This is a genomic window from Pseudoduganella sp. R-43 (assembly GCF_049913255.1).
In the GTDB taxonomy this organism is placed as follows: Bacteria; Pseudomonadota; Gammaproteobacteria; order Burkholderiales; family Burkholderiaceae_D; genus Rugamonas.
On sequence record NZ_CP183988.1, the window covers coordinates 1,637,020 to 1,693,497 of the forward strand.

Here is a 56,478-nt window from a genome sequence, read left to right on the forward strand (position 1 = left end):
GCTGCCCCAACGCAGACTGTGCTGCAGCACCTGCGCGAAGACTTGCACTGCACCGGCACCAAGGAAGGCTGCGCCGAAGGCGATTGCGGCGCCTGCACCGTGGTGCTGGGCAGCGTGGTCGACGGCAAGCTGGAGCTGAAAGCGGTCAATTCCTGCATCCAGCTCACCCCTACGCTGGACGGCAAGGCTCTGTTTACCGTGGAAGACCTGCAGCAGGCCAACGGCGCCCTGCATCCGGTGCAGCAGGCGCTGGTCGAATGCCATGGCTCGCAATGCGGCTTCTGTACGCCGGGCTTTGCCATGTCGCTGTGGGGCCTGTACCTGAAAAAAGAAGGCCAATGTGCCTCGCGCAAGGAAATCGACGACTGCCTGTCCGGCAACCTGTGCCGCTGCACCGGCTACCGCCCGATCATCGACGCTGCCCAGCGCATGGTCGAATTGCCGAACGTTGAATTCGACGCGGCTCGCGTGGCGGAGCAGCTCGAAGCACTCAAGCGCGATGCGCTGGCTGTCTACAGCGCACATGGCCAGACTTTCCTGGCCCCGCGCACCCTCGATGAGCTGATCCAGCTGCGTGCGGCCAATCCGTCCGCCGTGCTGCTGGCCGGTTCCACCGACGTCGGCCTGTGGGTCACCAAGCAGATGCGCGACCTGGGCGACATCATTTACCTCGGCCACGTCGATGCATTGAAGGTGCTGCGGGTGGACGAAGGTTCCATCGAAATCGGTGCCGGCGTTTCGCTGGAAGACGCCTACGACGCCCTGTGCCAGCACTACCCGAACGAACTGGGCGAGCTGCGCCAGCGCTTTGCCTCCCTGCCGATCCGCAATGCAGGTACCTTGGGCGGCAACGTCGCCAACGGCTCGCCGATTGGCGATTCCATGCCATGGCTGATCGCCCTCGGCGCGCAAGTGGTGCTGTGCGGCGCGGCCGGCGAGCGCGTGCTGGCGCTGGAAGACTTCTACCTCGATTACATGAAGAAGGACTTGCAGCCTGGCGAATTCGTGCAGGCAGTACGCGTGCCCCTGCCGAGCGAGGACGTGCGCTTCCGCACGTACAAGCTGGCCAAGCGCTTCGACCAGGACATTTCCGCCGTCTGCGCGGCCTTCGCCTTGCGCATGGACGGCGAGGCGGTTGCCGAGGCGCGCATCGCCTTTGGCGGCATGGCCGCCACCCCTAGGCGGGCGGCGCAGGCGGAAGCGGCGCTGAACGGGCGCGCCTGGAACGAGGCCGCGCTCGCCGACGCCATGGGCGCACTGGCGCGCGACTATGCGCCTTTGAGCGATATGCGTGCCAGCAGTGAATACCGGATGAAGACCGCGCAGAACCTGCTGCGCCGCTTCTGGCTCGAGACGCGCAATGATGCGCCGCTGGCGGCCGATGCCGTCAACGCCTTCGCTGTCAGTGCGTAATGGAGAAAGAATGAAGGAGCCAGCATGAACCATCCCGTCACTCCTGAACTGAAGGCCGCCACCTGGACCGGCGTCGGCATTCCGCGCAAGCATGAATCGGCCGAGCTGCATGTGCTGGGCCAGGCGACCTATACCGACGATATTCCCGAAGTTCGCGGTACCCTGCATGCAGCGCTCGGCCTGTCGTCCAAGGCCCATGCCCGCATTACTTCGCTGGACCTGGACGCCGTGCGCGCCGCACCTGGCGTGGTCGCGGTGTACACAGCCTCCGACATCCCGGGCACCAATGACTGCGGTCCGATCATCCACGACGACCCGATCCTGGCCGATGGCCTGGTGCAGTATGTCGGCCAGCCGATCTTCATCGTGGTCGCCGACTCGCATGCCAACGCCCGCCGTGCCGCCAAGCGCGGCGTGGTCGGCTACGAAGAGCTGCCGGCCATCCTGACGCCGCAGCAGGCCAAGGCTGCCGCCTCCTACGTGCTGCCGCCAATGAAGCTGCTGCGCGGCGATGCGCAGGCTGCGTTCGAGAAGGCGCCACACACGGTCAAGGGCCAGCTGTACGTCGGCGGCCAGGAACAGTTCTACCTTGAAGGCCAGATCGCCTATGCCATCCCGAAAGAGGGCAAGGGCATGCTGGTGCAATGCTCGACCCAGCACCCGAGCGAAATGCAGCACGTGGTGGCGCATGCGCTCGGCCTGCATTCGCACCATGTGACGGTGGAATGCCGCCGCATGGGAGGCGGATTTGGCGGCAAGGAATCGCAGTCCGCGCTGTGGGCCGCCGCGGCGGCGATCGCGGCGACGCGCACCGGCAAGCCGGTCAAGCTACGCGCCGACCGCGATGACGACATGATGGTCACCGGCAAGCGCCACTGCTTCTACTACGAGTACGAAGTGGGCTACGACGACGCGGGCCGCATCGTGGCTGCCAGGGTCGACATGACTTCGCGCGCAGGCTACTCGGCCGACCTGTCAGGGCCTGTTGCCACGCGCGCCGTCTGCCACTTCGACAATACCTACTACCTGTCTGACGTTGAAATCCATGCCGCCTGCGGCAAGACCAATACCCAGTCGAACACCGCTTTCCGCGGCTTCGGCGGCCCGCAGGGCGCCATCGCCATCGAATACGTGATCGACGAAATCGCGCGCAACCTGGGACAGGACCCGCTGGATATCCGCCGTCTCAACTTCTACGGCAAGACCGAGCGCAACGAAACGCCTTATGGCCAGGTGATCGTCGATAACGTCATCCACGAGCTGGTGGCGGAGCTGGAGCAAAGCAGCGAATACCGCGCACGCCGCGCTGCGGTGGCCGCGTACAACGCAAGCAGCCCGGTGCTGAAGCGCGGCGTGGCGCTGACGCCGGTCAAATTCGGCATCGCCTTCAATGTCACTCACCTGAACCAGGCGGGCGCGCTGGTGCACGTCTATGTCGACGGCTCGGTGCTGGTCAACCATGGCGGCACCGAGATGGGGCAGGGCATCAACACCAAGGTGCTGCAGGTGGTCGCGCACGAACTGGGCCTCGACCTGGAACGCGTGCGCATCACGGCAACCGATACCAGCAAGGTGGCGAATACCTCGGCCACGGCGGCGTCCACCGGCGCGGACCTGAACGGCAAGGCGGCGCAGGATGCGGCGCGCCAGATCCGCGAGCGGCTGGCGGCGTTTGCCGCGAAAACGCTGGGCGGCGAGGCGGCCGATGTGCGCTTCTTCGCCAACGAAATCCACGTGAACGGCCAGAGCGTGCCGTTCGAAGCGCTGGTGCAGAAGGCTTACCTGGCCCGCGTGCAGCTCTGGTCCGACGGCTACTATGCGACGCCGAACCTGCACTGGGACCCGAAGACCATGAGCGGCCACCCATTCTCCTACTACGCTTACGGCGCCGCCGTGTCGGAAGTGGTGGTCGACACGCTGACCGGCGAGTGGAAGCTGCTGCGCGCCGACGCGCTGTACGATGCCGGCCAGTCGCTGAACCCGGCCATCGATATCGGCCAGGTGGAAGGCGCCTTCATCCAGGGCATGGGCTGGCTGACTACCGAGCAGCTGTGGTGGAACGGTGCCGGCAAGCTGATGACGCATGCGCCGTCCACTTACAAGATTCCCGGCATTTCCGATTGCCCGGAAGACTTCCGCGTCAAGCTGTTCCAGAACCGCAATGTGGAGGATTCGATCCATCGCTCGAAAGCGGTGGGCGAACCGCCGCTGCTGCTGCCGTTCTCGGTATTCTTTGCCATCCGCGATGCGATTTCCGCAGTTGGCGGGCATCGCGTCAATCCTCCGCTGAACGCCCCTGCGACCAGCGAAGAAATCCTGCGCGCCATCGCGGCAGTCGAAGGCGAATCACCTTCTGCGGCAGGCTGAAATGGCTGACTGGTTGACGCCAGCCGGGGAACCGGCGGTACTCGTCACGGTCGCGCGCGCCGAAGGTTCGGTGCCGCGCGAGGCGGGAACGCACATGCTGGTCACCGCCAGCGGACAGTTCGACACTATCGGCGGCGGCCACCTGGAACACAAGGCCTTCGCCATCGCGCGCGAAATGATCGCCGCCCGCCGCGCCGGACGCGCGGTGGCGCCGCACCTAGAGCGCTTCCCGCTGGGACCAAGCCTGGGCCAATGCTGCGGCGGCGTGGTCTGGCTGCTCTTCGAGACGGTCAGCGGCGGCCTGGAAGAGGCCATGGCGCAGCTGCGCCAACGCCGCCGCCAGGACAGCTGCCGCATCAGCGCCATCGACGGCGAAGCGGAATGCCGGCTGGTGGACGAGCAGCACAAGGAAACGCATATCCATACCGACGCCGGTGGCCGCCGCTGGCTGGTCGATCCTGTCAAGCCGCCGCGCGCGCACCTGGTCCTGTTCGGCGCCGGCCACGTCGGCGCCGCGATCGTGCGCGCACTGGCCGAGCTGCCGTGCAGCGTGACATGGGTCGACGAGCGCGACGCCATGTTCCCGGCCGAAGTGCCAGGCAACGTCACGATCGAAGCCACCGACGCGCCGGAAGCCTGCGTGGACGAGGCGCCCGACCATGCCAGCTACCTGGTGCTGACCCACAGCCACGCACTGGACTTGCAACTGAGCGAGGCGATCCTGCGCCGCCCCAAGGTCGGCTGGTTCGGCCTGATCGGCTCCAAAACCAAGCGCGCCCAATTCACCTCGCGTCTTGAGGCGAAGGGACTGAGCACGCAAGACATGGTATGCCCGATCGGCCTACCGGGTATCATCGACAAGGCGCCGGCGGTGATTGCCGCCTCGGTCGCCGCCCAATTACTGATGGTCTGGGAATCCCAGGCGAAAGACTAGCAATGAGCAAAAACACCAGCGTGCAAGCCTACCGAGCAGGCTTGCTGCATTTTCACGCCGATCCGGCCTTCATCGAACACGCCCACGCCTGGCATGAGGACGGCCTGCTGATCGTGGCCGATGGCAAGGTACAGGCTGCGGGCGACTACGCCACGCTGGCGCCAACCCTGCCGCCCGGCACCGAAGTGAAGGACTGCCGCGGCAAGATCATCATGCCCGGTTTCATCGACAGCCACGTGCACTACCCGCAGACCGACATGATCGCCTCGCCGGCGCCCGGCCTGCTGCCGTGGCTCGAGCAATACACCTTCCCCACCGAGCGCCAGTTCGAAGACCCGGCGCATGGCGCCCAGGTGGCCGAGTTCTTCCTCGATGAGTTGCTGCGCAATGGCACCACGACTGCCATGGTCTACGGCACCGTGCACCCGCAATCGGTGGACGCCTTCTTCACCGCCAGCGAAAAGCGCGGGCTGCGCATGATCGCCGGCAAAGTCATGATGGACCGCCATTGCCCGGACTTCCTGTGCGACACCGCCGAACGCGGCGCCGAGGAAAGTGAAGCCCTGATCCAGCGCTGGCATAAGAAGGGGCGCTCGCTTTACGCCATCACGCCGCGCTTCGCCCCGACGTCGACGGAAACCCAGCTGCAACTGGCAGGCGAGCTGGCGCAGAAGTACCCCGACACCTTCCTGCAAACCCACGTCTCGGAGAACAAGGAAGAATGCGCCTGGGTCAAGACACTGTTCCCGCAGGCGCGCAGCTATCTCGACGTATACGACCGCTACGGCATGATGCGCCCGCGCGCCGTCTACGGTCACTGCATCTGGCTGGACGAAACCGATCGCGCGCGCATGGCCGAAGCGAAGGCCGCGGCCGCCGTGTGCCCGACCTCCAACCTGTTCCTTGGCTCCGGCCTGTTCGACTTCGAGCAGGCCGACAAGGCGGGCATGCTGCTGTCGCTGGCCACCGACGTCGGCGCGGGCACTTCGTTCAGCATGTTGCAAACGATGAATGAAGCCTATAAAGTAGCGCGCTTGAAGGGCAGCTACCTGCCTGCCATGCGCATGTTCTACCTGGCGACGCTGGGTGCCGCGCGCAGCCTGCACCTGGAAGACACGATCGGCAGTTTTGCCGCCGGCCGCGAAGCGGACTTTATCGTGATCGACCCGCAGGCCACGCCGCTGCTGGCACGCCGCAGCGCCAACACCGACAGCCTGGAAGAACAGCTGTTCGCCCTGGCGCTGCTGGGGGATGACCGCGCCGTAGCGGCGACCTATTCGGGCGGCCGCCTGGTGCATGCGCGCGGGCAGGGCTGACCGCCTCCACCACGCCTAGGAAAGAATATGCATAAGCCATTCAGCAGCCTCCTGCTTGCCGCCGCGGTATCCGCCGCCTTTGCCGCGCCGACGGCCGGCGCGGCATCGAACGCCGACATCACCGCGCGCCATTTCGCCTCGCTGGTCTCCGGCCCGGCGCCGAAGACGGCGGAACTGGCCATGTTCTTCAACAATATGCCGAAGGGCGGCGACCTGCATCACCATTATTCCGGCTCCATCTACGCCGAGCAGTACCTGGAATGGGTCGACAAGCTTGGCTACTGCGTCGACAAGACCAGCTGGAGCGTGCAGGCCGACAAGGCTGCCGACCGCAAGAACTGCGCGACCGTGGCCCAACTCGAGCAGGACCCGGTAGCTTACCGCGCCCTCCTGCACAAGTGGTCCACCATGGACTTCTACAACCACAGCGAAGACCAGCTGGCGCCCGACCTGGCTTTCTTTACCACATTCCCGCGCTTTAACGACGTGGCCTCAACCAATGGCAATGACGGCCAGAAACGCCTGAAAGAGCGCGCGATCGCGGAAAACGTGGGCTATATCGAAACCGTGTTCGAGATCGCCCCCATCACTTTCGACGCCGAATTCGACGGCAAGCTGAACGATGAAGCGGCCTTCGCTGCCTACCTGGCCAAGCTGGAAGCCAGCCCGGCCTTCAACAAGGGCATCGCCGACTACAGCGCCTACGTCGATAGCAGCAGCGCCGGCATCGACGATGAAAACTTCACCATGCGCTACCAGCCTTTCGTGTTGCGCTTCCTGTCGCCGTCGATCGTGTTCTCGCAGATGGCTGCCGGCTTCAAGATCGCTAGCCAGAATCCTAAAGTGGTGTCGGTGAACATTGTGGGCGCGGAGCATTATCCGGTCTCGATGCGCGACTACCACCTGCACATGCGCATGTATAAATTCCTGAGCGCCAAATACCCGAACGTGAAGCTGTCGCTGCACGCGGGCGAGCTGGCCCTGGGCCAGGTGCCGCCGGAAGGCCTGAAGTTCCACATCGCCGAAGCGATCGAGATCGCCGGCGCCCGCCGCATCGGCCACGGCATGGACATTGCCCACGAGCGCCAGCCGCTGGCCCTGCTGAAGAAGATGCGCGAGAAGAATATTCCGGTGGAAGTGAACCTGACTTCAAACGAATTCATCCTCGGTGTGAAAGGGGAGGCGCATCCGGTTAACATTTATCGCAAGTACGGCGTGCCGTTCGTGCTGTCGAGCGATGATACTGGCGTCAGCCGCAATACCCTGTCGAACGAGTACCTGTTGTTCGCCAGCCGCTACAAGACCAGCTACGCCGAGGTCAAAAAGCTGTCATATGACAGCATTCGCTATGGTTTCCTGTCCGACGCCGATAAACAGCGGTTGTTGAAACAACTCGACGGCCGTTTCGCCAAGTTCGAAGCCGACGTGGCAACTTCGCTGAAGTAAGCTCCTCTTTAGCCGTACTTGTGGCCCTTTCGCCACAAGTGCGCGCCTCCCTTACGCCGCCTGCAACCTTATAAAATTCTCCAGAGGCGTGCATTTCTTTATAATTCCGCCTTAACAGCCCCAGTAATTGCAGGAAAGCGTATAACGAACGGCAATTTATTTTCCCTACGTATAAATACGCAAGGGAAAATGAATTTGTGTTCAAGCGCGGCTTTCAGGCATAGTTGACGGAAAGATACGTCTACTGCACTTGGGAAGTCCCGGTCGTCACACAAATGTCACATAGCTGTCGCACCCTTGTCATCAACGGTGCCTAAAATCGCTGGGCGGCTACTATTTTTGCAACATTAGTAAAAAGCGCAAATGCGGCAAGCAGCATGTTGCCGACATTTACCAATATTTTGTTCTCTTTTGGGGTATATCAATGATGAATCATAAACGGCTCCGGCTGACGCAAATCGCGTTTAGCCTGTCTCTCGTGTTTGCCGCTCCGGCATTCGCGCAGAACACGACTTCCGCCATCGGCGGTCGTATTTCTGCTGCTGACGGCAAGCCAGCAGCTGGCGCAACCGTTACCGTGCTGCACGTAGAGTCTGGCTCGGCAAGCAATGTCGTCACCGACAGCGAAGGCCGCTACATCGCACGTGGCCTGCGCGCCGGCGGTCCGTACACGATCACCATTACCAAGAACGGCGTTTCCGAAAAGCGTGAAAACGTCTACGTTGAAGTTGCTGAAACCGCTGCCGTGGACGCCACCATCGGCCAGGCCATGCAGACCGTGACCATCGCCGGCGCCAACGCCGCACGTGCCGAGAAGTTCTCGCGCACCAATATGGGCACCCAGACCTCGATCAGCGCTTCCGAACTAGCCATCCAGGGTTCGATCAACCGCAACCTGCAAGACTACGCCCGTGCCGACCCACGCGTTTCCCAGACCGACAAGGAACGTGGCGAAATGTCGATCGCCGGCCAGAACTCGCGCTTTAACTCGATGACCATCGACGGCGTGGCTGTGAACGACACCTTCGGCCTGGAAGCCAACGGTTCCCCAACCGCCAAGCAGCCGATCTCGATCGAAGCGATCCAGTCGGTGCAGGTGAACGTTGCCAACTACGACGTCACCCAGAAGGGCTACACCGGCGGCAACATCAACGCCGTGACCAAGTCCGGCACCAACAAGGTGAAGGGTTCGGTCTACTACGTGTTCCGTAACGACACCCTGGCAGGCGACCGCTACAACCTGTCGACCGATACCTACACCGCGCCGGCGCCGTTCAAGGAAACCACCAAGGGTGCAACCCTGGGCCTGCCGCTGATCAAGGACAAGCTGTTCCTGTTCGCCGGCTACGAGAAACTGGAATCGTCGCGCGCTGCGCCGCAGTTCGGCCCAATCGGTTCGAACATGACCAACGTCGGCATCACCCCGGACGCGATCGCCCAGGCACAAGACATTTCCAGGACCAAGTATGGCTTTGACGCCGGCACTTCGCAGATCCCTGAAGGCCTGGCAATGGACGTCACCGACAAGCTGGTCAAGCTGGACTGGAACATCAACGACGACCACCGCCTGATGGTGCGCTGGTCCAAGACCGCGCAGTCCGAACCGCAGTTCCCGGGCCTGAGCAATACCGGCCTGTCGCTGAACTCCTACTGGTACGCGCAACAGAAGACGATCGAGACCAAGGTAGCCCAGCTGTACTCCGACTGGACCCCGAACTTCTCGACCGAATTCAAGCTGTCCACCCGCGACTACGATTCCGTGCCAGCGGTGAACTCCACCCTGCCGTCGATCGCCCTGCAATTCTCCGGTCCTAACCCGGCCGGCACCCCATCGGCGGTGTCGACCGGCAACCGCTTCCTGAACTTCGGTACCGAGTTCTCGCGCCAGCGTAACGTGCTGGGCACCAAGACCCTGGACGCTTACCTGGGCGGCAACTTGGCGATGGGCGACCACCAGCTCAAGTTCGGCGGCGACCTGAACAAGAACGAAGTCACCAACGCCTTCCTGCAGGGCGTGTACGGTTCCTACACCTTCGCTTGCCTGAACAACGTGAGCTACGCATTCAATGGCAACAAGCCTCTCACTTCTTGTGGGGCTGCCACCAACGCGCAAATCACCGCTGCCGTGCTGGAGAACTACGCCAACGGTCGCCCATCGAGCTTCTCGGTGCAGGTGCCACAGGCTGGCCGCAGCTTCAACGACGCCATCGCCCACTTCACCTTGAAGTCCTATGGCCTGTTCCTGCAGGACACCTGGACTGTGAACGATCGCCTGAGCCTGATGGCCGGCGTGCGTGTCGACTACGCCGACCTGCCTGAGTCGCCGACCCTGAACGCCGCCGTGGCTGCTGCCCCAGTGCCGGGCACAGCTGCAACCCAGGGCCGCCAGACCGGTGGTTTCGGCCTGGACAACACCAACACCATCGATGGCCAGAAGCTGTTCCAGCCGCGCGTTGGCTTCAACTACAAGCTGAACACCGAGCGCCCAACCCAGATCCGCGGTGGCGCCGGCCTGTTCCAGGGCGCGGCCATGTCCGTATGGCTGGGCAACCCATACCAGAACAACGGCGTGGCCACCATGACCATCCAGTGCGGCAGCTCCTCGGTGACCTGCCCGACCGGCATCTTCACCCCGGACGTGAACAAGCAGCCGACATTGAACGGTGGTTCGCCGCCAGTTGCCAACGTCGATGTGCTTGCCAAAGGCCTGCGTCAGCCTTCCGTATGGAAAGCTAACATTGCCTTCGACACCGAACTGCCTTGGTACAACGTCGTATTCGGCGCAGAACTGCTGAAGCTGAAAACCAAAGACTCGATCTACTACCAGAACCTGAACCTGGGTGCTCCACAGAAGATCGGTACCGACGGCCGTCCGCTGTACTACACCGACAAGGCGCTGCAGCCAGGTTGCTGGTCTGCAACTGGCCTGACCACCACCAACGGCACCGCTCCAGGCAGCCCGCAGTGCTCTGGCGCACGCAGCAAGGCAAACAGCAATGACAAATACGGCAACGTACTGGTCGCCACCAACACCAAGGAAGGCGACAGCACCCTGGCGACCGTGTCCCTGAGCCGTCCGCTGCTGGGTGGCTTCGGCTGGTCGATGGCTTACACCTACACTGACGCCAAGGAAGTTTCGCCTCTGACCTCGTCGACCTCCGGCTCGAACTACGGTTCCCGTCCGGCTTTCAACCCGAACGAAGAAGTTGCCTCCAACTCCTCGTACCTGGTGAAGGATCGCTTCAATGCGATGATCAACTTCCGCAAGGCCTTCTTCGGCAACTACAATACCACCTTCGGCCTGTTCTATGAAGGCAAAACCGGCAAGCCATACAGCTGGACCTTCAACAACGACATGAACGGCGACGGCACCAACTCGAATGACCTAATGTACATTCCTTCGGCGCCGCGTTCGGGTGAAGTCATCTTCGTGGGCGACACTGCAACCAACCACGCCAATGAAGACCGCTTCTGGGCGACCGTTGACCAGTACCGCTCCCTGCGTAATGCCAAGGGCGGCGTCGTGAAGCGTAACGATTCGTTCGCTCCATGGACCCATTCCTTCGACGTGCGCGTGAAGCAGGAAATCCCTGGCCTGTTCGCAGGTAACAAGGCTTCCTTCACCTTCGACATCTTCAACGTCGGCAACCTGCTGAACAAGAAGTGGGGCCATATCAACGAAGTCGGCTTCAACTCCGCCGGCGGCCACGCTCGTTCCTTCGTGGACTTCGCAGGTGTTGATCCAGCTACCGGCAAGTACGTGTACCGCGTGCGCGATTCCGTGGAAGACTACGAAGTTCGCCAGGTCAAGGGCGAGTCGCAGTGGGCCATCCAGGCAACCCTGCGCTACGAGTTCTAAGCTTGAGTGTATGAAGCAGAAACGGGCCGCAAGGCCCGTTTTTTTTGTGCGTAACATATCGTTTCCCGATATGCGCCATGAGCAGCGGGACCTGTACAATCTCCTTTTATCCAGAACGATTCCCATGAAGCCTTTCCTGCGTCCACTGGCCTTGGCGGCCTTGCTGGCTGGCTGCGCAACGCAGCGTCCCGATAACCAGGTCGAGTTGACCCTGGTAGGCCTGAATGACCTGCACGGCCACCTGGAAGCTTCGCGTTTCGATGACGCCGCCAAGGCCGGCGGCATCGATGCGGTGGCCGCCACGGTACAGGCTTGGCGCAAGGAAGATCCGGACCTGGTGGTGGTCGGTGCCGGCGACATGATTGGCGCCAGCCCGGCCATGTCGGCGATGTTCGCCGACGAGCCGACCATCCAGGCCCTGAACCTGCTCGGCATGCGCGCCACTTCGGTCGGCAACCATGAATTCGACGCCGGCCGCGTGGAGCTGCTGCGCCAGGCCAGGGGCGGCTGCGCAAATTCGCCTCGTCCCGAGAAAGCCTGCAAATTCAATCCATCCTGGGATGGCGCCAGGTTCAGCTACCTGGCCGCCAACGTGATCGACCTCCGCACCAACCAGACCTTGCTGCCTGCCTACCGCATCGATGAGGTGAAAGGCGTGAAGCTTGCCTTCATCGGCACCGTGCTGAAAGACACACCGGAACTCGTGGCCGCGGGCGGCATCAGCGGCCTGCAATTCATCGACGAGGCGCAGGCGGTCAATCGCCTGCTGCCGGAACTGCGCGCGCAAGGCGCGACGGTCTTCGTGGTGCTGATCCACCAGGGCGGCCATTCCAAGGCTCGCTACGACCAGCAGTACTGCAGCGACCTCGATGGCGACATCGCCGACGTGGTCAAGCGCCTCGACCCCGCCATACGGCTGGTGGTGAGCGGTCATTCGCACACGGGCTACCTGTGCCGGGTGGACGGCAAGCTGGTGACGCAGGCTGAAAAGTTCGGCCATATGCTGTCGCGCATCTCGCTGGTGGTGGACCGCCAGACCGGCGCCGTGGTCGACGCCAGTGCACGCAATATCGTGGTGGAGCCGGGTAAATATGCAGGCATGCCGGAAGTGGGTGCGCTGCTCGCGTCGGTGCGCGCACGCAGCAGCGATGAGCTGAACAAGCCCGTGGCGAAGATCGCCGTGCCTTCGATCAGCAAGCAGTTGATGCCGAATGCAGACGAATCGCCGCTGGGCCAGGTGGTGGCGGACGCCATCCTCGCATCGGCCCGCAAATGGGGCGCGCAGATTGCATTCACCAATACCGGCGGCATCCGCACCACGCTCGAAGCCGGTGCCGACAAAGTGGTGAGCGTGGCGCAAACCCAGGTTGTGCTGCCGTTCGGGAATGAAATCGTGGTGATGAACCTGACTGGCGCGCAAATCCTGGCGCTGCTGGAAGGGCAATGGAACGGCAGCGAGGCCGACAAGCGCGGCTTGCTGCAGGTGTCGGAAGGCTTCACCTATTCCTGGGATACCCGCAAGCCGAAGGGCCAGCGCATCGTGCGCGACAGCGTCAAGCTGAATGGCGCGCCGATCGATGAAGGCGCCAGCTACCGCGTGGCGGTCTATAACTTCCTGGCCGAAGGCAACGACGGCTTCGTGACTTTCCGCCAGGGCAGCAACCAGGCGGCGACCGGCGTGCGCGATGTCGATTCGCTGCGCGGCTACCTGGTGCGCCTGGAGCAGGACAACAAGCCGGCCGGCACTTACGGAGCCGTTCCGCGCATCATTCGCATCAAGTAAGGAAAGGAAGGCTATGCGCCGCTATCTCCTCGCAGCCGCACTGGCTACATGTTTCACTAGCGCCCACGCGGCTTTCCAGATCCCCGGCTTTGAACTGGTGCAGACCGCGCCGGTTGAAACCACGCTGAAGAGCGACGACCTGCGCGGTCCCGCCGAGGTCTGGACCGAGTTGTTCGACAACGCGAAATCGGAAATCTGCATCGGCCAGTTCTACATCGCAAGCGAGCCGGGCTCGCCGTTCGAGAAGGTGATCGAGCGTCTGGAAGCGGCCGGCAAGCGCGGCGTGAAAATCCGCTTCCTGATCGACAAGAAGGGCGTGACGGGCCTGTCGGACAAGGCCACCGTGGAACGCGTGCGCGCCATCCCGAACCTCGAGATGCGCGTACTGGACGTCAGCCAGCTCACAGGCAACGGCATCATCCACGCCAAATACCTGACCGTGGACCACAAGCAGGCCTTTATCGGCAGCCAGAATTTCGACTGGCGGGCGTTCACGCACATCCACGAAACCGGCTTGCGCATCAGCGATGCCCGGATCGTCGGCCAGGTGCAGGCGATCTTCGAGCAGGACTGGGCCGCGCAAGCGGCCCTGGCCGCCGGCAAGACGGTCGCGCCGCTGCAAGCCAAGGCCCCCATCCTGGCCGGCGCACCTGCGGCCGCCACCCTGGCGTCGGCGCTGCCGGCTGAGGCGAATTTCCTGATCGCGAGCCCGGGCGGCTTCAACCCGGCTGGCGTGCCCGATTCGGAAGTCGTGTTGCCGGCGCTGCTGGCCGACGCGAAACAGGAAATCCGCGTTTCGATGCTGGACTACGCGCCGTTGAGCTACGGCCCGAATGGCACGCGCCCATTCTACGCGGTCGTCGACAATGCGCTGCGCGCCGCCGCTACGCGCGGGGTCAAGGTCAAGCTGCTGGTGTCCAACTGGAACCTCGAGGCGCCTGCCATCCAGCACCTGAAATCGCTGGCCATGCTGTCGAACGTGGAAGTGCGCATCGTGACAATTCCGAAAGCCTCCACTGGCTTCATTCCATTTGCCCGCGTATGGCATAGCAAGACCCTGGTCATCGACGGCAAGCTGGCATGGGTCGGCACCAGCAACTGGGCCGGCGGCTACTTCGACCTGTCGCGCAATATGGAAGTGGTGATGCGCAACGAAGCCATGGCCAAGCGCCTGTATGCGCTTCAGGAGCAGGCCTGGAGCTCGCAGTATGCCGAGCCGCTGGAGGTCAACAAGAACTACCCGAAACCGAACAAAGGCAAAGAAGAATGAAGAAACTCGCATTGATCGCCGCGCTGTCCGGCGCCTTCCTGTCCCCCAACGCCATGGCCTGGGGTAACGCAGGCCACCGCATCGTTGGCGCGATCGCGGATAATCTGATCAAGGGCTCCAACGCGGAGAAGCAGCTCAAGGCCCTGCTGCAACCGGGAGAAGACCTGGAAAAGATCGCCAACTGGGCTGACTGCGTGAAGGGCACTTTCTGCGGCCCGCAGACGCAGGAAATGAACGATTACGTGGCGGCGCATCCGAAGCACAGCGAATACCATTACACCGACGTGCCGTTCCAGCTGACCGAATACCACCTGCACGGCGCGGGCACATCTGAACATGACGTGGTGCAGGTGCTGCAGCAATGCATCGCGACCTTGCAGGGCAAGGGCGACGGCAAGTTCACGCCGCGCCAGGCGCTGCTGATCCTGACCCACCTGGCCGGCGATATCCACCAGCCGCTGCATGTTGGCGCGGCCTTCGTCGACAAGGAAGGCAAGTTCGTGGTGCCGAAGTCCGACAAGGAAATCGACTCCCTGAACATCTTCGATTCGCGCGGCGGCAACAACCTGCAGATGGATGAAGCGGCACTGGCCGCGGCCAGCGCCAAGAGCGGCATCCCCGCTGGCGACGAGGCTCCATCCAAGTACCCGACCAAGCCGTTCCACTCCTATTGGGACACCACGGTAGTCGACTACGCCATGCGCCGCAGCAGCATGCGCACGGTGGACAAGTTCAGCCAATGGGCGATCGACGGCAAACCGGTCGTCACGCTGCCGAAGGGCGAGGCGATCACCTGGCCCGCGCAATGGGCCAACGATTCGCTGGTGGCCGCCAAGCAGGCTTACGCCGACGTCAAAGTGGGCGTGGCCAGCAAGCAGACCAGCCGCAACGGCGAAAGCTACACCGTGTGGGCGATGACCGTGCCGGACAGCTATCCAGTGCCATCGTCCGCCCTCGCGCGCGAGCAGTTGATTAAGGGCGGCTACAACCTGGCCGGCCTGCTGCAAAAGATCTGGCCATAAAGCCGTAGACGATGGCCTCCCAGCTCCCACCGAATACCCGGCTTCCTGCCAGTATCTGGGTGCTGGGGCTGGTAAGCATGCTGATGGACATTTCATCGGAAATGATCCACAGCCTGCTTCCCCTGTTCATGGTCGGAACGCTCGGCGCTAGCGGCCTGGCAGTGGGCATCCTGGAAGGCCTGGCGGAAGCCACAGCGCTGTGCGTGAAAGTATTTTCTGGCGCATTGAGCGACTACCTTGGCAAGCGCAAACTGCTGGTCGCTTGCGGCTACGGCCTGGCCGCCCTGTCGAAGCCCTTGTTTGCCATCGCAGGTTCGATGCCGGTGGTTGCCACGGCCCGCCTGCTGGACCGGATGGGAAAGGGCATTCGCGGCGCGCCGCGCGACGCCATGCTTGCCGACCTGGCGCCTCAGTCCATGCGCGGAGCGGCATTTGGTTTGCGCCAAGCCCTGGACACCGTGGGCGCCTGTGCCGGCCCCTTGCTGGCATCGGGCTTGATGCTGTTGTGGGCGAATGACTTCAGAAAAGTGTTCTGGATCGCGGCGATTCCAGCTTCGCTTTCCGTGTTGCTGCTGTTCGTGGGGGTACGTGAACCGGGTGCAAAGCATGGCCGGGAGCGCGTCAATCCTCTGCGCCGCGACCAGTTGCGCCAGTTGGACCGGCAATTCTGGTGGCTGGCAGCCCTGGGCGTATTGTTCATGCTGGCCCGCTTCAGCGAAGCGTTCCTGGTCTTGCGCGCACAGGAGCGCGGCATGGCCCTGCAACAGGTCCCGCTGGTGATGGGGGCGATGAGTTTCGTCTACGCGCTGAGCGCCTATCCGTTCGGTCAATTGGCGGATCGACTGAGCGGCTCGCGCCTGCTTGCGATCGGGCTGCTGGTATTGGTTGCCGCCGATGCCGTGCTGGCGTCGGCCAAAGGCTGGCAGGGTGTGATCGCAGGCGTATTGCTGTGGGGGCTGCACATGGGCATGACGCAAGGATTGCTGTCGGCGATGGTGGCCAATGCTGCGCCGGCGCATTTGCGCGGTACGGCTTTCGGCCTGTTCAACCTGGCCAGCGGTGCGGCATTGCTGGCGTCGAGTGCGTTCGCAGGCTGGCTGTGGGATTGCTTTGGCCCTGCCGTCACTTTCGGCGCAGGCGCGGTGTTTGCCTTGCTGGCGCTTGCGGTGCTGCCCTTCCTGCCGCGCCGCCCCCAGTCTAGGGCTTGAACCACAATTCGCTGCGCTGGAGCGGAGTGTCCGGCGGCAGTGCCGGGTTTGGCAGCTCAATGATGCGCCGCGATGCGATCCGGGCCCGCTCGACCAGCGGGCCTTTGTGTTTGTTGAACAGCGCTATGAGCGAGCCGTCTTTAACCATCATCTCCATGCCGGTCCTGATCCGCTCGGCGAGCCTGTCGCCGGCCGCATCGCGCCGGACGAAGAAGTAGCGGGGCAGGGGGTAACGCAGCATCAGGGTGGGTTCGATCACGATGTCCGTGTGCTGCTTGCGGATCGCGTCATATTCGTTCGGCGCCTCGTCCAGTGCGCGAGGGAAAAAATCGAAACGTCCTGCCTCCAGCATGCCAAACAGGCTGCCGGGGCGGGGGGATTCCACCACGACGATGCCGGCCGCCGACAGCACGGCAGAATCGATCCAGCCCTGGCCTTGGCCGGCGCTCAGGTGCCGCAAGTCTTCCAGCGTGCGAATTGTCGCGAAGCGCGGCAAGTCGGCTTTGCGCACCAACAGCAAGCGCATGCCCATCAGGCCCCGGTCGATCGGGATGCGCACCGGCTGGAACTGCGTTTCCAGGTCGCGCTGGGTGGCGCGGGCAATGATGTTGATGGAACCATTGCTGCGGCCCAGCTCCTGGAGCATGCGCGGCACGGATACCGGCTCATTCGATGGCGCCAGGGTAAAGGGACCGTATTTTCCGGACGTCTTTTCCAGGGCTGCGCGCAAGACGACCCAGTCGAAACCCTTGCTGGTGTCGAGTATGGAGAAATAGCGGGGATATACCACCTGCATAGGCGGGCTGTCGTGCGCCCGTGCCGGCAATCCCAGTGAGCAAATTGCCGCAGGCAATAATTTGAGCAAGAGCCAGTTGCGCCGGTTCATCAGAGACTCCTTGGTCTATGCAATATAGACCTCCGGCACGCCCGGCACAACAGTGATCCGTGTTGCGCACGGCATACCGGCTGGGCTCGCTCCATGCCAGCCTGCTGTTAGCATCAAAGCTCGGTTTTCACGAGGGAGGGCACCATGGCACGCAAACTTGGTTTGGCGCTGGCTCTTGCTTGCGCCGCTGGCAGCGCTTGGGCTGACGAATGGCGATTCAGTTACACGGGTTTTAACGAGAATGGCGTGTTCCAGCAAGACGCGCGCGTCGACGGAGGCTTTCGCGGCACGGACATGGATCTCGATGGCGTCATTTCCCTGGCGGAGCTGACCTCGTTGTCTATCGCGGGGCGCGATTACCTGGATGGATGCCTGAGCCTGAGCGACCCGTATTTCCGCTGCGAGATTGGCGCATTCAGTTATAAGTTGACGGGGCAATTGACGATCGATGCCAATTGGTGGGGCAATGACGAAGCGTTCTCCGGCTGGGGCGCGGGCTTTCGCACGGGCGACCAATACTCGCAATGGAGCTACGGATGGGAAGAATGGAGCCGCACCTGGTACTGGAGCAGCCAGACTGTTTTCGGCATCACGCCAGCCCCGATTCCGGAACCTGCGGCGGGACTGATGCTGCTGGCGGGGTTGGCGACCCTGGCCGGCCTGGGCCGGCGCAGGGTGGAGGAGGGTGCGCTTAGCGCGACTTGACGAACGGTACGCCGATGGCTTTCGGCGCCACCGACTTGGCCATCAGGCCGGCCAGCACAATCACGGTGACAACGTAAGGCACCATCTGGATCAGTGCGCCCGGAATGCGGCCGATCACCGGCAGGTCTACGCCTTCAAGCTGGATCTGCACGGCGCCGAAGAAGCCGAACATCAGGCAGCCGAGGAAGGTGTACACCGGACGCCAGTTGCCGAACACCATGGCGGTCAGCGCCAGGTATCCGGCACCGGCCGACATATCGCGCAGGAAGAAGCCCGATTGCACGATGGCCAGGTAGGCGCCCGAGAAGGAGCACAGGATGCCGGCGATCAGCATGGCGGCGTAGCGGGTGCGTTCAACGGACACGCCGGCTGCGTCGGCTGCGTGCGGGTTCTCGCCGCAGGCGCGCAGGCGCAGGCCGAAGCGCGAGTGATACAGGAACCAGTGCACCAGCGGCACCAGGATGAAGGCCAGGTAGACCAGCACGGAATGGCCGCCAATCAGCTTGGTGTAGAACCAGCCGAGGAAAGGCACGTCAGCCACGGCGGCGCTGCCAGGCAGCACCACGTCGAACAGGCGCGCGTCGCCCAGGTCAGGGGTGCGGCCGCCTTGCTGGAAGAAATATTGCGCGACCACGAAGGTCAGGCCGCTCATGGCGATATTGATCGCGATGCCGCCCACGAGCTGGTTGCCCTTCTGGGTGACGGCGACAAAGCCTTGCAGCATGGCCAGGATGACGGAGACGCCCATGCCGGCGAGGATGCCAAGCCATGGGCTGCGTGTCGTGAAAGCGACGGCAGCCGATACGAAGGCTGAGGCCAGGATTTTGCCTTCCAGGCCGATGTCGATCACGCCGGAGCGTTCCGCAAACAGGCCGGCCATGGCGGCGAAAATCAGCACCGGCGCATTGCGCACGGTGGAGACGAGAATGGAGCCCAGGTGGAGATCTTCGAAAGTCATGGTCTTAACCTTTGCGTGCTTTGAGCAGCTTGATGATGGCCGGGGCGTACAGGTATTCCATCGCACCGCAGAACAGGATGATCAGGCCCTGGATGAAAATGAAGGTTTCGGTCGGAATGTTCGGTTTTTCCAGCGACAGGTCGAAACCACCCTGGGTCAAGGCGCCAAACAGGATGGACGACAGGAGGATGCCTACCGGGTGCTGGCGGCCCATCAGGGCAATAGCGATGCCGACGAAGCCCGCGCCGCCAACAAAGTTAAGCGACAGGTAGTGGGTCGAACCCATGATGGAGTTGACTGCGCCCAGTCCGGCCAGCGCGCCCGAGATCAGCATGACGAGGATGATCATGGCGCTGATTTTGACGCCGGCGTAGTGGGCCGCATGCTGGTTCAGGCCCAGCGCGCGGATCTTGTAGCCCCAGGCCGAGCGCCACATGACAACGCCGTAGATGACCAGCGCGATAATGGCGAAGAAGAAGCCGATGTTGAGCGGGGTCTCGCCCAGGATCGGGAACCAGGCGTTCAGGCGCGGCATTTCGGCAGCGGCAGAGAACACGCGCGAGGCGGTATTCTGCTCGCCGGCCGGGATCAGGTACTTGACGATGATGAAGTTCATCAGCGAGGCGCAGATGAAGTTGAACATGATCGTGGTCACGACGATGTGCGAGCCGCGCTTGGCTTGCAGGTAGCCGGGAATGAAGGCCCACAGGGCGCCGAACAGGGCGGCGCCGATGATGCCTGCCGGGATCAGCAGGTACCATGGCAGGGATGCGTCAAAGGCCAGCATGGCCAGCGTCACGCCAAGGCCGCCGAAATACATCTGGCCTTCGGCGCCGATGTTGAACAGGCCGGCCTGCATGGCGATCGACACGGCCAGGCCGGTGAACACCAGGGTGGAGGCGTAGAACAGCGTGTAGCTCAGGCCTTCCGGGTTAATGATGGCGCTGTTGATCAGGATCTGCATCGACTCCAGCGGATCTTCGCCCATCAGGTGGATCGCCAGGGCGGCCACCAGCAAGGCGGACAGCAGGTTCAGGATGGGCAGGACAAGGCCGGTTGCCCAGCGTGGCATATCGTTCGTGGTCATGATCAGTGCTTATGCATGCCACCCATCAGCAAGCCGATGCGGGTGGTGTCGAATTCGTCGATTTTCAGTTCGCCGGTGATTTTGCCGCCGCACATCACGAGGATGCGGTCGGCCAGGGCGCGTACTTCTTCCAGTTCCACCGATACCAGCAGGATCGCCACGCCCTGGTCGCGCAGGGCCAGCAGCTGGGTGTGGATGGATTCGATGGTGCCGATGTCCACGCCGCGGGTCGGCTGGCCGACCAGCATCAGCTTCGGCTTGGCCAGCACTTCGCGCGCGATCACCACCTTCTGCTGGTTACCGCCGGAGAGCAAGCCAATGCGCAGGTCCGGATTGGCCGGGCGCACGTCGAACTCTTTCATCAGGCCGGCGCAGCGTTGTGCGATGCCTTTGAAGTCGATCAGGCCCCATTTGTTCTTGACCTTGTCCTGGTAGCCGAAGAAGGTGTTCTGCATGACCGAGAAAGCCTTGATCACGCCGTCGCGCAGGCGGTCTTCCGGCACATGGCCGATGCCCAGTTCACGGAATTTGGTCGGCAGGCCGTCGGCATCCCCGCGTTTCGGGAAGGGCAGGGCCTTGCCTTCGAAGTCCACTTCCCCGGAGGTCGGCAGCTTCATGCCGGAGAGGATTTCCATCAGCTCGGACTGGCCGTTGCCGGACACGCCAGCAATCGCCACGATCTCGCCGGCGCGCAGGGTGAAGTTGATATCCTGCAGCAGCTTGACGCCGTTGTCGTCGGACAGCTGCAGGTTCTTCACTTCCAGCACGGCCTTGCCTGGATTGTATTCACCGCGCGGCAGGTTGTTCTCGATCGGACGGCCCACCATCATCTGGGCCAGTTCTTCCTTGGTGGTATCGGCAGTCTGCACCGCACCCACTACACGGCCGCCGCGCATCACGGTAACCGTGTCGGTGATGTCCTTGATCTCCTGCAGTTTGTGGGTGATCAGGATGATGGTCTTGCCCTGTTCCTTGAACAGCTTCAAGATCTCGAACAGCGATTCGGTCTCCTGGGCGGTCAGCACGGCGGTCGGCTCGTCCAGGATCAGGATGTTGGCCGAACGGTAGATCTGCTTCAGGATCTCGACGCGCTGCTGGGCGCCCACCGACAGGTCGTGGATGGTGGCCAGCGGGTCGACGTCCAGGCGATAGCGGTCGCAGATTTCGCGCAGCTTTTTCTCGACGGCGGCGCGGTGCTCGCGCAGGCGGAAGCCGCCTTCGCTGCCCAGCATCACGTTATCGAGCACGGTCATGTTCTCGACCAGCATGAAGTGCTGGTGCACCATGCCGATGCCAAGGCGGATCGCTTCGTGGGAATTGTGGATGTGCTGCACCTTACCGTCCAGCAGGATCTCACCGCCATCTGCGCGGTAATAGCCGTAAAGGATGCTCATCAAGGTCGACTTGCCGGCGCCGTTCTCACCCACCAGGCCATGGATGGCCCCTTTGGCGATGGAGAAACTGACGTCCGTATTCGCCTTCACCGCCCCAAAGTGCTTGGATATATTGCGGAATTCAACTGCTGGCGTCATAAGGATTTTCGGGTCTTATTTACTGAAAAACGCGCCGGACGGGATTCCCCGTCGGCGCGTTCTTTTTATTGGAACTGCTGGTTAGGCCGGGCAGGCGGCGTTGGTGGCGCGGATGTCGATGACCTTGATCTTGCCATCGATGATGTCCTTGCGCGCGCCCATGACCTTTTTCTCGATCTCAGGCGTGATCACCTTGCGGTTGTTCTCGTCCAGCGCCCAGTCCACACCGCCTTCCTTCAGGCCTTTGGCGGTCACGCCGGCCTTCCAGGTGCCGTTCTTCATTTGCATGAAGGAATCGTACACGGCATTGTCCACGCGCTTGACCATGGAGGTCAGCACGGAGCCTGGGTACAGGTGGTTCTGGTTGGAATCCACACCGATCGACAGCTTGCCTTTTTCCTTGGCAGTCTGCAGGGTGCCCATGCCGGAACCGCCGGCCACGGCGAACACTACGTCCACGCCGCGGTCAAACTGGGCACGCGCCAGCTCGCCGCCCTTGGCAGGGTCGTTCCAGGCGGCGGAGGTGGTGCCGACCATGTTCGAGATCACTTCGGTTTTCTTGTCCGTAGCCTTGGCGCCCTGGGCATAACCGCAGGCGAAGGTGCGGATCAGCGGAATGTCGATGCCGCCAATGAAGCCCAGCTTTTTGGTCTTGGAGGCCATGGCAGCGGCCACGCCGACCAGGTAAGAACCTTCTTCTTCCTTGAACGTCACGGAATTGACGTTATTGCCCTGTGCAACGCCGTCGATCAGGACGAAGCGGACTTTCGGGAATTCCTTGGCGACTTTTTGCACCGCCTGGGTCTGGGCGAAGCCGATCGAAGCGATCAGGTCCAGGTTCTTGCGGGCCAGGCCGCGCAGCACCTGCTCAGCCTGGGTATCGCTGCTGGCTTGCACTTCAATGAATTTGATGCCGGTTTCTTTCTGGAAGCGCGAAGCGCCTTCAAAAGCGGACTGGTTGAACGACTTGTCGAACTTGCCGCCAGCGTCGTACACGATGCCCAGCTTCGGATCAGCCGCGTTTGCGCTGGCTGCTACCGCAACTGCGGCGATCATCATGCTAAGTTGTTTGATTTTCATGTAAGGGCTCCGTCGAAGATCGTTATTGTATATTTTTATGGAGTGCCTAGTTCCGCTTTTTCGCGCCAATCCACGCCACGGCACCTTGTAGCTTGCCAACAACGCACAAATGCAAATTTTGTACATGTACCCTTGATTAATTCTTGGGCACGTAATCAAACTGCAAACACATCTTCCTGCAGTCGAATCCGCTTCTCACGGCATGGATTCGTGCGTCACTACTATGCAGTAGGCGCTATATGTATGGCAAATACGTTTTTGCTTACTTATTTATATGCAAGTCAACTAAATGTAGGGTTTCTCGTAAGTAAGAGAAGGCAATTGCTTTCGTGTTAGCATTCGCGCCATTGCAACATTACGTTACTTTTCTTTTAAAGATTGGAACAACGGGTATGGATAAACGCCTCAAGCACTCCCTGATCGCCCTGGCCGTGGCCAGCGCGTTTCCCCTTCATGGCGCGATTGCGCAAGAAGCTACGACCACCACCGAAGAAGTGAAGAAGCCGGGCCAGCTGGAGACAGTGATTGTTACGGCACAGCGCCGCGCTGAAAACATCAAGGATGTGCCGATGGCGATCGCCACCCTGAAGGGCGAGAAGCTGGACGTGCTGACTTCCGGCGGCCAGGACATCCGTTTCCTGAACGGCCGTTCGCCATCCGTTTCCGTGGAGTCCGACTATGGCCGTACTTTCCCGCGTTTCTATATCCGCGGCCTGGGCAATACCGACTTCGACCTGAACGCCTCCCAGCCGGTTGGCCTGGTGATGGACGACATCGTGCAGGAAAACCCGATGCTGAAGGGCTTCCCCGTGTTCGACGTGGACCAGGTGGAAGTGCTGCGCGGCCCGCAAGGCACCCTGTTCGGCCGTAACTCCCCGGCCGGCGTGATCAAGTTCGATTCCGCCAAGCCGGTGTTCCGCCAGGAAGGCTATGTCAACGTCGGCATCGGCAAGGATCGCGTGCGCAACTATGAAGGCGCATACAACTTCCCGATCAACGACGTGCTGGCCACCCGCATCTCGCTGCAATCGCAGCACCGCGGCAACCGCGTTCATAACGACCGTCCGGGCGCGCCGACCACCGATTTTGAAGGCTACAAGGACAATGCCGGTCGTATCCAGTTCCTGCTGAAGCCTAATAAAGACTTCAGCGCGCTGTTGAACGTGCACGGCCGCGACATGGACGGCAATGCCACCCTGTTCCGCGCCAATATCCTGAAGAAGGGCACCAATGAGCTGGTCGACAACTTCGACTACAAGTCCTACCCGACCGATGGCGGCAACGAGCAGCACCTGAAGAACAAAGGCGCCAACCTGCGCCTGCGCTGGGATACCCCGGGGCTGACCTTCCACTCGATCACCGGCTACGAAAAGCTGGAATTCTTCAGCCGCGGCGACGTGGACGGCGGCTACGGCGCTTCCTTCCACCCTCCGATGGGTCCAGGCTTCATTCCATTCCCGGTCGAAACCGCCGACCTGATTCCTGACCATAAGCAGTTGTCGCAGGAATTCCGCGTCGAGTCCAATTACAAAGGCCCACTGCAGTGGATCGCCGGCGTATTCTACTTCGACGAGCATATCCAGATCGATTCGATCTCCTTCGATTCCTTCACCGCAGGTAACCCGCAAAACGCCGCGTACGCGACCCAGCAGCAGGATGCCAAGTCGTACGCCGCCTTCGGTACCATTAACTACACCGTGTCGGATGCGTTCAAGCTGCGCGCTGGCGTGCGCTACACCAAGGACAAGAAGGATTTTGTGGCCACTCGCGTCGAGCCGCTGCTGCCACCTCCTAATGTAGCGACCAATTACCTGAACGACACCTCGAACAATGTGAGCTGGGACCTGAGCGGTACCTACACCTTGAACAAGGACACCAACCTGTTCGGCCGCGTCGCCACTGGCTACCGCGCGCCTTCCATGCAGGGCCGCCTGTTCGACCTGACGTCCAAGCCATCGCAAGCTGACGCTGAAAAAGCGCTGTCCGTGGAATTCGGTGTCAAGCAGGACCTGTTCGACCGCCGCGCGCGCATGTCGGCCACCGTCTTCAACTATCGCGTGAAGGACAAGCAGCTCACCGCAGGCTCCGGCACCGTGAACATGAACCAGTTGATCAACGCTGACAAAGTCACTGGCCGCGGCGTGGAACTGGACCTGCAAGCCAACCTGAGCGATGCATGGGCCGTGACCTTCGGCACCAGCTACAACGACACCAAGATCAAGGACGCAGACCTGTTCGTCCAGTCCTGCGGCGGCGGTTGCACCCCGCTGGATCCACGTATCGAGTTCAAGGATGCCAACGGCAACGTGATCGGCAGCGCAGCCCTCATCAACGGCAATCCGCTGCCGCGTGCACCGAAGTGGCAGCACAACTTCACCCTGCGCTACAGCCAGCCGCTGGGCGATGGCGAGATCTACGCTTATACCGACTGGGCATACCGTACCTCGTACAACTTCTTCCTGTACGAAGCGACCGAGTACAAGGCCAAGGAACTGCTGGAAGGCGGCCTGCGCGTGGGTTATCGCTGGAACGACGGCAAGTATGAGCTGGCCGCCTACGGCCGCAACATCACCAACCGCATCCAGTCCCTGGGCGCGATCGACTTCAACAACCTGACCGGCATCGTCAACGAACCGCGCACCTACGGCGTGCAGTTCAAGGCGAACTTCTGATCGGAAGATCGCCCTCGCAAGACGCGCACTTCGGTGCGCGTTTTTTTTTGTATCATGTGGCCTGCCTCGGGGGGAGGATTGATGCAAACTGCTGTCAATATGTGGCCGCTGCTTGGCGTGGCCGTGATCGTACTTGGATTCCTGTTGCGGCTGCACCCGGTTCTGGTGGTTGTCGCGGCGTGTTTCACTACCGGTTTTGCTGCGTTCATGCCGGTCGAAGCGCTGCTTGCCTCGCTTGGCACGGCCTTCGTCAGGACGCGCAACCTGCCGATGATCTACCTGCTGCCATTGGCGGCAATCGGCTTGCTGGAGCGTTTTGGTTTGCGCGAGCATGCGCAGTCGGCCGTAGCGCGCATGCGCTCGGCGACGGCTGGGCGGCTGCTGATTGTTTATCTCGGGGTTCGCGAGCTTTCCGCCGCGATGGGTCTGACCTCGCTGGGCGGCCATCCAAACATGGTGCGGCCGGTCGTTGCGCCGATGGCGGAAGGAGCAGCGCAGCTTCGCAACCCCGAACTCAGCGACGATCAACGCCAGCGGGTTCGCGCCATGGCTGCCGCCACCGACAACGTAGGGCTGTTCTTCGGCGAAGATATATTTGTCGCTTTCGGCGCCATCGTTCTGATGCAGACCGTGCTGCGCGCTGAAGGTATCGAGGTCGATCCTTTGCATATGGCACTGTGGGGCATCCCGACTGCCATCAGCGCCTTCATCATCCACGCCTGGCGGCTGCGCCGGCTGGACCGCTACCTGGCGCCAACAGGCGGGGGCGCTGCATGATCATCCGCGTCGAATACTTCTATTTCCTGCTGGGCGTCATGCTGGCGCTGGTTGCCCTGATGTCCTTCCGCGACCGCACGAACCCGCGCCGCTGGACCACGGGCCTGTTCTGGACCTTTTATGCGACGGTCTACCTGGTTGGCGAGCGCTTGCCGCCGGCCATGGTGGGCCTGGCGATGATCGTGATGGCGTTGCTGGCTGGCTTCGGCGGCGTCAGGAGCGGCAAGCCGGACGTGTTGCCGGACGGCGCGCGCCAGGCTAGCGCCGCGCGGCTCGGGCACAGGCTGTTCGTGCCTGCGCTGGTGATACCGGCCGTGACGATGGCCGGTTCCACCCTGCTCAAGGACGTGCACATTGGTGAGTTGTTTGTACTGGATCCGAAACACCTCACGCTGGTCAGCCTTGGCTGCGCGGCCGTGATCGCGGTCGGCGTGGCCTGCTGGCTGACGCGCTCCACGCCGCTACAGGCCGGCCGCGAATCTCGCCGCCTGATCGATGCCATGAGCTGGATGATCGTGCTGCCGCACATGTTGGCAGTGCTTGGCCTGTTGTTCAGCGAGGCAGGCGTTGGCAAGGCAGTGGCACAGGTGACGACGACTTATATTGGCCTCGATTCGAAACTGGTGGCCGTGGCGGTGTACTGTGTCGGCATGGCGTTGTTCACTATCGTGATGGGCAATGGTTTTGCCGCTTTCCCGGTCATGGCGGGCGGTGTCGGCGTGCCGGTATTGGTGGCGAAGTTTGGCGGCAATCCTGCGGTGGTGGCGGCGATCGGCATGTTCAGCGCCTATTGCGGTACGCTGATGACGCCAATGGCGGCCAACTTCAATATCATCCCGACAGCGCTGCTGGACCTGGCCGACCGCAATGCCGTGATCAAGGCGCAGGTGCCGACGGCCTTGCCGCTGCTGGGCGCTAATATCATTCTGCTTTACTTCCTGTTTTGACGTCCCCCGCCCTAAAGAACGCGGATTCCTGCTTCCAGCGTCGCACGTCCGCGACGGAGAATGTTTAACGCAGCATTACGATCACGATCATGTACCACACCGCATTCGCTGCATTCCCACTCTCTTATTCCAAGGCCTGCGATACCTTTCGGCCTCGAATCGGGCAGTGCACCACAACTCGAGCAGGTCTGGGTGGTAAAGCGTTCGTCCACTTCCACGTACCGCGCGCCATGCCTCATGGCCTTGTACGCCAGCATCTTGCGGAAGGACGACCAGCCTGCATCAAGCACGGACTTCGCCAGGCTGGTTTGGGCGAGTCCACTGGCATTCACATTGCCAACAGCGATATGGTCGAAAGCGCGGGCAAGCTCCACCGACCTGTTATGCAAGAAGTCCAGCCGTCGCCGCGCCGTGCGCGCCTGGATGGCTTTGATGCTGCGCCGCTTGTGGGCTCGCTGCGCTACCGCCAGCGCAGCTTCAGCCTCACGATAAAAGCCCGGCGCCGGAATCTTTTCTCCCTCGGACGGTGTAGCGAGATCCTTCAAGCCAAGATCGATACCGACACCGTGGTCAAGTGGACGAACCGGCGGCTCGGCCACCTCGATCACGATATTGAGGAACCAGTTGCCGCGGCTGGCAAAGCTTTTCACGGGGCCCGAATTGCTGCGCAATTCGTCTTGCGCAAAGCAACTGCCGTCCTTGATCTTCCCTTCAGGAAGGGGGCGAGAGTAAAACACGCGGAAAGTATTACCTGCAAAGCGAAACGCGTTGCCTTCCCGGTGCAGGTCACGTCCTTTGAGCGGAACCCAGCCCAAGGACCTTCGGCCGCGGTAACGCAAATACGGCCGGCGGTGTTGGGCACGCGATTTGGCAAATTGTTCGCATACAGCATTGATCACACCAGAATGCAGCTCCAATTCTTTGCTGCTGCCGGTAGTCAGCTTGTTCAAGTCGAAGCCGGTCAGCCAAGGGCGCTCAAATCGCAAGGCATCTTTCTGCCGATCATTGCAGTAGTTCCAGACAAAATTCACCTTACGGGCTTGCAGATCAAGCAGCCCGTTTTTCGATTTCACACGGAAACGGTAGACGAGAATCATACTGTAATTTTATACAGTATTTCACTAATCTCAAGGAGAACAGCCGCGTTGCGGTCGGCTCCTTTCACTCCCCGCCCTGAAGGACGGGGTTTCTCGGAACAAACCTGATGAAAACTGTTCTGCTGACGGGCTTCGAGCCTTTTAATAAAGAGCCGATCAATCCGGCATGGGAAACCGTGCGGGCTCTGGATGGCTGGGGTGAGGGCGATTTCCGTGTCGTGGCGCGCCAGCTGCCTTGCGTGTTTGGCGATGCGAATACGGCCATGGCGGCGCTGATCGATGAGTTGCGGCCGGCGCTGGTGATTGCCGTCGGCCAGGCTGGCGGGCGCGTCGATCTTTCGGTGGAGCGGGTGGCGATCAACGTCGACGATGCGCCGATCAAGGACAACGCGGAGCGGCAGCTGGTGGACGAGCCGATTGTGCAGGGAGGACCGGCGGCGTATTTTTCCACGTTGCCAATCAAGGCGATTGTGGCGGCTTTGCGGGCGGCTGGTTTGCCGGCGTCGGTGTCGCAGACTGCCGGAACTTTCGTGTGCAACCACGTGTTCTATGGGTTGATGCACGCGGTTGCGGGCCGCGGCGATGTGAAAGCTGGGTTTATCCACATTCCTTATTTGCCGGAACAGGCGGCGCGCCATCCTGGCGCGGCAAGCATGTCGCTGGAGCAGATGATTGAAGGAATGCGTGTTGCTATCCGTACCGCGCTTGCTACGGATGGCGATGCTGTTGCGGCTGGTGGAGCTACGCACTAAAACCGGTAAACCAGTGTCAGACCCAAGGGTCTGACACTGTCTGTGCGGCGGCTGGCGGCCCTAAGACCCTGGCTTACCGGTTTTCAGCGGGAGGGGGGCGCAGGATGTTGAGGAAGGCGCGCACGACCGGTGCGTCATCCAGCGTCGTGTAGGTGATGTACAGGTTCGCCGATGGCGGGTTGGTGCGGATCGGCAGGAACACCACGCCCGGCCAGCCGATACGTGCCGTGGTCTCCGGCATCAGCGTCACGCCCAGGCCCGCGCCCACCATGGCCAGCAAGGTTTGCGGCTCGTGCGCTTCCTGGAAAATCTCCGGCTGGAAGCCCGCGTTCACACAGCACTGGATCAGGTAGCGCGGGAATGCCGACTTGTCCAGAGCCAGCGTCAGCATCGGATCGTCCGCGATATCGGACAATTCGATGGCGTCCATCTTCGCCAAGGGATGGTGCTCGTTGACTGCCACGCAAACGTTCTCGCGGAAGCATAGTTCCTGTTTCAAGTTGTCGCGCCGCAGTTCGTCGTCGTCCAGCTTCGGCTCGCGCCAGAAGCCGACGTCGATCTGCTTGGCGCGCAAGGCGTCGTACTGCACGGTAGGGCCGGACTCGTGGATGGTCCAGGTCACGCGCGGGTACTTGCTCTGGAATTCTTCCAGCATGGATGGAATCGGTCCCCACATCGCCGAACCCACGATGCCCACGCGCAGCCGGCCCACTTCGCCGCGGTCGATCTGGCGCACGGTGTCGATGGTCATGCGCATCTTCGCCAGCAGGTCGGAGGCCTCTTGCATCAGCGCCTTGCCGGCCACTGTCAGCTCGAAGGTACGCGTGGTGCGGGCGAACAGCTTCACGCCAAGCTCCGCTTCCAGCTTCATGATCTGCTGGGAAAGCGGCGGCTGGGAGATATGCAGGCGTTCGGCCGCGCGGCTGAAGCTTTTCTCTTCGGCGACTGCGAGGAAGTACTTTAACTGTTTCAGGTCGATGGACATGGATGCTCCTGCAGCGCGCGTGCCAGGGCAGCGCCGACACGCGCGTTGTTTTTCACAAGTGCGATATTTGTCTTCAAGCTGCGACCCTCGGTCAGGGTCTTGATGCGGGCCAGCAGGAAGGGGGTAACCTTCTTGCCGGTGACGCCATTCTCTTCAGCTTCCTGCAGGGCGCGCAGGGTGATGGCGTCGATTTCGTCTTTCGGCATGGCTTCTGCCACCGGCACCGGTGCCGAGACCACCACGCCGCCGTTCAGGCCCAAGGCCCACTTGGTCGTGATGAAGGAAGCCTGTTCGGCGGCGGTGTCGAGCTGGAAGTCGGCATTGAAGCCGCTTTCGCGCGTGAAGAAGGCCGGGAAGCCTGGCTGGCCGACGGATACTACCGGCACGCCGTGCGTTTCCAGGTATTCCAGCGTCAGGCCGATGTCAAGGATGGACTTCACGCCCGCGCACACCACGGCGACATTTGTCTGCGCCAGTTCCTGCAGGTCGGCCGAAATGTCCATGCTGGTTTCGGCGCCGCGGTGTACGCCGCCGATGCCGCCAGTGACAAAGACCTTGATGCCTGCCAGTTGCGCGCAGATCATGGTTGCCGCCACGGTGGTGGCGCCCAGCTTGCCTTGCGAGAGCACATAGGCCAGGTCGCGGCGCGAGACCTTGATCGCGTCCGGCGAGTTGCCCAGTCCTTCCAGTTGTTCTTCGGTCAGGCCGACGCAGATTTTGCCGCCAATGATGGCGATGGTGGCCGGCACGGCGCCCGCATCCCGGATGATCTGCTCAACTTCACGCGCGGTCTGCACGTTCTGCGGGTATGGCATGCCATGCGAAATGATGGTCGATTCCAGTGCGACGATCGGCTTGCCGGTGGCGCGGGCGTTGGCAACTTCAGGGGAAAAGGACAGGAATTGGTGCATGATTTACTCCTCGATATGCGCGGTGGCGAGCAGGTCGGCGCTCAGCTCGGGCGACACGGTGTGCGGGCTGGCGAGCGTGATGGAGGCGGCTTTCAGTCCGCGTTCGCAAGCCAGGGTCAGGTTTTCGGGGTCTTGCAGCAGCGACCAGCAGACGGCGGCCGAGAAGGCATCGCCGGCGCCGGTGACGTCGATCACCTTGGCGTCGTGCGCCGGCAGCCAGTGCAGCGCATTGCCCAGCGTGTGATAGACGCCGCTGGCGCCGCAGGTGACGATGATGTCGCGTACGCCGTCAGCTTGCAGCTCGTGGCAGGCTGCCTGCACGTCGGCTTCGGTCGGCAGGGCGCGGCCGGAGCGGGTTTCCAGTTCACCGCGATTCAGGATCAGCAGCGACAGGCCATGAAGGTTTTTCGGCAGGCGCGCCATTTTCGGCTGCGATACGGCGACTACTACCAGCGGCACGCCGGATACGCGGGCATCCGCCATCAGCATGGCGACCGATTCGACCGGCAGGTTCAGGTCCGCCACCACCATGCCGGCGGCATTGCGCTGCGGCTGGCGGCTGGCCACCCAGCCTGGGGTGAGCTGGTCGAAGATGGCCATGTCGGCCAGCGCGACCACCATCTCGCCGGAAGCATCCAGCACGGCGGTGTAGGTGCCGCTGCCAATGCCGTTGACCTGCAGGCTGCCTTCCATGCCGATGCCGAAGGCTTCCGCCTGGGCGCGCAAGGCGCGGCCGGAGGAATCGTCGCCGAGGGCGGTCAGCAGGGAGCAGGGCAGGCCGAGCTGGGCCAGGTTGGCGGCGATATTTCGTGCCACACCGCCAAAACTTTCCTCGGCGCAAGCTGGGTTGGAGGTGGCCATTTGCAATGGGGCGTGCGGTCGCAGCTTGCGGTCGAGGCAGGCGGCCCCGATACACAGCACAGTGCGCTCGTTGCGCAACACATAGGCCCGGCCCAGCAGCTTGCGCTCGCGGATCAGGCTGGCGATATGGCCGGCTACGGCGGAGCGCGACAGGGCGAGCTGCTCCGCCAGCTCTTGCTGGGAAATAAAGGGGTTGGCACGAATCAGCTCGTAAAGCTGTTCCTTGCGGGAGAGATCGGTCACGAAAAGCTCGCTATAAACATTTGTTTGCGATGCTAAACATTTGTCCGTTCCATGTCAAACGGAAGCTGCTCCTATAATAAACCCATATTTATAGCGCTTGCGTATAAATGGCAAAGAAAAATGGTATTTGCCATACATATAGACGATGATGCATAGTGTCGTGGTACGTTCAAAGGGCCTGTTCTGGCCAGCTCACCTAAAGATATAAAAACGAGGAACTCCATGTCTTCCAATACCCCATTCCAGGCAGCCGCCATCATCCGTGCTCGCATGCCGGCCAATTTCCAGCCACGCGTTGCAATGATCCTGGGCTCCGGCCTGGGCGTGCTGGCCGAACAGATGACCGATGCAGTGTCGATTTCCTTCGATGAACTGCCAGGTTTCCCGATCTCCACCGTGCATGGCCACGCGGGCCAGCTTGTACTGGGCACGCTGGCTGGCGTGCAGGTTGTCTGCCTGAAGGGCCGCGGCCACTTCTACGAAGGCTACGGCCCTGCGGTGATGACTTCCGCCGTGCGCACCATCAAGCTGCTGGGCTGCGAGATGCTGTTTGTGACCAATGCGGCGGGCTCGCTGCGCACCGAGGTGGACGCTGGTTCGCTGGTGGCGCTGAACGACCATATCAACTTCCTGCCTGGCACTCCGATGGTTGGCCCGAACGACGAGCGTTTCGGCCCACGCTTCTTCTCGATGGCCAATGCTTACGATGCTGACCTGCGCAAGCTGCTGCAGTCGACCGCTGCGGACAAGTCGATCACCCTGCATGAAGGCGTGTACATCGCGTACCCTGGCCCGAACTTTGAAACCCCTGCGGAAATCCGTGCGTTCAAGACGCTGGGTGCGGATGTTGTCGGCATGTCGGTGGTGCCGGAAGTGGTGTCGGCGCGTCACTGCGGGCTGAAGGTGGTTGGCGTTTCTGTTGTTACCAACCTGGCTGAAGGGCTGTCGCCGTTCCCGCTGTCGCACGAGCAGACGCTGAAGTATGCGGCTGTGGGCGCGGAATCGCTGATCAAGCTGATTCTGGCGTTCCTGGAGAATGTGGCCAAGGCTCCAAAGGCCTGAAACCGGTAACCCGGTGTCTGACCCGCAGGGTCAGACACCTTGGCCCGCGGCCGCCGCGTATCGGGTGTCTGACCCTGCGGGTCAGACACCGCTTTGATGGTTTTGAATAGAGAGGCAAAAATGTCCCGCGCCTTCATCCTGTTGTTAGACTCCTTCGGCCTCGGCGCAACGCCAGACGCTTCCAAGTACGGCGACCAGGCCTGCAACACCTTCGGCCACATCGCCAAATGGGCAGCCAACGAAGGCAAGCCAATGTCCCTGCCAACCATGGAAGGCCTCGGCCTGGCCGCCGCCGCGCATACCGCGTCGGGCGAGTGGGCTGCCGGTTTCACCAAGCGCGACGGTTTCACCGGCGCCTACGGCGCGGCACGCGAGCAATCCACCGGCAAGGACACCCAGTCCGGCCACTGGGAAATCGCCGGCGTGCCGGTGCTGTTCGACTGGGGCTACTTCCCGAAGGAAGTGCCGTCCTTCCCAAAAGAGCTGACCGACAAGCTGCAGGAACTGACCGGCGTGCCGGGCTTCCTGGGCAACTGCCACGCCTCCGGCACCACCATCATCAACGAGCTGGGCGACGAACATGTGGCGACCGGCAAGCCTATCCTGTACACCTCGGCCGACTCCGTGCTGCAGATCGCATGTCACGAAGAGCACTTCGGCCTGGAGCGGTTGTACGATATGTGCGAGAAGGCTTATGAGCTGGTCAAGCCGTACAACATCGGCCGCATCATCGCCCGTCCATTCGTAGGCGCCAACGGCGACTACAAGCGCACCGCCAACCGCCACGATTACGCCGTGCCGCCAAGCGCGCCAACTCTGCTGGACCACGTGAAGAATGAAGGCGGCGAGGTGATCGCACTGGGCAAGATCAGCGACATCTACGCCGCGCAAGGCGTGAGCCGCGTGTTGAAGGGCCCAGACAACATGGCGCTGTTCGACAAGCTGCTGGAAGCAGAGGCGGAGGCGGGCGACAAGTCGCTGACCTTCGTCAACTTCGTCGACTTCGACATGCACTTCGGCCACCGCCGCGATGTTGCCGGCTATTCGAACGCGCTGCATGAGCTGGATGCGCGCCTGCCGGAATTCATCTCCCGCTTGAAGGATGGCGACCTGTGCGTGATCACCGCCGACCACGGCTGCGATCCGACCGCGCCTGGCTCCGACCATACCCGTGAACATATTCCTGTGCTGTTCTTCGGCCCGAACGTGAAGCCACAATCGCTCGGCATTTCCGAGACCTTCTCCGACATCGGCCAGACCATCGCGCATCACCTGGGCGTGAAACCTCTTTCCAACGGAACCAACCTGCTATGACCATCATTGAAAACTTCAAGCGCAACGAGGCCATCGGCCTCGACCTGGGCTGGCTGAATCACATCCACGTGAACAAGGCCGCCGCGGACCGCCGCGCCGCATCGCTGGCGAACCGCCGCACCGTGAAGAAAGAGTACCAGGCCGCCTGGCTGGTGAAGGCGATCGAACTGATCGACCTGACCACGCTGGCCGGCGACGACACCCCGGGCCGAGTTGAGCGCCTGTGCATGAAAGCCATGCGCCCGCTGCGCCAGGACCTGGTGGAAGCGCTGGGCCTGCAGGAACGCAAGATCATGACCGGCGCCGTCTGCGTGTACCACGAAATGATCCAGCACGCCGACGCAGTGCTGAAAGGCCGCCTGCCAATCGCTGCGGTATCGACCGGCTTCCCGGCCGGCCTGACCAGCATGGAAACCAAGGTGCGCGAAGTTGAACTGTCGGTCACCGCCGGCGCCAAAGAGATCGACATCGTCATCACCCGCCAGCACGTCCTGACCGGCAATTGGCAAGCGCTGTACGATGAAATGCTGGCTTACCGCAAAGCTTGCGGCGAAGCCCACGTGAAGGCCATCCTGGCTACCGGCGACCTGGTGACGCTGGAAAACGTGGCGAAGGCATCGTGGGTCTGCATGATGGCAGGCGCGGACTTCATCAAGACCTCGACCGGCAAAGAAGGCGTCAACGCCACCATCCCTGTGTCGCTGGTGATGGTGCGCGCGATCCGCGAATACTACGAGCGCACTGGCTTCAAGGTGGGCTACAAGCCGGCAGGCGGCGTGGGCACCGCCAAGGCAGCGTTGCAATACATGACCGTGATGAAGGAGGAACTGGGCAATGAATGGCTGGAGCCGCACCTGTTCCGTATCGGTGCTTCGTCCCTGCTGACCGACATCGAGCGCCAGCTGGAGCACCATGTGACCGGCGCCTACTCCGCCGCCCATCGCCACGCGCAACCATAAGAAGACACCGCCATGCCAACTATTAACGAGATCCTCAACACCATGGACTACGGCCCTGCACCAGAAAGCCAGAAAGAAGCGCAAGCGTGGCTGGAGCAGCGCTCCCGCAAGTTCGGCCTGTTTATCGACAACCAGTGGACCGAGCCGGGCGAAACCTTCGCTTGCTACAACCCGGCCGATGGCTCGCAACTGGCTGAACTGACCCAGGCTACCGCGGTCGACGTAGCACGTGCAGTTACTGCAGCACGCAAGGCGCTGCCGGGCTGGCAGGCACTGGGCGGCCATGGCCGCGCCAAGGTCATGTACGCGATCGCACGCCTGATGCAAAAGCATGCGCGCCTGTTCGCCGTGCTGGAAACCCTGGACAACGGTAAGACCATCCGCGAAACGCGCGACGCCGACCTGCCGCTGGTGGCCCGTCACTTCTACTACCACGCCGGCTGGGCGCAATTGCTGGACGAAGAATTCCCGGGCCATCGCGCCGTAGGCGTGGTCGGCCAGATCGTGCCTTGGAACTTCCCGCTGCTGATGCTGGCATGGAAAATCGCTCCTGCGCTGGCCGCCGGCAACACCATCGTCTTCAAGCCGGCTGAATTCACGCCGCTGACCGCGATGCTGTTCGCGGACATCTGCCAGCAAGCTGGCGTGCCTGCCGGTGTCGTGAACATCGTGACCGGCGACGGCCGCACCGGCGAAGCCATCGTCGGCCACCAGGGCATCGACAAGCTGGCCTTCACCGGCTCCACCGAAGTTGGCCGCCTCATCCGCGAAGCCACCGCCGGCACCGGCAAGAAGCTGTCCCTGGAGTTGGGCGGCAAGTCGCCGTTCATCGTCTTCGAAGACGCCGACCTGGACGCTGCGGTGGAAGGCCTGGTCGATTCGATCTGGTTCAACCAAGGCCAGGTCTGCTGCGCCGGTTCCCGCCTGCTGGTGCAGGAATCCGTGCAGGACCGCTTCCTGAAAAAACTGAAAGCGCGCATGGACAACCTGCGCCTGGGTTCCCCGCTGGACAAGTCGATGGACATCGGCGCCCTGGTCGACCCGATCCAGCGTCAGCGCATCGCCGGCCTGGTGGATTCCGCCCGTGCCGAAGGCTGCGAGGTGTACCAGCCGGCCGGCTGCGAACTGCCTGCCACCGGCTCGTGGTTCCCGCCAACCCTGATCACCGGCGCTTCCACTTCCGCCGCCGTGGCGCAAGCTGAAATCTTTGGCCCGGTGCTGGTGGCGATGAGCTTCCGTACTCCAGCCGAAGCTGTGCAACTGGCCAACAACACCGTGTATGGCCTGGCTTCCTGCGTGTGGACCGAGAACATCTCGCTGGCGCTGGACATGGCGCCGCAGATCAAGGCCGGCGTGGTGTGGATCAACACCGCCAACCAGTTCGACGCTGCGTGCGGCTTCGGCGGCTACAAGGAATCCGGCTACGGCCGTGAAGGCGGCCGCGAAGGCATGTTCGAATACCTGGTGCCTGTGTCGGAAGATGCACGTCCGGCCGCGCCTTCGTTCAAGAAGCCTGCCAAGCCTGAAACCGAGTTCACGCCATCGGCCGATCCATTTGCTGTGGATCGCACCGCCAAGCTGTACATCGGCGGCAAGCAGGCCCGCCCTGACGGCGCCTACTCGCGCGCCATCCACGGCGCCGACGGCAAGTTCCTGGGCGAAGTGGGCGAGGGTAACCGCAAGGACATCCGCAACGCCGTTGAAGCGGCGCACAAGGCAACCGGCTGGACCAAGGCTACTGCGCATAACCGCGCGCAAGTGCTGTACTACATCGCTGAAAACCTGGCTGCTCGTGGCGCTGAATTCGCAGAGCGTATCGCTGCGCAGACCGGCACCAAGAACGCCGAGAAGGAAGTGCAGGCTTCCATCGAGCGCCTGTTCTACTGGGCTGCCTGGGCCGACAAGTACGACGGCCTGGCACACCAGCCGCCTATGCACGGCATCACCGTGGCGCTGAACGAAGCGATCGGCGTGATCGGCATCGTGTGCCCGAACGAGAATCCGCTGCTGGGCTTTATTTCGCTGGTGGCTCCGGCTATCGCTGTTGGCAACCGTGTGGTGGCTGTGCCGTCCGAGGCGTATCCGCTGTCGGCGACCGATTTGTACCAAGTGTTCGATACTTCGGACCTGCCGGGCGGCGTGGTGAATATCGTGACCGGTTCGGCGGATGAACTGGCGCGCACGCTGGCGTCGCACGCGGACGTGGATGCTGTCTGGCGTCACGACGGGTCTGCTGCTGGTTGCGCGGAAGTGGAGAAGCTTTCGGCAGGTTCGCTGAAGCGTACCTGGACTGGCGGCGCGAAGGGCCGTGACTGGTTCTCGACCGCGCAGGCTGGCGGGCGCGTGGTGTTGGCGCATGCTTCGCAAGTGAAAAACATCTGGATTCCTTACGGCGTTTAAAACCGGTAAACCGGTGTCAGACCCATAGGGTCTGACACCGATACGCGGCAGCCGCTGGCCTGGTGTCTGACCCTGCGGGTCGGACACCGGGTTACCGGTTTGGAAGTAAAAAGAAAGAGATAAAAAAAATGTTCCTCCCCCAGGAAATCATCCGTAAAAAACGCGACGGCGGTGTGCTGAGCAAGGAAGAAATCCAATTCTTCGTCAAAGGCATCACCGACAACAGCGTCAGCGAAGGCCAGATCGCCGCGCTGGCGATGGCCGTCTTCTTCAACGACATGACCATGGACGAGCGCGTGGCGTTCACCCTGGCCATGCGCGATTCCGGCGAAGTGCTGGACTGGAAATCCCTGAACCTGCCAGGTCCGGTGATGGACAAGCATTCCACCGGCGGCGTTGGCGACGTCGTGTCCCTGATGCTCGGCCCGATGATCGCGGCCTGCGGCGGCTTCGTTCCAATGATCTCGGGCCGCGGCCTGGGCCACACCGGCGGCACGCTGGACAAGTTCGATTCCATCCCTGGCTACTCCACCGTCCCGACCAACGACAAGTTCCGCGAAGTGGTGAAGGACGTCGGCGTGGCCATCATCGGCCAGACCTCGTCGCTGGCGCCGTCGGACAAGCGTTTCTATTCGATCCGCGACGTCACCGCGACCGTGGAATCGGTGGCGATGATCACTGGCTCAATCCTGTCGAAGAAGCTGGCGGCAGGCCTGGACGTGCTGGCGATGGACGTGAAAGTCGGCTCCGGCGCCTTCATGCCTTCCTACGAGAAGTCGGTCGAATTGGCCGAATCCATCGTCAAGGTGGGCAATGGCGCGGGCACGCTGACCTCGGCCTTGCTGACCGATATGAATGAATCGCTGTCTCCATGGGCCGGCAATGCGCTGGAAGTACGCGGCGCAATCGACTACCTGACCGGCAAATTCCGTCCGGCGCGACTGCATGAGGTCACGATGTCGCTGTGCGCAGAGATGCTGGTGCTGGGCAAGCTGGCCGCCAACGAAGCCGATGCCCGCGCCAGGTTGCAGCATGCGCTGGATTCCGGCGAAGCGGCCGAGCGCTTCTCGCGCATGGTCAAGGCGCTGGGCGGCCCGGCCGACCTGGTGGAGAACATGGACAAGCACCTGGAAAAGGCGCCAATCGTGGTGCCGGTGCCGGCGCCGCGTGCGGGTTACGCTGCTTCGACCGTTTGCCGCGATATCGGGCTGGCGGTGGTGTCCCTGGGTGGCGGCCGTCGCCGTCCGATCGATGCGATCGACTTTGCCGTGGGGCTGACCGACCTGGCCGAACTGGGGCAGCCGCTGCAAGTGGGCCAGCCTATGGCCATGGTGCACGCGCGCACGCAAGCTGCTGCTGAACAGGCGGTGCGTGAAGTGCAGGCGGCATACACGATTGCGGATGCGGCGCCGGCGGCGAATCCGATCGTTTATCGCACGATCCGCCCTTAAACCGGAAAAGCAGTGCCGGACGCGTGCCTGGTGTCTGACCCTGCGGGTCAGACACCGGTTTACCGGTTTGGAGAATAAATGAACAACGAAACACTGATCGAAGAGGCCAAGGCAGCACGCCTGAAAGCCTACACGCCGTACTCCAACTTCAAGGTCGGCGCAGCGCTGCTGACGAAAGACGGCAAGATCTTCCACGGCTGCAACGTGGAAAACGCCAGCTACGGCCTGTGCAACTGCGCCGAGCGTACTGCCTTCTTCAGCGCAGTCGCGCAAGGCTACCAGCCGGGCGATTTCGACAAGCTGGCAGTCGTCGGCGAAACGGACAATCCGATCGCTCCATGCGGCGCCTGCCGCCAGGTTACGCTCGAACTGGGCGGCAATCAGTTGCCGGTCGTGCTGGCCAACCTGAAAGGCGACGTCCGCGAAACCACTGCCGCCGAGCTGCTTCCGGAAGCCTTTGGCGGCTGGGACTTGAAGAAGTAAGCAAGCGTGAAGAAGGCCATCGACGTCCAGACAGCGGTCGCCATCGCGGCATCCGAAGCTATTGCGGCAAAGACCCAGGGCACCTTTGGCGTGGGCGGCGTGATGCTCGACGCCAGCGGTACTGTGCTCAAGGCGCTGCATAACAACGTCATCAAGCATGGCCTGATCTACGACCCGACCGCGCACAGCGAGCGCCAGCTGATCGACTGGTACTTCGCCGAACGTGCCAAAGGCCACGAGCTGCCGCCGCCCGAAGAAATCACCATCGTGACTTCGCTCGACCCGTGCTGCATGTGCACGGGCGCCATCCTGGCGGCCGGTTTCAATGTCGTCGTCGCAGCGCCTGACAGCAAGGCCGGCATCAACTACAACGGTTCCGCCTTCTATCCCTCGCTGCCGGTTGCTTTGCGCCCGCAGGCCGAGCGGACTTTCGCCTATCCGGCCGTGCTGGGCACCTCGTCGTATGCACGGCGCGGGGCAGGGGCTACGCCGAAACCTTTCTTCATCGGCAAAACCATCGCCGAACCGACGCAAGCCTTATGCTCGCTGGTGTTCGAGGCGACCTCGGCCAATGTGATGGATTTGTTCAACATCGATCCGCCGCAAGCGGAGCTGAAAGATCCGGCCACACTGCCGGAAGACCATTTCATCGTGCGTGCCCTGAAGCGCGCGTTCCCCGATGCCCTGACTTACCGCTGCGAGCCGCGCACGCCGGATGCCGGCCTTGCGCCATACCTGCAGCAGGCCATGGCGCGCGACAAGGCGCAGGGCGGCAAGGGCGAAGCTGTAGCGCTGTTGGATTCTTTCGGCAATCTCCTGCTTTGCTGCCACGGCCGCCAACAGGCGTCAGCCATCCGTACCGCTTTCATGGAGTGCACGCGGGCTTACGCCCAACTGCGCTACAAGCTGATGGAAGGCGCCGACGCGGCAACGCAAGCCGAAGTGCGGCACTACCTGGGGCATCCAAAAGACGGCACCTTCGTGTTTGCTGTCGGCCCGGATGAGAGTGCGTTGAGCTTCATGGCCCTGGGCGCCTACGGATCGACGATGGAGGGGGCGCTGCCGCACAACAATCCGGCCCAGTTCCAGTACGTACGGCCGGCGATGCCGGAACAAGCGCTGCACGAATTGTGCGGCCACCTGCCTCCGCTCTACCGCAGCCTGATCAAGATCCGCCCGACGCAGGTGGCAGACGCCGCCCTGGTGGCTGCCATCAACTGAGCATGTTCGCGTCGCGCGCCAGCTGCCACTGGCCGGCAGCGTTCTTGCGGTACACCGACAACACATTGCCTTCCTTGCGCATGGCCTCGCCACCAGCCAGTGGCGTAATCGCCACGCGCAGATGCGTCGTGCACCAGGCCAGGTTGCCGCTGACTTCCACCTGCTGCACGTCGGCGTGCGATTCGACGCGATGCAATGCCAGCACGGCACGCACGCCTTTCTCGAAGGCAGCACGGCCGCGCATGGTGGGCTGGCCGGGAACGTAGAACTCCACGTCTTCCGTCATCAACGGCAGGATGCGCTCGACTTCCGCTGCGAGGGTAGCGCGGGTCCATTCCGCGACCAGGTCGCGGATTGCCTGTTCGTCGCTCATTTACGCCCCTCGAAGGAAGCGCCGGCATCGTTCTGCATCATGCCGAAGATGTTGCCGTCCGGATCCTTGGCGTAGGCCAGCCAGCCGACGCCCGGCACCGGCATGCGCGGCACGGCAACCGTGCCTTTAAGTTCTTTTAGCAGCGCAAGGGATTGATCGAGGTCTTCCACATCGACGGTGCAGACGAAGGCATTGACGGAGGCGCCTTCTTCCGGCCGCGGGCCACGGCGCGGCAACAGGCCGCCATTGATGCCGGGTGCGCCGACTTCGCCGGTGCCGACCAGCCAATACTCGCCGCCTTCCCATTTGGAAAAGCTCCAGTCGAACATCTTGCCGTAAAAATCGATCAGGGCTTGCGGCTCGCTGGCCTGGATTTCAAAGTGGACTGTGCGTCCCATCAGTGCTCCCAAGGGTCATAAGTGCCTATGCTCCACACATGCCCTTCGGGATCGCGACAGGTAAATCCACGGCCGCCGTAGTCTTCGTCCTGCAAGGGCATCTCGATTGGCGCCCCGGCTTGCACGCAGCGCGCGTGCACTTCGTCGGCGTCGTTGACGACGAGGTAGGCGGTTTGGGTGACAGCCATTCCCAGCTGGGCTGGCTGTTTCAGCAAACGGCCATAGTCGGTGTCAAAGATGGAGCTTAGCATGATCATGCCGTTGCCGTAGGAAAGCTGGGCGTGGGCGATGGTGCCGTCTTCGTTGGGGACCACAAGCGCGGCCTTGAAACCCAAGGTTTTACACAACCAATCGATAGCGGCGGGCGCGTCGCGGTAACGCAGGCAAGGCATGATGGTCGCGCGCGTGGCCTTTGGAATCGTCATCGTTCTCTCCCTGAAACGCAGCTTAGTCAGGACAATATAGACTAGCACCGTACAGGGGGCAAGCGAGCGCGGGCGACCTACATTTGCTGGAATAAATGGGTGTTGCCGCGGCTGACTTCGAGTTCTTCGCTGGAGTTGCGCACGCGGACCATCTGCCGACCGCGCAAGTCGCGCGTCACCTCGGCAATCGCATCCACACGCACGAGGGTAGAGCGGTGGATGCGCCAGAATTCATTCGGGTCCAGTTCATCTTCCAGTTCCTTCAGGGTCTTGCGGATCAGGAATTCGCCCTGTGCTGTTTGCACGCGCGTATATTTTTCATCGGCGCGAAAGAACAACACTTCCTTGGTCGAGATCATGCGCAGGCTGTTGCCAACCTGGGCCTGGATCCAGTGCAGGTACTCGGGTTGTGTCGCGCTGCCGGCCGGGCTGCGGCCAGTCTGCTGCAAGAGCTGGCTCAGTTGGCGTTCGATATTGTTGGGCGTTTTGCCGAGGCGCGCTTGCAGGCGTTCGCAAGCTGTTTTCAGACGCTCCAGGTTGACGGGCTTGAGCAGGTAGTCCAGCGCGCCCTGTTCGAAGGCCTCGATTGCATATTGATCGTAGGCAGTGATGAAGACGATGTGGCAACGATTGAACAGCATGCGCGCCGCCTCGATGCCGGTCAGGCCCGGCATGCGGATGTCGAGGAAGACGATGTCCGGCTGGTACTGGCCGGCCAGCGCGATGGCTTCGATGCCATTGGCCGCTTCGGCCACGATCTCCAGTTCGGGCCAGGCTTCGTGCAGGCGCTTGCGCAGCATGTCGCGCATTGGTTCTTCATCGTCTGCGATGATGGCGGTGGCTTTTGGCTGCATGCTCATGGTTTGGCAAAAATGTCTGGTGCAAAGGGGATGCAGATCGTGGCACGGCAGCCGCCATCCATCGGCTGCTCAATCAGCAACTGTGCGCGGGTGCCGTACATCAGCTTCAGGCGTTCACGTACATTGGTCAGGCCGACGCCATCGCCGGCGTAGGCATTGAAACCGACGCCGTCGTCCTGCACGTCGACTTGCAGCACGCTGCCGTTGACGCTGGCGCGGATGTCGATGCGGCCGCCTTCCACTTTCGGCTCCAGGCCGTGCTTGATCGAATTCTCGATCAGGATCTGCAGCATCATCGGCGGGAAGGTGGCGCTTTCAAGCTCCTGCGGCACGTCGATCGAGACGGACAGGCGCGACTTCATGCGGGCCTGCATGATGGCCAGGTAAGAGCGCGCCATCTGGATCTGGCGGCCCAGCGTACCGTTGCCGCGTGAACGCATCTGGGGCAGGGTGGCGCGCAGGTATTCGATCAGGTGGGTGTGGATCTTGGCCGCTTCCGGCGGGTCGGTCTCGATCAACTGGCCGATAAGGGCCAGGGTATTGAACAGGAAGTGCGGTTCGACTTGCGCCTGCAGGGCCGACATCTGGGCTTCCACCAGCCGGCGTTCCAGGCTTTCGGTGCCGGCTTGCGCCGCCGCCTTGCGCGCTTCGATTTCCGCCTTGCGCTTGCCGCCGGCCAGGATCTTCAGCCCGGCCGAGCCGACAATGAAGAAAGCTACCTGTTTCGGATGCAGCACGGGCGTCAGTCCCAGCAGGAAGGCGAGCATCCACGTTACCACCAGCTGGCGCAAGGGCACTTGCGCCAGCCAGTCGAAGAAGTCCCACCACAGGCTGCTGGCTGTGTCGCCAATCTCCCCGACAAAGGAGAGCACGCTGCGGGTCCGGTTACCCATGTTGTTTCTTGTCTCCAAAGGCGTTGATGGCCAGCTTGGCGATCAGCACGCCGATGAACAGCGTGATGGCCAGCGGCAGGATGGTCAGGAACAGCGCGATCACGATGCACATGCCGACGATGGCAGGCCAGGACATGTGGTCCAGCGTGCGGACGAAGAGGCGGCCGATGCCGACAAAGGCTTGCCACACTTCTTTCACGGTTTCCTTGGCGCTTTTGTTAATCGTTTTCATCATTTCCTCCTTGCGTTTCGATGATGCAACTGTACCGCTGCGCCTGGCAACAGTGGAGCGGCATACGACAGACTGCGCTGCGGGGCGGATGATTTGCTCTGGCGCGCGACGAACGGCTAGCGTGCCGCCAGCCAATCGGAACGCAGCAGGCCGAAAAAGTCCGTATCGCAGATCTCGCCATTGATGATCCAGCGTTCGCGCATATGGCCCTCATGCACAAAATGCAAGCTCTTCAGCAGCTTGGCGGAGGCGGTGTTGCGCGGATCGATGTCGGCTTCGATGCGGTGCAGGCTCAGCACCCGGAAGGCGTAGTCGATCAAGGAGGCCAAGGCTTCCTGCATATAGCCCTTGCCCCAGAATGCGCGGTCCAGCATGTAGCCGATGTCGCAGCGGCGGTTCTGGCGGCTGAAGCTGTACAGGTTGATGATGCCTGCCAGTTCGCCGCCGACCTCCACGCCCATGCGCAGCAGGTCGCCGCTTTCGTAGCCTGCTTGCGCCGCGGCGAAATAGGTTTCGGCTTGCTGCATGCTGTCCCAGGGCGCGCTGCTCCAGTAGCGCATGGCCTCGCTATCGGAATACATCCGATAAAGGGCCGGCGCGTCGGCAGCGGTCAGGAAGCGCAATTGCAGGCGCTGGGCGTTCAGGGTGAATGGGGCGAATGCTGGCATGGAATGCTGACTCTAGGAAATTTTTGCATTTTAACAAGGAGGAACAGTAAAATTGATTTTAACTTTTTGTTATCACCTTTCACTAATGGAGTAGTTCATGCGTATTTTGTTAGCCGGTGCTTTCGTTTTATCCCTGGCTGCCCCACTGGCGCAAGCTCAAATGTCGAACGGGAATGGCGGTGCAGCGTTCAACGGCATGGAGCGCGCTAACGATCCAACCAAGGAAATGATGGTGCGCTTTATCGATGCCAGCCGGATGACCTTGACCGGCAACCAGCAACTGCTGGCTGCCCTCGGACAGTCGCAGGAGGCCGTCGCAATGGGCGAACGTGCCGGCCAGCTGTCCGAATCAATGACACGCCGTGCGGTTGAAGAAACCCTGGAGACCCAGTTGCGCGGCGTAACGGCGTCCACCAAGGCACTGACTGCAGGCGGCCCGGCGCCGGTTGCCCAGCTCGAGCAAGGGCTGGCATCGCTGGCCCAGGCCGTAGCGCAGTACGAGCAGTTGATGAAGGACCTGCCGGAAGCAAAGGCCGCGATGAACACCATCCGCCAGGTGACCAAGGCCGATACCCCGACCTTCTTCATGCTGCGCAGCCTGTCGTCCAGCACGGCCAGCCTGAAAAAGGAAATCCGCGCTGTGGCGCAAGCGGCCAAGCGAGCGGGCGCTAACGTGCCGGAGGCCTTGCTGGCAATGTGAGCCGATGTTAGATTGGCATGGTCCAAGCGAGCGGAGGAATTCGGCATGCAACTCGGCGTATTTTCCCTTAGCCTGAACGTCCAGGACATCCGTGCCTCGCGCGAGTTCTACGCGAAGTTCGGCTTCCAGGACTTTGGCGGCAACATCGAGCAGAACTGGCTGATCATGAAGAACGGTGAACAGGTCATCGGCCTGTTCCAGGGCATGATCGAGAAAAATACGCTGACCTTCAATCCCGGCTGGGACAGCAATGCCCAGCTCGTGCCGGGCTACACCGACGTGCGCCAGCTGCAACGCCAGCTTGAGGAAAACGGCATTGCGCTGGCTGTCCGCACCGATGAATCGAGCACCGGCCCGGCCTATATCATCGCCATCGACCCCGATGGCAATCCGATCCTGATTGACCAACATATTTGATCGTTGCATTACCTTGAAATTCCTCGACCGTCTCAGCCTTGATGCGTCTGCGAATTCGCGAACGATTCGCCGGGCCTATGCTCGAGAACTGAAACTCATAGACCAGGAAGCAGAACCGGCAGCGTTCCAGGCTTTACGCGAGGCCTACGAGGCGGCATTGCGTTGGGCCGAGAGTGGCGCAACCGAGCTTCCTGAGCCAGATCAGCACGAAATGCCACATGAGGGAGCGCTGGCGCAACTGAACGATCTTAAGTCGCTGGAGCAGGCTCGGCAAATTTTGCAATCGTTGCGTCCATTGAATCTGGAGGACTCCGAAGTATTCGAAGCGTCTGTGGCACGACTGCTGGAATCCGGGTGGCGGCCAGGACATGAATATCTCTTCCCGGCCGCCTGTGAAATATTCTATTGGGACGGCCGCCAGCTTCCTTCCTACATGGATGATTTTGACGCGCTGGCTGGAGCCTCTCGGACCTGAAGTTCCTGCGCATGCAGCCGGAGGAAACACGCGAGCAGCATACGCAAGTCATTAATCGCTTGCGCGAGACCGGGGTTCCGTCTCTTGCAGACCTGGCGCGCGATATCCTGGTTGCGGAAATCGTATTTACCAAGTATCCGGACTTGATGTATCTGACCTGTGCACCGCGCAAGGTTGAGGTTTGGCGCAAGCATATGTCGCACTTGATCAAGCAGGTAAAAGCGCAAGAAACACACCGGGTAGCCAAAACTGAGTCGAGGTCACTTGAACGTGTGCGCTGGTTTGGACTTGCCTGGCTGGTCTTCTGGATCTACCTCGGCGCAACAGACTTCCGGCTCTTGCGCAAAGAGGAGCCGCTGCGCCAGCTGACCGTAATGGAAATGCAGTGGATCACGAAGAATGTCGAGCCGATCAGGGTTGATGGACCTGTTGAATATGAAGTCAGCCTGGACCAGGACGGCGACATCAGCAAGCTTGAACTTGTGGGAAGCCAGGAGGGCCGTAACGTCAGCAACATAGACCATGCAATCCGGATCGCTGCCCCTTATCCTGCGGAATATCCAAGGGTGTTCCGGGTCCGGTTTCCGATTTAACGGCAAAGACAACATTCGATAGGGTATCTCATGAAGATTCGCGTAACCATGATTGCCGCTGCGCTGGCGCTTGGCACAGTGAGCGCTTTCGCCGTGTCGCCATCCGAAGAACTTGCACGACAGGCCGACGCCTGGGACAAGGCCATTATCCGCAAGGACCGCGCAGCCATCGCTGACAACATGGCGGAAGACTTCCGCCAGATCAGTGCGCGCGGCGATGTGGCCGGCAAGGCGGCCTTCCTCGATGCGATCACGTCGCCTAAACTGGTGATCAATCCCTACGGCGTCGAAGACATGGATATCCGCTTCTACGGCGACGTGGCGCTGGTGAGCGGCCGCACGCGCATGACCGGAAGCTATGACGGCAAGCCGTTCGGCAGCCATTACCGTTATGTTGACGTCTACGTGCGCAAGGAAGGAAAGTGGCGCGTGGCCAGCGTGCAGATCACACCAGTTCAGGAGTAGGCGATGAGCGACCGGCTGGATCTTCCCCCATCGAAGCTCGTCGCAATCGTAGATGCCCAGCTTGAACTGGCGCGCCTTGGACCGGCCTTTGGCGCGGTGATGGATCTCGCCGCGGCAAAGGCCATGCAGCTGACCGGCGCGGACGGCGCCGTGATCGAACTGGTGGAAGGCAGCGAGGTGGTGTACCGCGCGGCACACGGACTGGCTGAAGCCCAGCTAGGCTTGCGCATGCAGATCAAAGGCAGCCTGTCGGGACTTGTGCTGACCTCGCGCCAGGCCGCCACTTGCACCGACTCCGAAATCGATGACCGTGTGAACCGCGAAGCATGCCGTCGCGTGGGCCTGCGCTCGATGGCAATCCTGCCGCTGTTGTTTGGCGCCCAGGCTGGTGGCGTGCTGAAGTTGGCGTGGCGTGAACCGCGTCCGTTCGATGAAGACGAAGTGCCGATTGGCCAGGCGATTGCCGACATGACCGCAGCATTGATGTTCCACGCTTCGCAGGAAGGTGCGCAGGTATTGCAGCGCAAAGTGACGCAGGATCCTGCAACGGGATTGCCCAACCGTTCTTCCTTCTACGAACAGCTGCGCGTGCGCGTCGATGACGCGATTGCGCGCAGCGGCCACGTGGGTGTGATGGTGGTTCGCGTGCGCCCGCAGCATCGCGACGTGATGGTGGAAATATCCCGGCGGCTCGGCAAGCAATGCCGTGAGGGAGATGTGCTGGCACGACTGGGAGTCGATGAATTTGGCGTGATCCTGAGCGTGGCGGCGCGGCGCACCATTGTCCAGAGCCAGGTGCTGCGCTTCAAGCAGGCGGCTACTGCGGCTCCGTTGTTGCTGCCGGCTGGCGAGAAGGTCGAATTGGCGTTGCGCTTTGGCGGCGCGCTGTATCCGGAGGACGGCAGGGCGATTTCAGAGTTGCTGGCCGTTGCGCGCGAACAAGATTGACCCTGTTTGCCAGCAGGGTGGGGCAAGATGAAACGCATCACCTCCGTGATCCGGGCCGGGGGGCACGGCAATTGCCGTTAGCCGCTGGCTTTCGCTGGCATCAGGGCGGCGATCACCAGCCTGGTGATGGTCTCCTCTGCATCGGCAAAATCGGCACCGGTCAATTGTCCGGCGCCAAGCACCAGCTGCATTTGCGCGGCGAAGTCGGCGTAGGACTGCGTCATGGCCCAGATGGCAAATAGCAGGTGGGTGGCGTTGACGGGGGCGATCCGGCCCTCGGCGATCCAGCGCTCGAACACCTCGATATCCTTGCGCACCAGCGGCACCACGCGTTCGCGAATCTGCTCGCCATACAGGGGCGCGCCGCTGATCACTTCCATCGCATACACGCGCGATCCCCACGGATGCTCGCGCGAGAAATCCAGCTTGGCCTTGATGTAGGCGCGTAGTACTTCGGCCGGTTCGCCGTCCGGCTCGGCGATATTGGCCATGCGCGCCAGCCATTCGTCGAGGACGTCGTCCAGTACACGCTGGTAGAGCGCCTGTTTGGTGGGGAAGTAGTACATCAGGTTCTGCTTCGACAGGCCGACGTTTTCCGCGATGGTGGCGACCGACGCACCTTCGTAGCCGCATTCGGCAAATACACGCACCGCCTCCGTGGCGATGTCCGCTTCCAGCCGGTCGCGGTTGATGACGCGGCGCAGTTTAGCTGATGCCATATTCCCTCCTCATGGACTGCAGGAAGTTCCGCAGTTGTGGGCTGTCCGAATAAGCGACGTTGAAGCGGAACCAGATCGATGCCGGTTGCCGCAACTGGAAAAACTCGCCCGGTGCGAGCAGGATTCCGGACTTCAGTGCCTGGTCGGCAAGCTGCTTGCCGTTGCACTCAGGCGACGGCGCCTGCTGCCAGCCGGCGCTGACGAACATGCCGCCGCGCGGCCTGGCGATCGGCGCCATGCCGGCCAGGGCCAGCAGGTCGATGGTGCGTTCGCGGCCCTCGGCCAGTTGTGCCACCAGCTTTTCCACCATGCGCTTGTAGGGGCGCGCAGTGATGGCGTGGTAGGCGGCGCGTTCGTTCACTTCCGACGTGGTGAGACCGGCCAGCATCTTCACGCGCACCAGCTCCGGCAGGAGCGAGGTAGAGGCGCAAATCGAACCGACGCGCAGCACTGGCGACAGCGTCTTGGAAAAACTGCCGACGCGGATCACGCGCCGCAAGCCGTCCATCGCGGCCAGCGAGGCTTCGCCGCGCGCAGTGAGCTCGCGGTAGATGTCGTCTTCCACCAGCCAGAAGTCGAATTGCTCGGCAAACCCCAGCAGGCGATGCGCCTGCGCTTGCGTCAAGCTGGTGCCGAGCGGGTTTTGCAGCACGGTGTTGACGAACATGAGCTTGGGCTGGGTCTCGCGCGCCTGCGCGGCGAGAAAATCCATGTCGAGGCCATGCTCGTCGCGCGGAATGCCGATGGCGTGGCAGCCGTGGTGGCGGATCAGCGACAGCAGGTTGCTGTACACCGGGTCTTCCACGAAGACGGTGTCGCCAGGCTTGGTCAGCGTGCGCAGGATCAGGTCGAAGGCATGGGTGGCGCCGTGCGTGAGCAGGATCTGTTCGGCTTCCACGGCAAACAGTTCGTCGCTTAGTGTTGACGCCATGTACTGGCGCAGGCCGGGGAAGCCGAGCGGGTGGCCATAGCCGCGCAAGCGGTTGGCGGGGATGCGCATGGCGTGGCGTACGGCGTCGAGGATGGTGTCTTCGCCATACCATTCGGGCGGCAGCCAGCCGGCGCCGACCGGCAGCGCTTCGGAAGCGCCGGAATACAGTTCAGGTGTCAGCGCGTCGACGGCAGCCGGCGTGGCGAACATGGCCGCTGGCGGCAGCAGGGCGGGGACGTCGTGGCGAGCGACAAAATAGCCGGAACCGCGGCGCGATGACAACAGTCCGAGCGTGACCAGGCGGTCGTAGGCCTCGACAACTGTAAAGGTGCTGATGCCATTACACTTCGCGAATTGCCTGACTGAAGGCATCTTTGTGCCAACGCGCAGCTCGCGGCTTGCCACCATCGCGCTGATGGCGTCCACGATCTTTTCAACCAGGCTGCCCTTCTTCGCGCGCTCGATGGAAAGCACGGGCCATGCGGAGTTGGGAGTTGCGCTGTCGTCCATTCGGGCCTCTAAAACTGTACTGTTTTTGCTACCTGTACGGTTGGAGCGTTTCCGCTTGTGTGTATATGTGCCATAGTTAACTTGCTGTCTATTATTGCATCATGATTTTGCCAACTGGTAAAGTTTTTTGAGCATCGTAAAAAAACCCACCAAGGGAGATAGCAAATGAACGAAGCCCGGCCGCAGTCCCTGGCGTCCTTCTGGATGCCGTTCACGAACAACCGCGACTTCAAGGCCAATCCGCGCCTGCTGGTCTCGGCCGAAGGCGTCTACTACAAGGACGTCGACGGCAACCAGGTGCTCGATGGCACCGCCGGCCTGTGGTGTGTCCCCTGCGGCCACCGCCAGCCGAAGATCGTGGCGGCAGTCAGCGAAATGGTCGGCCAGCTCGATTTCGCGCCGACCTTCCAGATGGGCCACCCGGCCGCCTTCGACCTCGCCGAAAAGCTGATGGAATATACCAACCATCGCTTCGGCCACGTGTTCTATACGAACTCCGGTTCCGAGGCAGTGGACACGGCACTGAAAATCGCGCTGGCCTACCATAAGGCGCGCGGCGAAGCTTCCCGGACCCGCCTGATCGGCCGCGAGCGGGCTTACCATGGCGTCGGCTTCGGCGGCATCTCCGTCGGCGGCATCGCCGGCAACCGCAAGCCGTACGGCACATTGCTGCCGGGTGTAGACCACTTGCCGCACACTCACAATATTGAGAAGAACGCCTTCACGCGCGGCGAGCCGGAGTACGGCGCCCACCTGGCCGATGAACTGGAACGCATCGTCGCGCTGCACGACGCATCCACTATCGCAGCCGTGATCGTGGAGCCGGTGGCGGGTTCCACCGGCGTGCTGGTGCCGCCGAAAGGCTACCTGAAACGCCTGCGCGAACTGTGCACCAAACACGGCATCCTGCTGATCTTCGATGAAGTGATCACCGGCTTCGGCCGCCTGACCACGCCGTTCGCCACCGATTACTTCGATGTCGAACCGGACATGATGACCACGGCCAAGGGCCTGACCAACGGCACCATCCCGATGGGCGCGGTGTTCAGCAAGAAGTTCATCCACGATACCTTCATGGAGGCGCCGGCCGGCATTGAGCTGTTCCACGGTTACACCTACACCGGCCATCCGGTCGCCTGCGCCGCCTCGCTGGCGACGCTGGAAGTGTTCAAGGAGCAGAAGCTGCTGGACCACGCCAAGGAAATCCAGCCGTACTGGGAAGATGCCGTGCATTCGCTGAAAGGGCTGCCGCATGTGATCGACATTCGCACCATCGGCCTGGTAGCCGGCATCGAGCTGGCGCCGCGTGAAGGTGCGCCCGGAACGCGCGCATACGCCGCGTTCAAGAAAGCTTTCGCGGATGGGCTGTTGATCCGCACCACCGGCGATATCATCGCGTTGTCGCCGCCACTCACCTTTGAGAAGAAGCACATCGACGAATTATTCGGGAAGCTCGGAAAGGTGTTGAAGACGCTTGATTAAAACCGGTAAACCTGGGTCCGACCCATAGGGTCAGACCCAGTCAGATCGACGGCCTGGGGTTCTGGTTCGAGGCCTTTGATTTTTGACGAAGATCAAAGGCGCATAACCAACACCAACAGCAGGCGAGCAGACAGGGTCCGACCCTATGGGTCGTACCCTGGTTTACCGGTTTTAAGTAAAACAACCAAAGGAGACGAACCATGTTGGTAGGCGTACCGAAGGAAATCAAGAATCAGGAATCGCGCGTTGGCCTTACCCCGGCCAGCGTAAAGGAACTGACACTCCGCGGGCACCAGGTCCTGGTGCAACACAACGCGGGCGCTGCAATCGGTCTGACCGACGAAATGTATGTGGGCTCCGGCGCCACGATCATCCCGACCGCGGAGGAAATCTTCGCCAAGGCCGAAATGATCGTCAAAGTGAAGGAACCGCAGCCACAGGAATGCGCGATGCTGCGCGAGAACCAGATTCTTTACACCTACCTGCACCTGGCTCCCGACCCGGAGCAGACCAGGGCGCTGGTGAAATCCGGCGCGGTCTGCATTGCGTATGAAACCATCACCGGTCCAAACGGCGGCTTGCCGCTGCTGGCGCCGATGAGCGAAGTGGCAGGGCGCATGTCGATCCAGGCTGGCGCTGCCCATCTTGAAAAATCCAAAGGCGGCATGGGCCTGTTGCTGGGCGGCGTGCCAGGCGTAGCCCCCGGCAATGTGGCGATTATCGGCGCCGGCGTGGTCGGCACCAATGCGCTGCAGATCGCTGTCGGCATGGGCGCCCGCGTGACGGTGCTGGACAAGAACGTCGACCGCCTGCGCCAGCTTGACCTGGTGTTCGGCAACCGCATCCAGACCATGTACTCCAATGCCCACACCATCGACGACGCGGTGACCGATGCCGATCTGGTGATCGGCGGCGTGCTGGTGCCCGGTGCCGCCGCGCCCAAGCTGGTCACGCGCAATATGGTGTCGCGCATGAAGCAAGGTTCCGTGGTGGTCGACGTGGCGATCGACCAGGGCGGCTGCTTTGAAACCTCGCATGCCACCACGCACGAGAACCCAACCTTCGTGGTCGACGGCGTTGTGCACTACTGCGTCGCCAATATGCCGGGAGCAGTCGCCCGTACCTCCACCTTTGCGCTGAACAACGCCACCATCGGCCATGCCGTTGCGCTGGCCGACAAGGGCTGGGCCAAGGCCATGAAGGCCAACCCGCACCTGCGCAACGGACTCAATGTCTGCCAAGGCCACGTCACTTATGAAGCGGTGGCGCACGACCTTGGCTATACCTACGTGCCGGCGGAATCGCTGCTGGCCTAATCCTCAGGGCTTGAAATGAGCAATCTCGATACCATTACCCACTTTATCAACGGCGCCAAGGTCGATACGGCCAGCGGTCGTTATGGCGACGTATTCAACCCGGCATTGGGTGAACCGGTGGCGCGCGTGGCGCTCGGCACGGCGGAGGAAGTCGATGCCGCCGTGTGCGCTGCGGAAGCGGCGTTCCCGGCCTGGTCCAACACGCCGCCGCTGACGCGTGCACGGGTGCTGTTCAAGTACCTCGAACTGTGCCACCAGCACACCGAGGAGTTCGCCGCCATGCTGACCCGCGAACACGGCAAGACCTTCGCGGACGCCAAAGGGGAAGTAGCGCGTGGTATCGAGATGGTGGAATTCGCTGTCGGCATCCCGCAGATGATGAAGGGCGAGTACACCGACCAGATTGCGCGCGGCATCGATGCATGGTCGATGCGCATGCCGCTTGGGGTGGTGGCCGGCATCACGCCGTTCAACTTCCCGGTGATGGTGCCGATGTGGATGTTCCCGATCGCTATTGCCTGCGGCAATACCTTCATCCTCAAGCCTTCCGAGCGCGACCCGTCGCCATCGCTGCTGCATGCGCGCCTGCTGAAGGAAGCCGGCCTGCCGGACGGCGTGTTCAATGTCGTGCAAGGCGATAAGGTGGCGGTCGACGCGCTGCTCGATCACCCGGCGATCCAGGCGGTGAGTTTCGTGGGCTCGACGCCGATTGCGGAATATATCTACTCGCGCGGTTCGCAGCACGGCAAGCGCGTGCAGGCGCTGGGCGGTGCAAAGAACCATATGGTGGTGATGCCGGACGCCGACATGGACATGGCGGTCGATGCGCTGATGGGCGCCGCCTTTGGTTCGGCGGGCGAGCGCTGCATGGCGATTTCGGTGGTTGCGGCGGTGGGCGATGCCGCCGACAAGCTGCTGGGTGCACTGAAAGAGCGCACCGCTGCACTGAAAGTGCGCGATGGCATGGCATCGGAGGCCGAAATGGGGCCGGTTGTGACCTCGGCAGCCAAGCAGCGCATTGAGCGCCTGATTGGCGAGGGCGTGGAGCAGGGCGCAACCCTGGTTGTCGACGGCCGCAACTACCAGGTTGCCGACCGTCCGAACGGCTTCTTCATCGGCGGCACGCTGTTCGACCACGTCACGCCCGATATGACCATCTACAAGGAAGAGATTTTCGGTCCTGTCCTGTGCATGGTGCGCCTGCCTGACGTGGCGTCGGCGGTAGAGCTGATCAACAAGAATGAATACGGCAACGGTGTCGCGGTCTTCACGCGCGACGGCGGGGTGGCGCGCGAATTCGTGCGCCAGATCCAGGTCGGCATGGTGGGCGTCAACGTGCCGCTGCCGGTGCCGATGGCATTCAACAGTTTCGGCGGGTGGAAGCGCAGCCTGTTTGGCGACCACCATGCCTATGGTCCGGAGGGCGTGCGTTTCTACACCCGCCACAAGGCCGTGATGGAGCGCTGGCCAAATACCGCAAGTGCTGGCGCGCAGTTTGCTTTCCCACAGATGAAGTGAGGATGGAACCAATGATCGAGTCACTCAAATACATACCGCAGCCCAAAGCCACGAACGAAGAGCTGGCCGGTCATTTCACCGACCTGGCGCCGCCCTTGAACGCGCGCCAGGCTGCGATTGAAAGTTCGCGCTGCCTGTACTGCTACGACGCGCCGTGCACGCGCATCTGTCCGACCGGCATCGATGTCGCGAGCTTCATCCGCAATATCCATGACAGGAACGTGAACGGCGCCGCGGTCACCATCCTGCAGCAGAACATCCTCGGCGGCAGTTGCTCGCGCGTCTGCCCGACCGAGATCCTGTGCGAAGACGCCTGCGTGCGCAATCATGACGCGGAAGGCCAGCCGGTGAAGATCGGCCTTCTGCAGCGTTTTGCACTCGATAATGCCACGCTGGACGGCCATCCATTCAAGCGCGCACCCTCGACCGGCAAGAAGATCGCAGTAGTCGGCGCCGGGCCCGCAGGCTTGTCCTGCGCCCACCGCCTGGCCATGCTGGGCAACGACGTGGTGATCTTCGAGGCGCATGAGAAGTCCGGTGGCCTGAATGAATACGGCATCGCCAAATACAAGCTGACCGACAATTTCGCGCAAAAGGAAGTCGACTTTCTGCTGGGGATTGGCGGCATCGAAGTACGCCACGGCCAGAAGCTCGGTGCCAACCTGCACCTGAAAGACCTGCACGGCCAATACGACGCGGTCTTCCTCGGGCTGGGCCTGGGCGCGAGCCGTGCACTGGGCTTGACCGGCGAGGATGCTCCCGGCCTGATGGCGGCGGTCGATTACATCGCCGAATTGCGGCAGGCGGACGACCTGGCCAAGCTGCCGGTGCCGCGTCGCGCCATCGTGATCGGCGCAGGCAATACTGCTATCGACATGGCGGTGCAGATCCAGCGCCTGGGTGCGGAAGAAGTGACGATGGTCTATCGCCGCGGCTTCGACGCCATGAGCGCTACCCATCACGAGCAGGACATCGCCAAGGCTAACCAGGTGCGCATGCAGACCTGGGCGCAACCGCAGCAGGTGCTGTTGGACGAAGCCGGCCGCGTGCGGGGCATGCGCTTCGAACGCACGGCGATGGAGGGCTCGCGCATGATCGGCACCGGCATTACTTTCGAGCTGCCGGCCGATGCGATCTTCAAGGCCATTGGCCAGGCAATGGAACCGGCCGCCCTGGCCGATCCGCTGGCAGCGATGCTGAAGCGCGATGGCGACAAGATTCATGTGGACGACAGCTTCCGCACCATCCTGCCGGGCATCTACGCCGGCGGGGACTGCGTCTCGCTGGGCCAGGACTTGACGGTGCAGGCCGTGGAGCACGGCAAGCGCGCCGCGATGGCGATCCATTCCGACATCCAATCGAAGAAGGGGACAGCATAATGGCCGACCTGAGCGTCAATTTCTGCGGCATCAAGGCGCCGAATCCATTCTGGCTCGCCTCCGCACCGCCTACCGACAAGGCCTACAACGTGATCCGCGCCTTCGAAGCAGGGTGGGGCGGCGTGGTTTGGAAAACGCTGGGTGAAGATCCGCCAGCCGTGAACGTTTCTTCGCG

General features: G+C 62.1%; 51 protein-coding genes (2 of these 51 cut by a window edge). 33 read left to right on the plus strand and 18 right to left on the minus strand.

All coding sequences use genetic code 11. The features are described from left to right. The 10 genes from xdhA to ACN9M3_RS07745 form a co-directional block, all read left to right on the plus strand. Positions 1-1,413, plus strand: the 3' portion of a protein-coding gene (xdhA, locus tag ACN9M3_RS07700) for a xanthine dehydrogenase small subunit (RefSeq protein ID WP_426321567.1). Its footprint begins 54 nt before the window's first position; the window shows 1,413 of its 1,467 coding nt (coding positions 55-1,467); its start codon lies off the left edge, out of view; its stop codon occupies positions 1,411-1,413. A 24-nt stretch (positions 1,414-1,437) separates the two neighbouring features. Beyond that, the gene (gene xdhB, locus ACN9M3_RS07705; RefSeq protein ID WP_426169424.1) at positions 1,438-3,780 is read left to right on the plus strand and encodes a xanthine dehydrogenase molybdopterin binding subunit; all 2,343 of its coding nucleotides are present in this window, start codon (positions 1,438-1,440) and stop codon (positions 3,778-3,780) included. A 1-nt stretch (position 3,781) separates the two neighbouring features. Then, a complete protein-coding gene (gene xdhC / locus ACN9M3_RS07710; RefSeq protein WP_426169427.1) occupies positions 3,782-4,714 on the plus strand; it encodes a xanthine dehydrogenase accessory protein XdhC in 933 nt (310 codons plus the stop codon). A gap of 2 nt (positions 4,715-4,716) precedes the next feature. Beyond that, positions 4,717-6,030, plus strand: coding sequence for a guanine deaminase (gene guaD / locus ACN9M3_RS07715; RefSeq protein ID WP_426169429.1), 1,314 nt, complete (start codon positions 4,717-4,719; stop codon positions 6,028-6,030). 27 nt (positions 6,031-6,057) lie between these two features. Continuing rightward, on the plus strand, positions 6,058-7,476 hold the full coding sequence (locus ACN9M3_RS07720; protein WP_426321570.1) for an adenosine deaminase family protein: 1,419 nt from the start codon (positions 6,058-6,060) through the stop codon (positions 7,474-7,476). Positions 7,477-7,900: 424 nt separating this feature from the next. Next, positions 7,901-11,335 carry a TonB-dependent receptor domain-containing protein gene (locus ACN9M3_RS07725; RefSeq protein ID WP_426321572.1) on the plus strand — a complete coding sequence of 1,145 codons (3,435 nt, stop codon included), beginning with the start codon at positions 7,901-7,903 and terminating at the stop codon, positions 11,333-11,335. Between the two features lie 124 nt (positions 11,336-11,459). After that, the gene (locus ACN9M3_RS07730; RefSeq protein WP_426321574.1) at positions 11,460-13,118 is read left to right on the plus strand and encodes a bifunctional metallophosphatase/5'-nucleotidase; all 1,659 of its coding nucleotides are present in this window, start codon (positions 11,460-11,462) and stop codon (positions 13,116-13,118) included. 13 nt (positions 13,119-13,131) lie between these two features. Beyond that, positions 13,132-14,388, plus strand: a complete 1,257-nt coding sequence (locus ACN9M3_RS07735; protein WP_426321576.1) for a phospholipase D-like domain-containing protein — start codon at positions 13,132-13,134, stop codon at positions 14,386-14,388. Continuing rightward, on the plus strand, positions 14,385-15,410 hold the full coding sequence (locus ACN9M3_RS07740; RefSeq protein WP_426321578.1) for a S1/P1 nuclease: 1,026 nt from the start codon (positions 14,385-14,387) through the stop codon (positions 15,408-15,410). The genes ACN9M3_RS07735 and ACN9M3_RS07740 overlap by 4 nt, the downstream gene beginning before the upstream one ends. Before the next feature lie 11 nt (positions 15,411-15,421). After that, positions 15,422-16,618, plus strand: coding sequence for an MFS transporter (locus ACN9M3_RS07745; RefSeq protein ID WP_426169443.1), 1,197 nt, complete (start codon positions 15,422-15,424; stop codon positions 16,616-16,618). Here the strand turns inward: ACN9M3_RS07745 and ACN9M3_RS07750 are convergent. Then, positions 16,608-17,504, minus strand: a complete 897-nt coding sequence (locus tag ACN9M3_RS07750) for a hypothetical protein (RefSeq protein ID WP_426169446.1) — start codon at positions 17,502-17,504, stop codon at positions 16,608-16,610. The two genes, ACN9M3_RS07745 and ACN9M3_RS07750, sit on opposite strands and share 11 nt — an antisense overlap. 144 nt (positions 17,505-17,648) lie before the next feature. Here ACN9M3_RS07750 and ACN9M3_RS07755 point away from each other — a divergent pair, with 144 nt between their 5' ends. Next, the gene (locus ACN9M3_RS07755) at positions 17,649-18,209 is read left to right on the plus strand and encodes a hypothetical protein (protein ID WP_426321581.1); all 561 of its coding nucleotides are present in this window, start codon (positions 17,649-17,651) and stop codon (positions 18,207-18,209) included. Here the strand turns inward: ACN9M3_RS07755 and ACN9M3_RS07760 are convergent. From ACN9M3_RS07760 to ACN9M3_RS07775, 4 genes are all read right to left on the minus strand, one after another. Continuing rightward, complete coding sequence (locus tag ACN9M3_RS07760; RefSeq protein ID WP_426321583.1) at positions 18,196-19,167, minus strand: ABC transporter permease; 972 nt, start codon at positions 19,165-19,167, stop codon at positions 18,196-18,198. The genes ACN9M3_RS07755 and ACN9M3_RS07760 overlap by 14 nt on opposite strands. A gap of 4 nt (positions 19,168-19,171) precedes the next feature. Continuing rightward, positions 19,172-20,254 carry an ABC transporter permease gene (locus ACN9M3_RS07765; protein WP_426169454.1) on the minus strand — a complete coding sequence of 361 codons (1,083 nt, stop codon included), beginning with the start codon at positions 20,252-20,254 and terminating at the stop codon, positions 19,172-19,174. Positions 20,255-20,256: 2 nt separating this feature from the next. Beyond that, positions 20,257-21,786, minus strand: coding sequence for an ABC transporter ATP-binding protein (locus ACN9M3_RS07770; RefSeq protein WP_426169457.1), 1,530 nt, complete (start codon positions 21,784-21,786; stop codon positions 20,257-20,259). 81 nt (positions 21,787-21,867) lie between these two features. Further along, complete coding sequence (locus ACN9M3_RS07775; protein WP_426169459.1) at positions 21,868-22,866, minus strand: BMP family lipoprotein; 999 nt, start codon at positions 22,864-22,866, stop codon at positions 21,868-21,870. 392 nt (positions 22,867-23,258) lie between these two features. Here ACN9M3_RS07775 and ACN9M3_RS07780 point away from each other — a divergent pair, with 392 nt between their 5' ends. The 3 genes from ACN9M3_RS07780 (at position 23,259) to ACN9M3_RS07790 (ending at position 27,262) form a co-directional block, all read left to right on the plus strand. Beyond that, positions 23,259-25,538, plus strand: coding sequence for a TonB-dependent receptor (locus tag ACN9M3_RS07780; RefSeq protein WP_426321586.1), 2,280 nt, complete (start codon positions 23,259-23,261; stop codon positions 25,536-25,538). A gap of 81 nt (positions 25,539-25,619) precedes the next feature. Beyond that, the gene (locus ACN9M3_RS07785; protein WP_426321588.1) at positions 25,620-26,315 is read left to right on the plus strand and encodes a DUF969 domain-containing protein; all 696 of its coding nucleotides are present in this window, start codon (positions 25,620-25,622) and stop codon (positions 26,313-26,315) included. Continuing rightward, the gene (locus ACN9M3_RS07790; protein WP_426169467.1) at positions 26,312-27,262 is read left to right on the plus strand and encodes a DUF979 domain-containing protein; all 951 of its coding nucleotides are present in this window, start codon (positions 26,312-26,314) and stop codon (positions 27,260-27,262) included. Before ACN9M3_RS07785 ends, ACN9M3_RS07790 begins: the two co-directional genes overlap by 4 nt. An 11-nt stretch (positions 27,263-27,273) precedes the next feature. Here ACN9M3_RS07790 and ACN9M3_RS07795 read toward each other — a convergent pair whose 3' ends face one another. After that, complete coding sequence (locus ACN9M3_RS07795) at positions 27,274-28,359, minus strand: RNA-guided endonuclease InsQ/TnpB family protein (RefSeq protein WP_426321590.1); 1,086 nt, start codon at positions 28,357-28,359, stop codon at positions 27,274-27,276. Positions 28,360-28,466: 107 nt separating this feature from the next. Between ACN9M3_RS07795 and pcp the strand changes: the two genes are divergently transcribed. Next, positions 28,467-29,111: a pyroglutamyl-peptidase I gene (gene pcp / locus ACN9M3_RS07800; protein ID WP_426169472.1), complete on the plus strand. Its 645-nt coding sequence runs from the start codon at positions 28,467-28,469 to the stop codon at positions 29,109-29,111. Between the two features lie 73 nt (positions 29,112-29,184). Here pcp and ACN9M3_RS07805 read toward each other — a convergent pair whose 3' ends face one another. From ACN9M3_RS07805 to ACN9M3_RS07815, 3 genes are read right to left on the minus strand one after another with little or no spacing between them, the layout of a single operon-like run. Then, a complete protein-coding gene (locus ACN9M3_RS07805) occupies positions 29,185-30,096 on the minus strand; it encodes a LysR family transcriptional regulator (RefSeq protein WP_426169475.1) in 912 nt (303 codons plus the stop codon). Continuing rightward, positions 30,081-31,007, minus strand: a complete 927-nt coding sequence (locus ACN9M3_RS07810) for a pseudouridine-5'-phosphate glycosidase (RefSeq protein ID WP_426169478.1) — start codon at positions 31,005-31,007, stop codon at positions 30,081-30,083. Before ACN9M3_RS07810 ends, ACN9M3_RS07805 begins: the two co-directional genes overlap by 16 nt. 3 nt (positions 31,008-31,010) lie before the next feature. After that, entirely contained in the window at positions 31,011-32,111 is a 1,101-nt protein-coding gene (locus tag ACN9M3_RS07815; RefSeq protein ID WP_426169481.1) for a carbohydrate kinase, read from the minus strand. A 222-nt stretch (positions 32,112-32,333) separates the two neighbouring features. Here ACN9M3_RS07815 and xapA point away from each other — a divergent pair, with 222 nt between their 5' ends. The 7 genes from xapA to ACN9M3_RS07850 all read left to right on the plus strand — a co-directional run bounded on the left by xapA (position 32,334) and on the right by ACN9M3_RS07850 (position 41,001). Continuing rightward, complete coding sequence (xapA, locus tag ACN9M3_RS07820) at positions 32,334-33,173, plus strand: xanthosine phosphorylase (RefSeq protein WP_057261862.1); 840 nt, start codon at positions 32,334-32,336, stop codon at positions 33,171-33,173. Positions 33,174-33,293: 120 nt separating this feature from the next. Further along, positions 33,294-34,487: a phosphopentomutase gene (locus ACN9M3_RS07825; RefSeq protein WP_426169484.1), complete on the plus strand. Its 1,194-nt coding sequence runs from the start codon at positions 33,294-33,296 to the stop codon at positions 34,485-34,487. Further along, a complete protein-coding gene (gene deoC / locus ACN9M3_RS07830) occupies positions 34,484-35,446 on the plus strand; it encodes a deoxyribose-phosphate aldolase (RefSeq protein WP_426169487.1) in 963 nt (320 codons plus the stop codon). Before ACN9M3_RS07825 ends, deoC begins: the two co-directional genes overlap by 4 nt. 12 nt (positions 35,447-35,458) lie before the next feature. Further along, positions 35,459-37,846 (plus strand): aldehyde dehydrogenase family protein, encoded by a 2,388-nt coding sequence (locus ACN9M3_RS07835; RefSeq protein WP_426169489.1) that lies wholly within the window; start codon positions 35,459-35,461, stop codon positions 37,844-37,846. Positions 37,847-37,974: 128 nt separating this feature from the next. Next, positions 37,975-39,297 (plus strand): thymidine phosphorylase, encoded by a 1,323-nt coding sequence (gene deoA / locus ACN9M3_RS07840; RefSeq protein WP_426321594.1) that lies wholly within the window; start codon positions 37,975-37,977, stop codon positions 39,295-39,297. Positions 39,298-39,375: 78 nt separating this feature from the next. Beyond that, positions 39,376-39,780, plus strand: a complete 405-nt coding sequence (locus ACN9M3_RS07845) for a cytidine deaminase (protein WP_426169494.1) — start codon at positions 39,376-39,378, stop codon at positions 39,778-39,780. Positions 39,781-39,786: 6 nt separating this feature from the next. Then, positions 39,787-41,001, plus strand: coding sequence for a nucleoside deaminase (locus ACN9M3_RS07850; RefSeq protein ID WP_426321597.1), 1,215 nt, complete (start codon positions 39,787-39,789; stop codon positions 40,999-41,001). Here the strand turns inward: ACN9M3_RS07850 and ACN9M3_RS07855 are convergent. From ACN9M3_RS07855 to ACN9M3_RS07885, 7 genes are all read right to left on the minus strand, one after another. Then, entirely contained in the window at positions 40,994-41,374 is a 381-nt protein-coding gene (locus ACN9M3_RS07855; RefSeq protein ID WP_426321599.1) for a YybH family protein, read from the minus strand. The genes ACN9M3_RS07850 and ACN9M3_RS07855 overlap by 8 nt on opposite strands. After that, the gene (locus ACN9M3_RS07860; RefSeq protein ID WP_426321601.1) at positions 41,371-41,772 is read right to left on the minus strand and encodes a VOC family protein; all 402 of its coding nucleotides are present in this window, start codon (positions 41,770-41,772) and stop codon (positions 41,371-41,373) included. Before ACN9M3_RS07860 ends, ACN9M3_RS07855 begins: the two co-directional genes overlap by 4 nt. Continuing rightward, positions 41,772-42,197: a VOC family protein gene (locus tag ACN9M3_RS07865; RefSeq protein ID WP_426321603.1), complete on the minus strand. Its 426-nt coding sequence runs from the start codon at positions 42,195-42,197 to the stop codon at positions 41,772-41,774. Before ACN9M3_RS07865 ends, ACN9M3_RS07860 begins: the two co-directional genes overlap by 1 nt. Positions 42,198-42,274: 77 nt before the next feature. After that, positions 42,275-43,057: a LytR/AlgR family response regulator transcription factor gene (locus ACN9M3_RS07870; RefSeq protein WP_426321605.1), complete on the minus strand. Its 783-nt coding sequence runs from the start codon at positions 43,055-43,057 to the stop codon at positions 42,275-42,277. Continuing rightward, complete coding sequence (locus ACN9M3_RS07875; RefSeq protein ID WP_426169508.1) at positions 43,054-43,950, minus strand: sensor histidine kinase; 897 nt, start codon at positions 43,948-43,950, stop codon at positions 43,054-43,056. Before ACN9M3_RS07875 ends, ACN9M3_RS07870 begins: the two co-directional genes overlap by 4 nt. Further along, positions 43,943-44,185, minus strand: coding sequence for a hypothetical protein (locus ACN9M3_RS07880; protein ID WP_426321607.1), 243 nt, complete (start codon positions 44,183-44,185; stop codon positions 43,943-43,945). Before ACN9M3_RS07880 ends, ACN9M3_RS07875 begins: the two co-directional genes overlap by 8 nt. A 113-nt stretch (positions 44,186-44,298) precedes the next feature. Continuing rightward, positions 44,299-44,850 carry a GNAT family N-acetyltransferase gene (locus ACN9M3_RS07885; RefSeq protein WP_426321609.1) on the minus strand — a complete coding sequence of 184 codons (552 nt, stop codon included), beginning with the start codon at positions 44,848-44,850 and terminating at the stop codon, positions 44,299-44,301. Between the two features lie 97 nt (positions 44,851-44,947). On the opposite strand from ACN9M3_RS07885, the gene ACN9M3_RS07890 reads away from it, so the two are divergent. From ACN9M3_RS07890 to ACN9M3_RS07915, 6 genes are read left to right on the plus strand one after another with little or no spacing between them, the layout of a single operon-like run. Continuing rightward, positions 44,948-45,550 (plus strand): hypothetical protein, encoded by a 603-nt coding sequence (locus ACN9M3_RS07890; RefSeq protein ID WP_426321611.1) that lies wholly within the window; start codon positions 44,948-44,950, stop codon positions 45,548-45,550. Between the two features lie 45 nt (positions 45,551-45,595). Further along, complete coding sequence (locus ACN9M3_RS07895; protein ID WP_426169519.1) at positions 45,596-45,967, plus strand: VOC family protein; 372 nt, start codon at positions 45,596-45,598, stop codon at positions 45,965-45,967. Positions 45,968-45,980: 13 nt separating this feature from the next. Next, positions 45,981-46,442 (plus strand): hypothetical protein, encoded by a 462-nt coding sequence (locus ACN9M3_RS07900; protein ID WP_426321613.1) that lies wholly within the window; start codon positions 45,981-45,983, stop codon positions 46,440-46,442. 11 nt (positions 46,443-46,453) lie between these two features. Beyond that, positions 46,454-47,035, plus strand: a complete 582-nt coding sequence (locus tag ACN9M3_RS07905) for a hypothetical protein (RefSeq protein WP_426321615.1) — start codon at positions 46,454-46,456, stop codon at positions 47,033-47,035. Positions 47,036-47,065: 30 nt separating this feature from the next. Next, on the plus strand, positions 47,066-47,500 hold the full coding sequence (locus ACN9M3_RS07910; protein ID WP_426169525.1) for a DUF4440 domain-containing protein: 435 nt from the start codon (positions 47,066-47,068) through the stop codon (positions 47,498-47,500). A gap of 3 nt (positions 47,501-47,503) precedes the next feature. After that, on the plus strand, positions 47,504-48,448 hold the full coding sequence (locus ACN9M3_RS07915; protein ID WP_426321618.1) for a sensor domain-containing diguanylate cyclase: 945 nt from the start codon (positions 47,504-47,506) through the stop codon (positions 48,446-48,448). Positions 48,449-48,525: 77 nt separating this feature from the next. On the opposite strand, the gene ACN9M3_RS07920 is transcribed toward ACN9M3_RS07915, so the two are convergent. After that, positions 48,526-49,167, minus strand: coding sequence for a TetR/AcrR family transcriptional regulator (locus ACN9M3_RS07920; RefSeq protein WP_426321621.1), 642 nt, complete (start codon positions 49,165-49,167; stop codon positions 48,526-48,528). Continuing rightward, positions 49,154-50,608, minus strand: a complete 1,455-nt coding sequence (locus tag ACN9M3_RS07925; RefSeq protein WP_426321625.1) for a PLP-dependent aminotransferase family protein — start codon at positions 50,606-50,608, stop codon at positions 49,154-49,156. Before ACN9M3_RS07925 ends, ACN9M3_RS07920 begins: the two co-directional genes overlap by 14 nt. A 165-nt stretch (positions 50,609-50,773) precedes the next feature. Between ACN9M3_RS07925 and ACN9M3_RS07930 the strand changes: the two genes are divergently transcribed. The 5 genes from ACN9M3_RS07930 to preA all read left to right on the plus strand — a co-directional run. Next, on the plus strand, positions 50,774-52,090 hold the full coding sequence (locus tag ACN9M3_RS07930; protein WP_426321627.1) for an aspartate aminotransferase family protein: 1,317 nt from the start codon (positions 50,774-50,776) through the stop codon (positions 52,088-52,090). 200 nt (positions 52,091-52,290) lie between these two features. Beyond that, the gene (ald, locus tag ACN9M3_RS07935) at positions 52,291-53,406 is read left to right on the plus strand and encodes an alanine dehydrogenase (protein ID WP_426321629.1); all 1,116 of its coding nucleotides are present in this window, start codon (positions 52,291-52,293) and stop codon (positions 53,404-53,406) included. Positions 53,407-53,421: 15 nt separating this feature from the next. Further along, entirely contained in the window at positions 53,422-54,924 is a 1,503-nt protein-coding gene (locus ACN9M3_RS07940) for a CoA-acylating methylmalonate-semialdehyde dehydrogenase (protein ID WP_426169539.1), read from the plus strand. Positions 54,925-54,935: 11 nt separating this feature from the next. After that, the gene (locus tag ACN9M3_RS07945; protein ID WP_426321631.1) at positions 54,936-56,303 is read left to right on the plus strand and encodes an NAD(P)-dependent oxidoreductase; all 1,368 of its coding nucleotides are present in this window, start codon (positions 54,936-54,938) and stop codon (positions 56,301-56,303) included. Further along, a protein-coding gene (gene preA, locus ACN9M3_RS07950; protein WP_426321633.1) for an NAD-dependent dihydropyrimidine dehydrogenase subunit PreA crosses the window boundary here: on the plus strand, positions 56,303-56,478 show its 5' end (the start). It continues 1,111 nt past the right edge of the window; 176 of the gene's 1,287 nt are visible here — the first part of the coding sequence; its start codon is at positions 56,303-56,305; its stop codon lies beyond the right edge, outside the window. Before ACN9M3_RS07945 ends, preA begins: the two co-directional genes overlap by 1 nt.

What these genes read in the sequence shown, in the direction of transcription:
- xdhB (WP_426169424.1), top strand. Translation starts at nt 1,438, where the DNA reads ATGAACCATCCCGTCACTCCTGAACTGAAGGCCGCCACCTGGACCGGC.
- xdhC (WP_426169427.1), top strand. Translation starts at nt 3,782, where the DNA reads ATGGCTGACTGGTTGACGCCAGCCGGGGAACCGGCGGTACTCGTCACG.
- guaD (WP_426169429.1), top strand. Translation starts at nt 4,717, where the DNA reads ATGAGCAAAAACACCAGCGTGCAAGCCTACCGAGCAGGCTTGCTGCAT.
- ACN9M3_RS07720 (WP_426321570.1), top strand. Translation starts at nt 6,058, where the DNA reads ATGCATAAGCCATTCAGCAGCCTCCTGCTTGCCGCCGCGGTATCCGCC.
- ACN9M3_RS07725 (WP_426321572.1), top strand. Translation starts at nt 7,901, where the DNA reads ATGATGAATCATAAACGGCTCCGGCTGACGCAAATCGCGTTTAGCCTG.
- ACN9M3_RS07730 (WP_426321574.1), top strand. Translation starts at nt 11,460, where the DNA reads ATGAAGCCTTTCCTGCGTCCACTGGCCTTGGCGGCCTTGCTGGCTGGC.
- ACN9M3_RS07735 (WP_426321576.1), top strand. Translation starts at nt 13,132, where the DNA reads ATGCGCCGCTATCTCCTCGCAGCCGCACTGGCTACATGTTTCACTAGC.
- ACN9M3_RS07740 (WP_426321578.1), top strand. Translation starts at nt 14,385, where the DNA reads ATGAAGAAACTCGCATTGATCGCCGCGCTGTCCGGCGCCTTCCTGTCC.
- ACN9M3_RS07745 (WP_426169443.1), top strand. Translation starts at nt 15,422, where the DNA reads ATGGCCTCCCAGCTCCCACCGAATACCCGGCTTCCTGCCAGTATCTGG.
- ACN9M3_RS07750 (WP_426169446.1), bottom strand. Translation starts at nt 17,504, where the DNA reads ATGAACCGGCGCAACTGGCTCTTGCTCAAATTATTGCCTGCGGCAATT.
- ACN9M3_RS07755 (WP_426321581.1), top strand. Translation starts at nt 17,649, where the DNA reads ATGGCACGCAAACTTGGTTTGGCGCTGGCTCTTGCTTGCGCCGCTGGC.
- ACN9M3_RS07760 (WP_426321583.1), bottom strand. Translation starts at nt 19,167, where the DNA reads ATGACTTTCGAAGATCTCCACCTGGGCTCCATTCTCGTCTCCACCGTG.
- ACN9M3_RS07765 (WP_426169454.1), bottom strand. Translation starts at nt 20,254, where the DNA reads ATGACCACGAACGATATGCCACGCTGGGCAACCGGCCTTGTCCTGCCC.
- ACN9M3_RS07770 (WP_426169457.1), bottom strand. Translation starts at nt 21,786, where the DNA reads ATGACGCCAGCAGTTGAATTCCGCAATATATCCAAGCACTTTGGGGCG.
- ACN9M3_RS07775 (WP_426169459.1), bottom strand. Translation starts at nt 22,866, where the DNA reads ATGAAAATCAAACAACTTAGCATGATGATCGCCGCAGTTGCGGTAGCA.
- ACN9M3_RS07780 (WP_426321586.1), top strand. Translation starts at nt 23,259, where the DNA reads ATGGATAAACGCCTCAAGCACTCCCTGATCGCCCTGGCCGTGGCCAGC.
- ACN9M3_RS07785 (WP_426321588.1), top strand. Translation starts at nt 25,620, where the DNA reads ATGCAAACTGCTGTCAATATGTGGCCGCTGCTTGGCGTGGCCGTGATC.
- ACN9M3_RS07790 (WP_426169467.1), top strand. Translation starts at nt 26,312, where the DNA reads ATGATCATCCGCGTCGAATACTTCTATTTCCTGCTGGGCGTCATGCTG.
- ACN9M3_RS07795 (WP_426321590.1), bottom strand. Translation starts at nt 28,359, where the DNA reads ATGATTCTCGTCTACCGTTTCCGTGTGAAATCGAAAAACGGGCTGCTT.
- pcp (WP_426169472.1), top strand. Translation starts at nt 28,467, where the DNA reads ATGAAAACTGTTCTGCTGACGGGCTTCGAGCCTTTTAATAAAGAGCCG.
- ACN9M3_RS07805 (WP_426169475.1), bottom strand. Translation starts at nt 30,096, where the DNA reads ATGTCCATCGACCTGAAACAGTTAAAGTACTTCCTCGCAGTCGCCGAA.
- ACN9M3_RS07810 (WP_426169478.1), bottom strand. Translation starts at nt 31,007, where the DNA reads ATGCACCAATTCCTGTCCTTTTCCCCTGAAGTTGCCAACGCCCGCGCC.
- xapA (WP_057261862.1), top strand. Translation starts at nt 32,334, where the DNA reads ATGTCTTCCAATACCCCATTCCAGGCAGCCGCCATCATCCGTGCTCGC.
- ACN9M3_RS07825 (WP_426169484.1), top strand. Translation starts at nt 33,294, where the DNA reads ATGTCCCGCGCCTTCATCCTGTTGTTAGACTCCTTCGGCCTCGGCGCA.
- deoC (WP_426169487.1), top strand. Translation starts at nt 34,484, where the DNA reads ATGACCATCATTGAAAACTTCAAGCGCAACGAGGCCATCGGCCTCGAC.
- ACN9M3_RS07835 (WP_426169489.1), top strand. Translation starts at nt 35,459, where the DNA reads ATGCCAACTATTAACGAGATCCTCAACACCATGGACTACGGCCCTGCA.
- deoA (WP_426321594.1), top strand. Translation starts at nt 37,975, where the DNA reads ATGTTCCTCCCCCAGGAAATCATCCGTAAAAAACGCGACGGCGGTGTG.
- ACN9M3_RS07845 (WP_426169494.1), top strand. Translation starts at nt 39,376, where the DNA reads ATGAACAACGAAACACTGATCGAAGAGGCCAAGGCAGCACGCCTGAAA.
- ACN9M3_RS07855 (WP_426321599.1), bottom strand. Translation starts at nt 41,374, where the DNA reads ATGAGCGACGAACAGGCAATCCGCGACCTGGTCGCGGAATGGACCCGC.
- ACN9M3_RS07860 (WP_426321601.1), bottom strand. Translation starts at nt 41,772, where the DNA reads ATGGGACGCACAGTCCACTTTGAAATCCAGGCCAGCGAGCCGCAAGCC.
- ACN9M3_RS07865 (WP_426321603.1), bottom strand. Translation starts at nt 42,197, where the DNA reads ATGACGATTCCAAAGGCCACGCGCGCGACCATCATGCCTTGCCTGCGT.
- ACN9M3_RS07870 (WP_426321605.1), bottom strand. Translation starts at nt 43,057, where the DNA reads ATGAGCATGCAGCCAAAAGCCACCGCCATCATCGCAGACGATGAAGAA.
- ACN9M3_RS07875 (WP_426169508.1), bottom strand. Translation starts at nt 43,950, where the DNA reads ATGGGTAACCGGACCCGCAGCGTGCTCTCCTTTGTCGGGGAGATTGGC.
- ACN9M3_RS07880 (WP_426321607.1), bottom strand. Translation starts at nt 44,185, where the DNA reads ATGATGAAAACGATTAACAAAAGCGCCAAGGAAACCGTGAAAGAAGTG.
- ACN9M3_RS07885 (WP_426321609.1), bottom strand. Translation starts at nt 44,850, where the DNA reads ATGCCAGCATTCGCCCCATTCACCCTGAACGCCCAGCGCCTGCAATTG.
- ACN9M3_RS07890 (WP_426321611.1), top strand. Translation starts at nt 44,948, where the DNA reads ATGCGTATTTTGTTAGCCGGTGCTTTCGTTTTATCCCTGGCTGCCCCA.
- ACN9M3_RS07895 (WP_426169519.1), top strand. Translation starts at nt 45,596, where the DNA reads ATGCAACTCGGCGTATTTTCCCTTAGCCTGAACGTCCAGGACATCCGT.
- ACN9M3_RS07905 (WP_426321615.1), top strand. Translation starts at nt 46,454, where the DNA reads ATGCAGCCGGAGGAAACACGCGAGCAGCATACGCAAGTCATTAATCGC.
- ACN9M3_RS07910 (WP_426169525.1), top strand. Translation starts at nt 47,066, where the DNA reads ATGAAGATTCGCGTAACCATGATTGCCGCTGCGCTGGCGCTTGGCACA.
- ACN9M3_RS07915 (WP_426321618.1), top strand. Translation starts at nt 47,504, where the DNA reads ATGAGCGACCGGCTGGATCTTCCCCCATCGAAGCTCGTCGCAATCGTA.
- ACN9M3_RS07920 (WP_426321621.1), bottom strand. Translation starts at nt 49,167, where the DNA reads ATGGCATCAGCTAAACTGCGCCGCGTCATCAACCGCGACCGGCTGGAA.
- ACN9M3_RS07925 (WP_426321625.1), bottom strand. Translation starts at nt 50,608, where the DNA reads ATGGACGACAGCGCAACTCCCAACTCCGCATGGCCCGTGCTTTCCATC.
- ACN9M3_RS07930 (WP_426321627.1), top strand. Translation starts at nt 50,774, where the DNA reads ATGAACGAAGCCCGGCCGCAGTCCCTGGCGTCCTTCTGGATGCCGTTC.
- ald (WP_426321629.1), top strand. Translation starts at nt 52,291, where the DNA reads ATGTTGGTAGGCGTACCGAAGGAAATCAAGAATCAGGAATCGCGCGTT.
- ACN9M3_RS07940 (WP_426169539.1), top strand. Translation starts at nt 53,422, where the DNA reads ATGAGCAATCTCGATACCATTACCCACTTTATCAACGGCGCCAAGGTC.
- ACN9M3_RS07945 (WP_426321631.1), top strand. Translation starts at nt 54,936, where the DNA reads ATGATCGAGTCACTCAAATACATACCGCAGCCCAAAGCCACGAACGAA.